Annotated in this window: 51 protein-coding genes and 3 pseudogenes (2 of these 54 cut by a window edge); 31 read left to right on the forward strand and 23 right to left on the reverse strand. The window is 39.2% G+C overall.

Annotation, left to right across the window (positions count from 1 at the left end; translation table 11 throughout):
• From MKL35_RS09505 to MKL35_RS09520, 4 genes are all read left to right on the forward strand, one after another.
• On the forward strand, positions 1 to 85 hold the final stretch of the coding sequence (locus tag MKL35_RS09505; protein WP_004712196.1) for a DcaP family trimeric outer membrane transporter. The gene continues 1,220 nt to the left of window position 1, outside the view; 85 of the gene's 1,305 nt are visible here — the last part of the coding sequence; the start codon falls outside the window, past its left edge; it ends in the stop codon at positions 83 to 85.
• A gap of 187 nt (positions 86 to 272) precedes the next feature.
• Positions 273 to 1,922: a phosphoethanolamine transferase gene (locus MKL35_RS09510; RefSeq protein WP_032010132.1), complete on the forward strand. Its 1,650-nt coding sequence runs from the start codon at positions 273 to 275 to the stop codon at positions 1,920 to 1,922.
• A gap of 14 nt (positions 1,923 to 1,936) precedes the next feature.
• Positions 1,937 to 2,611 carry a DNA-binding response regulator PmrA gene (locus tag MKL35_RS09515; protein WP_002051287.1) on the forward strand — a complete coding sequence of 225 codons (675 nt, stop codon included), beginning with the start codon at positions 1,937 to 1,939 and terminating at the stop codon, positions 2,609 to 2,611.
• A 25-nt stretch (positions 2,612 to 2,636) separates the two neighbouring features.
• Positions 2,637 to 3,971, forward strand: a complete 1,335-nt coding sequence (locus MKL35_RS09520; RefSeq protein WP_004712203.1) for a two-component system sensor histidine kinase PmrB — start codon at positions 2,637 to 2,639, stop codon at positions 3,969 to 3,971.
• On the opposite strand, the gene MKL35_RS09525 is transcribed toward MKL35_RS09520, so the two are convergent.
• The 3 genes from MKL35_RS09525 to MKL35_RS09535 form a co-directional block, all read right to left on the reverse strand.
• Complete coding sequence (locus MKL35_RS09525; RefSeq protein ID WP_004885453.1) at positions 3,968 to 4,666, reverse strand: phosphatase PAP2 family protein; 699 nt, start codon at positions 4,664 to 4,666, stop codon at positions 3,968 to 3,970. The two genes, MKL35_RS09520 and MKL35_RS09525, sit on opposite strands and share 4 nt — an antisense overlap.
• Before the next feature lie 259 nt (positions 4,667 to 4,925).
• Positions 4,926 to 6,113, reverse strand: a complete 1,188-nt coding sequence (locus MKL35_RS09530; protein WP_004885455.1) for an ammonium transporter — start codon at positions 6,111 to 6,113, stop codon at positions 4,926 to 4,928.
• A gap of 305 nt (positions 6,114 to 6,418) precedes the next feature.
• The gene (locus tag MKL35_RS09535) at positions 6,419 to 7,303 is read right to left on the reverse strand and encodes a LysR family transcriptional regulator (protein WP_032010134.1); all 885 of its coding nucleotides are present in this window, start codon (positions 7,301 to 7,303) and stop codon (positions 6,419 to 6,421) included.
• Between the two features lie 116 nt (positions 7,304 to 7,419).
• Here MKL35_RS09535 and MKL35_RS09540 point away from each other — a divergent pair, with 116 nt between their 5' ends.
• The 3 genes from MKL35_RS09540 to MKL35_RS09550 all read left to right on the forward strand — a co-directional run bounded on the left by MKL35_RS09540 (position 7,420) and on the right by MKL35_RS09550 (position 10,206).
• A complete protein-coding gene (locus tag MKL35_RS09540) occupies positions 7,420 to 8,325 on the forward strand; it encodes an AEC family transporter (protein WP_032010135.1) in 906 nt (301 codons plus the stop codon).
• Positions 8,326 to 8,419: 94 nt separating this feature from the next.
• A complete protein-coding gene (locus tag MKL35_RS09545) occupies positions 8,420 to 9,436 on the forward strand; it encodes a J domain-containing protein (RefSeq protein ID WP_032010138.1) in 1,017 nt (338 codons plus the stop codon).
• Positions 9,437 to 9,573: 137 nt separating this feature from the next.
• Positions 9,574 to 10,206 (forward strand): methyltransferase domain-containing protein, encoded by a 633-nt coding sequence (locus tag MKL35_RS09550; RefSeq protein WP_050598848.1) that lies wholly within the window; start codon positions 9,574 to 9,576, stop codon positions 10,204 to 10,206.
• Between the two features lie 9 nt (positions 10,207 to 10,215).
• On the opposite strand, the gene MKL35_RS09555 is transcribed toward MKL35_RS09550, so the two are convergent.
• A complete protein-coding gene (locus MKL35_RS09555) occupies positions 10,216 to 13,095 on the reverse strand; it encodes a valine--tRNA ligase (protein ID WP_032010142.1) in 2,880 nt (959 codons plus the stop codon).
• A gap of 196 nt (positions 13,096 to 13,291) precedes the next feature.
• Between MKL35_RS09555 and MKL35_RS09560 the strand changes: the two genes are divergently transcribed.
• The 3 genes from MKL35_RS09560 to MKL35_RS09570 are packed head-to-tail and all read left to right on the forward strand — an operon-like array spanning position 13,292 to position 15,290.
• On the forward strand, positions 13,292 to 13,969 hold the full coding sequence (locus MKL35_RS09560) for a hypothetical protein (protein ID WP_002051408.1): 678 nt from the start codon (positions 13,292 to 13,294) through the stop codon (positions 13,967 to 13,969).
• A 25-nt stretch (positions 13,970 to 13,994) separates the two neighbouring features.
• A complete protein-coding gene (locus MKL35_RS09565) occupies positions 13,995 to 14,801 on the forward strand; it encodes an SDR family NAD(P)-dependent oxidoreductase (RefSeq protein ID WP_001086059.1) in 807 nt (268 codons plus the stop codon).
• 54 nt (positions 14,802 to 14,855) lie between these two features.
• Positions 14,856 to 15,290, forward strand: a complete 435-nt coding sequence (locus MKL35_RS09570) for a nuclear transport factor 2 family protein (protein WP_004712224.1) — start codon at positions 14,856 to 14,858, stop codon at positions 15,288 to 15,290.
• Here MKL35_RS09570 and MKL35_RS09575 read toward each other — a convergent pair.
• The 9 genes and pseudogenes from MKL35_RS09575 to MKL35_RS09615 form a co-directional block, all read right to left on the reverse strand.
• Positions 15,287 to 15,722, reverse strand: a pseudogene (locus MKL35_RS09575) (YbjQ family protein). The gene MKL35_RS09570 and the pseudogene MKL35_RS09575 sit on opposite strands and share 4 nt — an antisense overlap.
• A 7-nt stretch (positions 15,723 to 15,729) precedes the next feature.
• A complete protein-coding gene (locus MKL35_RS09580; RefSeq protein ID WP_032010144.1) occupies positions 15,730 to 16,080 on the reverse strand; it encodes a YbjQ family protein in 351 nt (116 codons plus the stop codon).
• Between the two features lie 109 nt (positions 16,081 to 16,189).
• Positions 16,190 to 17,644: a multidrug efflux RND transporter outer membrane channel subunit AdeK gene (adeK, locus tag MKL35_RS09585; RefSeq protein ID WP_002051147.1), complete on the reverse strand. Its 1,455-nt coding sequence runs from the start codon at positions 17,642 to 17,644 to the stop codon at positions 16,190 to 16,192.
• Complete coding sequence (gene adeJ / locus MKL35_RS09590) at positions 17,644 to 20,820, reverse strand: multidrug efflux RND transporter permease subunit AdeJ (protein ID WP_004885467.1); 3,177 nt, start codon at positions 20,818 to 20,820, stop codon at positions 17,644 to 17,646. The genes adeK and adeJ overlap by 1 nt, the downstream gene beginning before the upstream one ends.
• A 12-nt stretch (positions 20,821 to 20,832) precedes the next feature.
• The gene (gene adeI / locus MKL35_RS09595; protein ID WP_002051558.1) at positions 20,833 to 22,083 is read right to left on the reverse strand and encodes a multidrug efflux RND transporter periplasmic adaptor subunit AdeI; all 1,251 of its coding nucleotides are present in this window, start codon (positions 22,081 to 22,083) and stop codon (positions 20,833 to 20,835) included.
• Positions 22,084 to 22,107: 24 nt separating this feature from the next.
• Positions 22,108 to 22,734 (reverse strand): phosphatase PAP2 family protein, encoded by a 627-nt coding sequence (locus MKL35_RS09600; RefSeq protein WP_002051172.1) that lies wholly within the window; start codon positions 22,732 to 22,734, stop codon positions 22,108 to 22,110.
• 184 nt (positions 22,735 to 22,918) lie between these two features.
• Positions 22,919 to 24,979: a site-specific recombinase gene (locus tag MKL35_RS09605; RefSeq protein WP_270913503.1), complete on the reverse strand. Its 2,061-nt coding sequence runs from the start codon at positions 24,977 to 24,979 to the stop codon at positions 22,919 to 22,921.
• Between the two features lie 14 nt (positions 24,980 to 24,993).
• On the reverse strand, positions 24,994 to 25,971 hold the full coding sequence (gene sdsA / locus MKL35_RS09610; RefSeq protein WP_032010148.1) for an All-trans-nonaprenyl-diphosphate synthase: 978 nt from the start codon (positions 25,969 to 25,971) through the stop codon (positions 24,994 to 24,996).
• A gap of 46 nt (positions 25,972 to 26,017) precedes the next feature.
• Positions 26,018 to 26,317: pseudogene (locus tag MKL35_RS09615) on the reverse strand (hypothetical protein).
• 96 nt (positions 26,318 to 26,413) lie between these two features.
• Between MKL35_RS09615 and rplU the strand changes: the two are divergent.
• The 7 genes from rplU to MKL35_RS09650 all read left to right on the forward strand — a co-directional run bounded on the left by rplU (position 26,414) and on the right by MKL35_RS09650 (position 32,237).
• Positions 26,414 to 26,725 (forward strand): 50S ribosomal protein L21, encoded by a 312-nt coding sequence (rplU, locus tag MKL35_RS09620; RefSeq protein WP_000271409.1) that lies wholly within the window; start codon positions 26,414 to 26,416, stop codon positions 26,723 to 26,725.
• Positions 26,726 to 26,743: 18 nt separating this feature from the next.
• On the forward strand, positions 26,744 to 27,001 hold the full coding sequence (gene rpmA / locus MKL35_RS09625; protein ID WP_000201632.1) for a 50S ribosomal protein L27: 258 nt from the start codon (positions 26,744 to 26,746) through the stop codon (positions 26,999 to 27,001).
• 240 nt (positions 27,002 to 27,241) lie between these two features.
• Positions 27,242 to 27,937 (forward strand): outer membrane lipoprotein chaperone LolA, encoded by a 696-nt coding sequence (gene lolA / locus MKL35_RS09630; RefSeq protein ID WP_002051355.1) that lies wholly within the window; start codon positions 27,242 to 27,244, stop codon positions 27,935 to 27,937.
• A gap of 132 nt (positions 27,938 to 28,069) precedes the next feature.
• On the forward strand, positions 28,070 to 28,858 hold the full coding sequence (locus MKL35_RS09635) for an RsiV family protein (RefSeq protein ID WP_004885474.1): 789 nt from the start codon (positions 28,070 to 28,072) through the stop codon (positions 28,856 to 28,858).
• A 118-nt stretch (positions 28,859 to 28,976) separates the two neighbouring features.
• Complete coding sequence (serS, locus tag MKL35_RS09640) at positions 28,977 to 30,248, forward strand: serine--tRNA ligase (protein WP_004712237.1); 1,272 nt, start codon at positions 28,977 to 28,979, stop codon at positions 30,246 to 30,248.
• A 67-nt stretch (positions 30,249 to 30,315) separates the two neighbouring features.
• Positions 30,316 to 31,689, forward strand: coding sequence for a siroheme synthase CysG (gene cysG / locus MKL35_RS09645; RefSeq protein WP_032010150.1), 1,374 nt, complete (start codon positions 30,316 to 30,318; stop codon positions 31,687 to 31,689).
• Between the two features lie 74 nt (positions 31,690 to 31,763).
• Positions 31,764 to 32,237 (forward strand): tRNA (cytidine(34)-2'-O)-methyltransferase, encoded by a 474-nt coding sequence (locus MKL35_RS09650; protein ID WP_002051239.1) that lies wholly within the window; start codon positions 31,764 to 31,766, stop codon positions 32,235 to 32,237.
• Positions 32,238 to 32,297: 60 nt separating this feature from the next.
• On the opposite strand, the gene MKL35_RS09655 is transcribed toward MKL35_RS09650, so the two are convergent.
• A complete protein-coding gene (locus MKL35_RS09655) occupies positions 32,298 to 32,678 on the reverse strand; it encodes a winged helix-turn-helix transcriptional regulator (protein WP_032010152.1) in 381 nt (126 codons plus the stop codon).
• Positions 32,679 to 32,792: 114 nt separating this feature from the next.
• On the opposite strand from MKL35_RS09655, the gene MKL35_RS09660 reads away from it, so the two are divergent.
• The gene (locus MKL35_RS09660; protein ID WP_002051305.1) at positions 32,793 to 33,353 is read left to right on the forward strand and encodes a flavodoxin family protein; all 561 of its coding nucleotides are present in this window, start codon (positions 32,793 to 32,795) and stop codon (positions 33,351 to 33,353) included.
• A 37-nt stretch (positions 33,354 to 33,390) separates the two neighbouring features.
• Here MKL35_RS09660 and MKL35_RS09665 read toward each other — a convergent pair whose 3' ends face one another.
• The 6 genes from MKL35_RS09665 to rpoD form a co-directional block, all read right to left on the reverse strand.
• Positions 33,391 to 34,776 carry an APC family permease gene (locus tag MKL35_RS09665; protein ID WP_081404379.1) on the reverse strand — a complete coding sequence of 462 codons (1,386 nt, stop codon included), beginning with the start codon at positions 34,774 to 34,776 and terminating at the stop codon, positions 33,391 to 33,393.
• Positions 34,777 to 35,040: 264 nt separating this feature from the next.
• Positions 35,041 to 36,225: an iron-containing alcohol dehydrogenase gene (locus MKL35_RS09670; RefSeq protein WP_032010158.1), complete on the reverse strand. Its 1,185-nt coding sequence runs from the start codon at positions 36,223 to 36,225 to the stop codon at positions 35,041 to 35,043.
• A gap of 1 nt (position 36,226) precedes the next feature.
• The gene (locus tag MKL35_RS09675; protein ID WP_002051257.1) at positions 36,227 to 36,760 is read right to left on the reverse strand and encodes a hypothetical protein; all 534 of its coding nucleotides are present in this window, start codon (positions 36,758 to 36,760) and stop codon (positions 36,227 to 36,229) included.
• A gap of 80 nt (positions 36,761 to 36,840) precedes the next feature.
• Positions 36,841 to 37,494: a lipoyl(octanoyl) transferase LipB gene (lipB, locus tag MKL35_RS09680; protein ID WP_032010160.1), complete on the reverse strand. Its 654-nt coding sequence runs from the start codon at positions 37,492 to 37,494 to the stop codon at positions 36,841 to 36,843.
• A 183-nt stretch (positions 37,495 to 37,677) separates the two neighbouring features.
• A complete protein-coding gene (locus tag MKL35_RS09685) occupies positions 37,678 to 37,965 on the reverse strand; it encodes a YbeD family protein (RefSeq protein ID WP_002051390.1) in 288 nt (95 codons plus the stop codon).
• Between the two features lie 97 nt (positions 37,966 to 38,062).
• The gene (gene rpoD / locus MKL35_RS09690) at positions 38,063 to 39,949 is read right to left on the reverse strand and encodes an RNA polymerase sigma factor RpoD (protein ID WP_016803849.1); all 1,887 of its coding nucleotides are present in this window, start codon (positions 39,947 to 39,949) and stop codon (positions 38,063 to 38,065) included.
• Positions 39,950 to 40,307: 358 nt separating this feature from the next.
• Here rpoD and MKL35_RS09695 point away from each other — a divergent pair, with 358 nt between their 5' ends.
• Positions 40,308 to 40,514, forward strand: a complete 207-nt coding sequence (locus tag MKL35_RS09695; RefSeq protein ID WP_000099358.1) for a PA3496 family putative envelope integrity protein — start codon at positions 40,308 to 40,310, stop codon at positions 40,512 to 40,514.
• A gap of 73 nt (positions 40,515 to 40,587) precedes the next feature.
• Positions 40,588 to 41,112: a YecA/YgfB family protein gene (locus MKL35_RS09700; RefSeq protein WP_001274941.1), complete on the forward strand. Its 525-nt coding sequence runs from the start codon at positions 40,588 to 40,590 to the stop codon at positions 41,110 to 41,112.
• 121 nt (positions 41,113 to 41,233) lie between these two features.
• Here MKL35_RS09700 and trhO read toward each other — a convergent pair whose 3' ends face one another.
• Positions 41,234 to 42,166 carry an oxygen-dependent tRNA uridine(34) hydroxylase TrhO gene (gene trhO / locus MKL35_RS09705; RefSeq protein WP_002051550.1) on the reverse strand — a complete coding sequence of 311 codons (933 nt, stop codon included), beginning with the start codon at positions 42,164 to 42,166 and terminating at the stop codon, positions 41,234 to 41,236.
• A gap of 111 nt (positions 42,167 to 42,277) precedes the next feature.
• Here trhO and MKL35_RS09710 point away from each other — a divergent pair, with 111 nt between their 5' ends.
• On the forward strand, positions 42,278 to 42,763 hold the full coding sequence (locus tag MKL35_RS09710; RefSeq protein WP_022575745.1) for a DUF1289 domain-containing protein: 486 nt from the start codon (positions 42,278 to 42,280) through the stop codon (positions 42,761 to 42,763).
• 70 nt (positions 42,764 to 42,833) lie between these two features.
• Here MKL35_RS09710 and gltA read toward each other — a convergent pair whose 3' ends face one another.
• Positions 42,834 to 44,108: a citrate synthase gene (gene gltA, locus MKL35_RS09715; protein ID WP_001287579.1), complete on the reverse strand. Its 1,275-nt coding sequence runs from the start codon at positions 44,106 to 44,108 to the stop codon at positions 42,834 to 42,836.
• 953 nt (positions 44,109 to 45,061) lie between these two features.
• On the opposite strand from gltA, the gene sdhC reads away from it, so the two are divergent.
• The 10 genes and pseudogenes from sdhC (at position 45,062) to sucD (ending at position 56,721) form a co-directional block, all read left to right on the forward strand.
• Entirely contained in the window at positions 45,062 to 45,463 is a 402-nt protein-coding gene (sdhC, locus tag MKL35_RS09720) for a succinate dehydrogenase, cytochrome b556 subunit (RefSeq protein WP_001984863.1), read from the forward strand.
• Positions 45,463 to 45,828, forward strand: coding sequence for a succinate dehydrogenase, hydrophobic membrane anchor protein (gene sdhD, locus MKL35_RS09725; protein WP_000833672.1), 366 nt, complete (start codon positions 45,463 to 45,465; stop codon positions 45,826 to 45,828). Before sdhC ends, sdhD begins: the two co-directional genes overlap by 1 nt.
• A 12-nt stretch (positions 45,829 to 45,840) precedes the next feature.
• Positions 45,841 to 47,676, forward strand: coding sequence for a succinate dehydrogenase flavoprotein subunit (gene sdhA / locus MKL35_RS09730; RefSeq protein ID WP_002051114.1), 1,836 nt, complete (start codon positions 45,841 to 45,843; stop codon positions 47,674 to 47,676).
• A gap of 14 nt (positions 47,677 to 47,690) precedes the next feature.
• Positions 47,691 to 48,401, forward strand: a complete 711-nt coding sequence (locus MKL35_RS09735; protein WP_002051353.1) for a succinate dehydrogenase iron-sulfur subunit — start codon at positions 47,691 to 47,693, stop codon at positions 48,399 to 48,401.
• A gap of 283 nt (positions 48,402 to 48,684) precedes the next feature.
• Positions 48,685 to 48,813 (forward strand): annotated as a pseudogene (locus MKL35_RS09740) (hypothetical protein).
• Between the two features lie 157 nt (positions 48,814 to 48,970).
• Positions 48,971 to 51,811 carry a 2-oxoglutarate dehydrogenase E1 component gene (locus MKL35_RS09750; protein ID WP_002051480.1) on the forward strand — a complete coding sequence of 947 codons (2,841 nt, stop codon included), beginning with the start codon at positions 48,971 to 48,973 and terminating at the stop codon, positions 51,809 to 51,811.
• Positions 51,811 to 53,004 (forward strand): 2-oxoglutarate dehydrogenase complex dihydrolipoyllysine-residue succinyltransferase, encoded by a 1,194-nt coding sequence (gene odhB / locus MKL35_RS09755; protein WP_002051292.1) that lies wholly within the window; start codon positions 51,811 to 51,813, stop codon positions 53,002 to 53,004. The genes MKL35_RS09750 and odhB overlap by 1 nt, the downstream gene beginning before the upstream one ends.
• A 62-nt stretch (positions 53,005 to 53,066) precedes the next feature.
• Positions 53,067 to 54,500, forward strand: a complete 1,434-nt coding sequence (lpdA, locus tag MKL35_RS09760) for a dihydrolipoyl dehydrogenase (RefSeq protein WP_002051272.1) — start codon at positions 53,067 to 53,069, stop codon at positions 54,498 to 54,500.
• A 149-nt stretch (positions 54,501 to 54,649) separates the two neighbouring features.
• Positions 54,650 to 55,816 carry an ADP-forming succinate--CoA ligase subunit beta gene (sucC, locus tag MKL35_RS09765; RefSeq protein WP_001048573.1) on the forward strand — a complete coding sequence of 389 codons (1,167 nt, stop codon included), beginning with the start codon at positions 54,650 to 54,652 and terminating at the stop codon, positions 55,814 to 55,816.
• 14 nt (positions 55,817 to 55,830) lie between these two features.
• Entirely contained in the window at positions 55,831 to 56,721 is an 891-nt protein-coding gene (sucD, locus tag MKL35_RS09770) for a succinate--CoA ligase subunit alpha (protein WP_002051332.1), read from the forward strand.
• A gap of 412 nt (positions 56,722 to 57,133) precedes the next feature.
• On the opposite strand, the gene trpS is transcribed toward sucD, so the two are convergent.
• Positions 57,134 to 57,671, reverse strand: the 3' portion of a protein-coding gene (trpS, locus tag MKL35_RS09775; protein ID WP_000072941.1) for a tryptophan--tRNA ligase. Its footprint extends 476 nt past the window's final position; 538 of the gene's 1,014 nt are visible here — the last part of the coding sequence; the start codon falls outside the window, past its right edge — the gene reads right to left on this strand; it ends in the stop codon at positions 57,134 to 57,136.

Raw genomic sequence — 57,671 nt, forward strand, 5'->3', positions numbered from 1 at the left:
ATATGTCAATGGTAAACGTGAAACGTTTGCTGGCCAGTCTTATAAAGATAACCGTATTGGTTTAATGGCTAAGTATAGCTTCTAATTTCTCAATGCTTCTTAGCTAATTGAGTCGAGATTCATATGAGTCTCGACTCATTTTTTTAATTGAAATAAATAAGTAGCGTAAAGCCATTAAAAATGGTTTATACCGATCATTCTATTATTTAAGTCATTTTTAAGTTTCAATTTTTACAGTAGAGCATCATAAAAAAAGGTCGTAGTAACCAGAGATGCTGAGTTTTTTTTCTACATTAAGAAATAAGCAGATTTCCCTGTTTATGTTCAACTTCATTATAGCCATTTGGTTAGGTGCAATTCTAAATTTTGGTTTTTATAAAAAAGTTCATTTGTTAACGCCATATTTAGGTATAAAAGCGACCTTTTTCTTAGCGGCTACTGTAGTGATTGTTGTTGCTACCTATTATGCGGCTTTACAAATTTTAAACTGGAAATGGACGGCCAAAATTTTTGCCATTTTACTGGTATTTATTGGTGGTTTTAGCTCGTACTTTGTAAATACTTTAGGTGTCATTATTTCACCTGATCAGATTCAGAATATTGCTCAAACAGATGTTGCTGAAGCTACAGATTTACTGTCTTTGCGTTTTGGGCTCTGGACAATCTTCTTTGTTATTTTACCTATTTTTTTAATTACTCAGGTAAAACTCAAATCAGAAAAAATACTTCCGCTTTTGCTTAAAAAAGTACTTTCAATCGCTCTTGCATTTGCCGTTGTAGGTGGTTTGTTGTTTGCATATTATGTTGATTTTGCAGCAATATTTAGAGAGCATCGTGATTTAAAAGGAATGATCTCTCCTCAAAACACTATTTCTTCGGTGATGTCTTATTATCGTAAAAAAGCGCCTAAGAAAAATCTTCCTCTTGTGAAGTATGGTGAAGATGCCCATCAAATTCAGCAAACTCAAAAAGATTTACCTAAACTCATGGTACTTGTAGTGGGCGAAACTGCACGTGCAGAAAGTTTCTCGCTCAATGGGTATGCTAAAAATACAAACCCAGAGCTTTCTAAACAAGATATTTTAAATTTCTCTCAAGTGAGTTCATGTGGTACGGCAACAGCAGTTTCTGTGCCATGTATGTTCTCTGGTATGCCACGTGCTGATTATGATGAGCAATTGGCAAGCCATCGTGAAGGCTTACTAGATATTGCAAAACGCGCAGGCTATCAAGTGACTTGGATTGATAACAACTCGGGTTGTAAAGGTGCATGTGATCGTGTTGAACAATACCAGATTCCAGAAGACTTAAAGCAAAAATGGTGTAAAGATGGTGAATGTCTTGATGGTATTCTCATTGATAGCTTAAAGCAGTATTTGTCCTCTATTCCGAAAGACGATAAACGTCCACGTTTAGTTGTATTACATCAGATGGGTAGCCATGGGCCAGCATATTACAAACGGGCACCTGAGGGATATCAACCATTTAAACCAACTTGTGATACTAATGCGATACAGGGTTGTTCACCAGCTGAGCTATTAAATAGTTATGATAATACAATCGTGTATACAGACCATGTATTAAGCCAAATGATCAATACTTTAAAAGAAGTATCGAATTATCAAACAGGTTTATGGTATTTATCTGATCATGGAGAGTCGACAGGTGAGCATGGTATGTATTTGCATGGTTCGCCTTACTCAATCGCACCGAGCCAACAAACACATATTCCAATGATTATGTGGTTCTCTGATGGCTGGAAACAACATAATCTTGCTCAAGTAAATTGTTTAAACCAACAAACTAAACAAAAGTTAAGTCAGGATAATCTATTCCCAAGTTTGTTAAGTTTATTGGATGTACAAACTCAGGTCATCAACCCTCAACTGGACATGTTGCACTCTTGTGCCCATGTAAACTAAAGCGAGCCTAGAACATGACAAAAATCTTGATGATTGAAGATGATTTTATGATTGCAGAATCAACAACGACGTTGCTGCAATATCATCAATTTGAGGTGGAATGGGTCAATAACGGTTTAGATGGTTTGGCCCAATTAGCAAAGAATAAGTTTGATCTCATTCTTTTAGACTTGGGATTGCCAATGATGGATGGTATGCAAGTTTTAAAGCAGATTCGTCAAAGAGCAGCAACACCAGTCTTGATTATCTCTGCACGTGACCAACTGCAAAACCGTGTTGATGGTCTGAATTTGGGAGCAGATGATTACTTAATTAAGCCTTATGAGTTTGATGAATTACTCGCTCGTATTCATGCTTTATTACGCCGTAGTGGCGTAGAGGCTCAACTTGCAAGCCAAGATCAACTACTAGAAAGCGGTGATCTGGTTTTAAATGTTGAACAGCACATTGCAACATTTAAAGGGCAACGTATTGATTTATCGAATCGTGAATGGGCAATCTTGATTCCGCTTATGAGTCATCCAAATAAAATTTTCTCAAAAGCTAATTTGGAAGATAAGTTATATGACTTTGATAGTGATGTGACCAGCAACACGATTGAGGTATATGTCCATCATTTAAGGGCTAAGTTGGGTAAAGACTTTATTCGAACTATCCGAGGACTGGGTTACCGTTTAGGGCAATCATAATTTAAGATTTCGGGACTTCATGAACGTGCATTATTCATTAAAAAAACGACTGATTTGGGGCACCTCAATTTTCAGTGTCATCTTAGGTTGTATTTTAATTTTTAGTGCTTATAAGGTTGCACTTCAGGAAGTCGATGAAATTCTAGATACTCAAATGCAGTATTTAGCGGAAAGAACGGCTGAGTATCCCTTAAAAACAGTAAGTAGTAAGTTTGATTTACATCGGACTTACCACGAAGAAGATTTATTTTTAGATATTTGGGCTTATAAAGACCAAGCGAATTTATCTCATCATCTTCACTTCTTGGTTCCTCCAGTGCAACAAGCTGGTTTTTATTCACATAAAACCGCTGAAGGTGTAGTCCGAACATATGTTTTACCGTTGAAAGACTACCAAATTCAGGTCAGTCAACAAGAGCGGGTTCGTGAAGCTTTCGCATGGGAGCTTGCCGGCAGCATGTTCATTCCATATTTAATTATTTTACCTTTTGCGATATTTGCCTTGGCCGCCATTATTAGTCGTGGTTTAAAACCAATAGATGATTTTAAAAATGAGTTAATGGAGCGTGATTCTGAGGAGTTAACACCAATTGAGGTGCATGATTATCCTCTAGAACTTTTGCCTACCATTGATGAAATGAACCGTCTGTTTGATCGTATTTCTAAAGCACAAAATGAACAGAAGCAATTCATTGCTGATGCTGCTCATGAACTAAGAACACCTGTTACTGCATTGAACTTACAAACCAAGATTTTGTTAAGCCAGTTTCCTGAGCATGAATCGTTGCAAAATTTAAGCAAAGGTTTAGCTCGTATTCAGCATTTAGTGACGCAGCTTTTAGCGTTGGCAAAGCAAGATGTAACTTTAAGTATGGTTGAACCTACTGGCTATTTCCAGCTCAATGATGTGGCTTTAAATTGCGTTGAGCAGTTGGTTAATTTAGCTATGCAAAAAGAAATTGATTTAGGCTTTGTTAGAAATGACCCTGTCGAGATGCATAGTATTGAACCTACCGTACATTCGATTATTTTTAACTTAATTGATAATGCAATTAAATATACACCACATCAGGGGGTAATTAACATTTCAGTTTATACCGACCCAGATAACTTTGCTTGTATTCAAATCGAAGATAGTGGCGCAGGTATAGATCCTGAAAATTACGATAAGGTGCTTAAACGTTTTTATCGAGTACACCATCATCTTGAAGTGGGAAGTGGTTTAGGTTTATCAATTGTAGATCGTGCAACTCAAAGACTTGGTGGAACTCTAACTCTCGATAAAAGTTTAGAACTTGGTGGTCTTTCAGTTTTAGTGAAGTTACCTAAGGTTTTACATTTACATGAAACAAGAGCTTAACTAAGCTCTTGTTTTAACTGTTTTTCGAACTCAAAGCGATGAATACAAATCGCATAAAAGAAAATGTTCACTGCCCAAACAACCCAACCTGTCCATAAGTTATGACTTAGGAAATGTGCTCCTCGCATCATTTGTGCCCAACCCATCATAAATCCTAGTAAAATGCCTGAAAATAAATAAAAATAAGCTCGTTTTGGTTGTTCAAGACGATAAACAAAATAACCGGTCATTATGATAAATCCAGCACTGGCATGACCACCTGGAAAACAATGACCATGTTTTGCTGTAAAGTCCCAAATATAGCCACCTAAACTATTAGGATGAACCATATTCCAAGGGCAGGCATGAGCAGATTGTGATTTTAATAAACCAACAACACCGCTACCAATCATGCTGACAAAAAACATATAACCATATTGCCAGCGATAGATTTTTAACTTTTCTACTTTAAATGAAGCAAGCCACAGGCCAAAAAAGATGACATAAACCGCAGTGATAATGTCTTTTACGATTTGATGATTAAGCCTCTCAAGATACCAATTTTCCCGATTAAAAAATTGACCAGTTGAATCAATCCAAGGTTGGATAAGATACATATCAATTTTTCCACCCACTGGAAATACAAATAAAAGTATAAAAAAGCTGATCGCAAGAAAAATAAGCTGAAGCTGAAAAAAATGTTTTTGTTGATTCATTGTGTTTTAACATCAATTTAAGCGTGAATTGAAGGCATTACATAAAATAAAACTTAAATTGTTCTTAAACTAAACAGGATTTTGTTTTTAAATCTTAGAAAAATATTCAATTTAATATATTTTTCAATATATTAAATTGAATGTATGGAAAACTAAAAGTGTAGTTTTTAATCAAGAAAAGTTATTTTTAAACTAAGAGGTTTTATTTGTAAGAGGTATATGACGCAGAATATTTAAATCCTGCTTCATAATCATTGAATCAAAACATGCCTTCTTCAGAGTTGGCAGAGATTTTATGAATAGACAAATCTGCACCACGAAACTCATCTTCTTGAGATAAACGAATACCAATGGTCGCTTTAAGGATGCCATAAACAATAAAACCGCCAGCAAGTGCAATAGCAATCGCGAGTACTGTACCAATGAGTTGTGAGGCAAAAGATACACCGCCTAAACCACCTAGCCATTTTTGACCAAATAACCCCACTGCAATACCGCCGAAGGCACCGCAAACCCCATGTAAAGGCCATACACCTAGTACATCATCTACTTTGAGTTTATTTTGAGTATAGGTAAATAGGTATACGAACATGGCACCAGCTATACCACCAATAACAAGTGCACTCACGGGATGAACAATGTCAGATCCGGCACAAATGGCAACTAAACCGGCAAGTGGACCATTATGTAAGAAACCTGGGTCATTTTTCCCAATTGCATTTGCTGTAATCGTTCCGCCAACCATTGCCATAAGTGAATTAATAGCAACTAGCCCAGAAATAGCATCAAGACGTTGAGCACTCATTACATTAAAGCCAAACCAGCCCACAATTAAAATCCATGAACCAAGTGCTAAAAATGGAATTGAAGAAGGAGGGTGAGCACTTACACGACCATCTTTCTTATAACGACCAGAACGAGCACCTAATAAAATAACCGCAGCGAGTGCAATCCAGCCACCCATTGCATGGACTACAACTGAACCGGCAAAGTCGTGAAAAGCTGCGCCAAAGGTCGCTTCTAACCATTTTTGTAGACCATAGTTACCATTCCAGACCATACCTTCAAAAAAAGGATAGACCAGACCTACTAAAGCGAGCGTTGCTATTGCTTGTGAACGCATTTTGGCGCGTTCTGCAATACCACCTGAAATAATTGCAGGAATTGCCGCAGCAAAAGTCAGTAAAAAGAAGCAGCGCATTAAGTTGTAACCATGATCACTTGCTAGCGCTGTACCATCATGGAAGAAATGCTGGCCATAAGAAATGTAATAACCAACAAAGAAATATGCGATTGCGGAGAGGGCAAAGTCAGTCAGAATTTTACTAAGCGCGTTCACCTGATTTTTGTGGCGAACTGTACCAAGTTCCAAGAATGCAAAACCTGCGTGCATGGCAAGAACCAAAACTGCACCAAGTAACAAGAAAAATAGATCTACATTTTGCATAGCATGCTCGAAAAAAGTGCTAAATTCCATTTTGGAACAAATCTGGGTCTGTAAATTGCACCAAAATAGATTTAAGGAACCTAAAAACCTAAGTTTGCCGAAACAAACTCAATTGCATAAAAGTGAATATGCAATAAGCGCACCAATTTGGATTGTGAAATTAGTTTTTGGCGATAAATGGTGCGTTAATTTGCTTAAAATAGGCTGTTATGGCACATTTTTATGATAAAAGTCATCTAATTTGTTTATAAAATGACCCAAATGAGTACGTTATTAAAATATAAAACGAATTAAATTCTACTAAATTATTTATTAGACCAAACCTCTTGAGCAACCTCTATAAATGCTTTTACGGCTGGACTGATGTGTTTCTTGTTTTTTACTGCAAGGCCAATAGAGCGTTTAAGATTCGGTTTAAAAGGGCGTTTGACCACGTTTGGATAAAGTGAGAGTAACTCCTTGGTGATGACCATATCAGAGACTATCGAAATCCCTAACTGGTTGTGTACCATACTGACAATACTTAGAATTTGTGAAACATAAAATTTGATATCTGGTTTGACATTAAAGTTTTTTAAAATTAATTCGACCTGATGTCGACTACCCGCCATTGTCATAATGAAAGGACAATTTTCTAGCTGTGCTGGATCAATATAGAGTTGTTGGGCGAGCGGGTAACCATTCGGAATTAAGGCAACAAAACGATCTTCGATTAAAGGGAATGTATCGAATCGCTCATCTGGCATAATTAAAAAACCAACCTCTATGCGCCGTTCCAATAACCACTGAGCAACTTCTTTATCTTCACCTTCATCAATATAAATTTCGATTTTAGGATAGCGCTGCCGAAAGGTTTCTAAAATTTCAGGCAGTAGATAAATAGAGGATGATGCCCCAAAAGAACCAATACGTAATGTTCCTTCATTTAAACCGTGGATGGCAGCCACTTCTTTTTCTAATGTATCGGAAATACTCAATAACTCTTTTACATGGGTCAATAACTGCTGACCTGTCGTGGTGAGTTCAATATCGCTTTGAGTTCTTGAAATGAGGTTAATACCCCATTGTTGTTCTAATGATTTAAGCGCATGGGAAACTGCCGACTGTGAAATGCCCAACTTTTCAGCGGTCGTAGTGAAACTTTTTAGTTCAGCAATGAGTGCGAAAATTTCAAGTTGGGTAAAGGTCATGTTGTATTTGTTATGAGTAAAAACTCATTTTATCATGAGTTTTCATTATCTTTAATATATGAGTAAGCCAAGCTAATTGCCAAAGCAGCAAGCCCTAACAAAACTCGAGTAAAGAAATGAATAGCATTGTTTTATCTCTTTTTCCTTTAGTTGCATTAATTGCATCGGGATACTTATTTAAAAAATATCATTTTTTCAGCGATGAGTTTTGGGTTGGGGCAGAGAAGCTTAATTACTATATTTTATTTCCCGCTTTGCTTTTTAGTACGCTATCGACTGCAAAAATTGACTTACAAAGTTTGAGTACAGCCATTATTGCGATGTTGATTGTGGTCTTAGCTGTGACCGCCTTTTTATACATACTCCGAATGTTTTGGCATATACCGCCTGCGCGTTTTGGTGTGCACGTACAAAGTATGGTTCGCTTTAATACCTATATTGGTTTGGCCTTAGTGACTTCACTTTTTAAAAGTGAAGGAATGGCAATACTGGCAATTTTATTGGCACTTTGCATTCCACTGGTAAATGTTATTTCGGTGCTTGCTTTAACTTCTAAAGAACATATGGCAATTAAACCTGTTTTGATTGCACTGCTTAAAAACCCTTTAATTGCATCATGTGTGATCGGAGCAGCAGTCAATGCGCTTCATATCCCGATTTGGGAAGGCTTTACTCAGTTTATTAAGCTTTTTTCTGTTTCGAGTTTGCCATTAGGTTTGTTATGTGTTGGCACAGCTTTGCAGTTTATGCAAATAAAAAAAGACATTGTGATATTGGCAGCAGACACTTTTGCTCGACTTTTAGTAGTACCTGCTTTGGCTTATATGGTCTGTACTTGGTTTGATTTACCAAGCTTACAAACGCAAATTTTAGTCATTTTCTTTGCGCTACCGACTGCTTCAGCTTCATACATTTTAACCAAAGTTTTGGGTGGCGATAGTCAGCTCATGGCAGCCGTGATTAGCTTTCAAACGTTATGCGCCGCCGTGACTTTGCCATTAGTGATTTGGTGGATTTCTTAAGATATAAATTTTAGACCTTTTAACACTTAAAGAATGCTGGCTACCTTCCTCATCTGATTATTGATACACTTTTTTCTTTTTCAGGTGGATGATTATGTCCTTTGATCTCAAAGTGAGCTTGCAGCAAAGGTCTGAACCGTCTGCACAGCAGAAAAAACTGAATCGCCTGATTGATAAAATAGAGCATCAAAAAGTGAGCCTTGCCACATGGCAAAATGCACAAGCCGAGATTCAACAGCACATTCGGCAAAAATTGATGCCTGTATATAACGATTTACATACAGTGCTATTTCAGCAGTTAGAGCAACTTTGGAATATGCTGCATAGCCATGAGTTTTCCAAAGCAGCTATACAACAACTCGATGAAAAAAATGCTCGGCTTGCACAAATGTTGAAGCGCTCCAAAATGCTATCTACTGAACAATTGGATTTAGTGAAGCAGATCGATACCTTTTATCAGCAACATACTCAAGATTCGGTAAAAAAGAATAAAAAAACTCAGCCAATAAAATCTGAATACCAAGAAAGCGTTGATCAGGGTTCAGAGTTTGAAGAAGACTTTGAACAATATGCTGCCGAGCAACAACAAGCGCGTGAACAAGCCAAACGGCAAAGACAGCAGCAGAAACGTGAACAAGCTGAGCAAATGGCAGCGCAGTCGTTAAAAACAGTTTATTTAAAAATTGCCGCGATGATTCACCCAGACCGTGAGCAAGATGAAACAAAGAAACAGGAAAAAACTGAGTTTTTTCAACAAGTAAGTCAGGCCTATGAAAAACAGGATTTGTTTTATTTACTCAAACTCCAGTTACAGCTTGAACAGAATAAAGGGCTAGGTGCTAAAGAACTATCTGCTGAGCAGTTACGGTTTTATAAACTGGCTTTAGATGCACAAAGTCAGCAGCTTGAAAGCCAAATTGCTGAGATCTTAGATTCTTTTCAGTTAGCCAAGAATGTGAAAGCAGAGCATGTACATATTAGTGATGTGTATAAAGCTATAGATGCTGATTGTGCTGAGTTAAAGCAGCAGGTGAAATGGGAAAAAGAGCGTTTAAAGCATATGAAAAAAGTGAGTGGGGTAGAGATGTTGTTGGGGCATGAGGCGCTTTAATTAGCTTCTAGGCTTTATATGCAGCCATGAGGCTACCGATGATTTGATAAGGAATAAATTCTAAAATAAGAAATCGTTGTGGTTATATTCTTTATAAAATATAGTGGGGAAATTATAAAAAATAAAAGATCGGATTTATGAATGAAAAATTTATTCAATTATCAAAAGAACTTAAACATAGACCTATTTTAGAGAAGGCTTTAGGTTATTTTCGTAACTTACCTTTAGTTGCTATCGATTGTGGCTGTGGCGCTGGCAATGAATCTGCTTATCTACTCTCAAAGGGATTTAATGTTCATGCTTTTGATATTTCAATTGATGCGCAAAAAGTCTGTACTGAGCGATTCAAAGATGACTCTAAATTTATTTTCTATCATGAATCTTTTGAAGACTTTAATTTCCCGTCTGCAAGCTTAATTATTGCTTCATCAAGTCTATTCTTTTGCGATCCAAGTTATTTTTATAGCGTAATTAAACGAATGATAAATGCTCTTTCTGAAGGCGGAATTCTGGTAGTTGATTTATTGGGGACTCAAGATGAATGGGTTACTAGAGAACCTGCAAAATTTATAGGTTTTACTTATCAAGATATAGCCGACTTATTTTTATGTGACTTTAATTTATTGTTTTATAAAGAAATGAATGAAAATTTACCTTTATTAAATGGTTGTATAAAAACATGGCATCTTCATATGCTGATGCTACAAAAAAGTAATTTTTCAATAGAGAAAAACCCAGAACCTGCTTACACAGATTCTGGGTTCGTTTAACTAATTAAATTAAAGCGCAGCAATTTGCTCCATATTCGCTTTAACTTTATCTAACTGCGCAGCAAACTCAGCAAGCTTCGCTTTTTCACCTTCAACAACCGCTGCCGGTGCTTTAGATACAAAGCCTTCATTTGCAAGTTTATTTGCGATTTGATCGTGTTGCTTTTGGATTTTATCCAAGTCTTTTTGCAAGCGAGCAAGCTCAGCTTTAGGATCAATTAAGCCCTTCATTGGTACAAATACCGATGCATGACCTACAACACTTGAAGAAGAAAGCGGTGGTTCTTGATCTTTACCTAAGAACTCAATACTTTCAACTTTAGCCAATGCTTTGAACAATGCTTCAATACGAGTAATTTGCTCACGTTCAGCATCAGAAATGTTTTGAAGTAATACTGGCAATAAACGTGCATTACCTAAGCCCATTTCACCGCGAATATTACGAACCGCACCAATCAAACCTTGAAGCCATTGCATATCTGCTTCAGCTTGTTCATTGATTTTTGCTTGCTCAGGAATAGGGTATTGAGCAGTCATAATCGTTGGGCCGCCTTGACCAAGCATTGGAGCAAGTGTTTGCCAGATTTCTTCTGTCAAATACGGCATTAACGGATGAGCCAAACGTAATGAAGCTTCCATCACAGCAAGCAATACACGGCGTACTTCAGCTTTACGCTCTTCTGAAACTTCTGCATCGTTCAGAACCGGTTTAGTTAACTCAACATACCAGTCACAGTATTCATTCCAGATAAAGTCATAAATCGCTTGAGCAGCAAGGTCTAAACGATACGTTGCAAACGCTTGATGCACAGCAGCTTCAGCTTTTTGCAGACGGCTGATAATCCATTGTTCTGGAAGTTCCCATAGATCAGGGCGAGCTTGTTGACCAACGGTTTGACCTTCAACATTCATCAGAACGAAACGCGTTGCGTTCCAGATTTTGTTACAGAAGTTACGGTAACCTTCAACACGTTTTAAGTCGAACTTGATGTCACGACCAGTGTTTGCAAGGGCACAGAATGTGAAACGAACTGCGTCAGTACCATAAGCATTAATGCCTTCTGGGAATTCTTTACGCGTTGATTTTTCAATCTTCGCAGCATCTTTCGGGTTCATGAGGCCAGTCGTACGTTTTGCGACTAAGCTTTCTAAATCGATACCGTCAATCAAGTCTAATGGGTCAAGTACGTTACCTTTAGACTTCGACATTTTTTGACCTTCACCATCACGTACCAAGCCGTGAACGTAAACTGTCTTAAATGGAATTTGAGATGAACCATCTTCATTTTTCATGAAGTGCATGGTCATCATGATCATGCGGGCAACCCAGAAGAAGATAATGTCAAAACCAGTCACCAACACGTCAGTCGGATGGAAAGTTTTGAGTTCAGGCGTTTGTTCTGGCCAGCCTAAAGTTGAGAATGTCCAAAGTGCAGATGAGAACCATGTATCAAGTACGTCTTCGTCTTGTTTAAGCTCAACATCGGCCGCGATGTTATTTTTCGCACGAACTTCTTCTTCGCTACGGCCAACATAGATGTTGCCATCAGCATCGTACCAAGCTGGAATACGGTGACCCCACCAAAGCTGACGTGAAATACACCAGTCTTGAATGTCTCGCATCCATGCCATATACATGTTGCTGTACTGCTCTGGAACAAACTTAATACGACCATCTTGAACCGCTTCAATTGCAGGCTCAGCAAGAGGTGCAATTTTTACGTACCATTGGTCAGTCAATAATGGCTCAATAATCACCCCAGAACGGTCACCACGTGGCGCTTTTAAGTCATACGGTTGGATTTGGTCTAACCAGCCTTCCGCTTCCGCTTGAGCAACTAATTTTTTACGTGCTTCGAAGCGCTCTAAACCAGCATAGTCTGCAGGTGCAGTAATTGTTTTAGAAATTTGTTCGCCAGCTTTGGCAATGTATTCAAACTCACCTAAAACTTCGGCGTTTTTGTTGAAGATATTGATGATTGGCAAGCTATTGCGTTTACCTAACTCATAGTCGTTAAAGTCATGAGCAGGGGTGATTTTTACACAGCCAGTACCGAAGTCTTTTTCAACGTAGTCGTCAGCAACGATTGGAATTAAACGACCAGTAATTGGCAATACAATATTTTTACCAACAAGGTATGCATAACGCTCATCTTCAGGGTGAACAGCAACAGCAGTATCACCAAGTAATGTTTCAGGACGAGTCGTTGCAACTACGAGATAGTCTTTGCCATCTTGAGTTTTAACTGTTTTATCTTCAAAGAAATATTTAAAGTGCCAAAGTGAGCCTTTTTCTTCTTTGCTTTCTACTTCAAGGTCAGAAAGTGCCGTTTGAAGTTTAGGGTCCCAGTTTACTAGGCGCTTACCGCGGTAAATTAAACCGTCTTCGTGCAATCGAACGAAGACTTCTTTAACGGCGTTTGATAAACCTTCATCCATCGTGAAGCGTTCACGTGACCAGTCTACAGACGAACCTAAACGACGAATTTGTTTGGTAATTGTACCGCCAGATTGTTCTTTCCATTCCCAAACTTTTTCGATGAACTTTTCACGGCCTAAGTCGTGACGAGTTACACCTTGTAAGCCAAGTTGACGCTCAACCACCATTTGAGTTGCAATACCAGCATGGTCGGTACCCGGTTGCCACAAAGTGTTTTTACCCATCATACGGTTATAACGGGTGAGGGCATCCATAATGGCATTGTTAAAGCCATGGCCCATGTGCAAACTACCAGTGACGTTTGGTGGTGGAATCATGATACAGAATGATTCACCGTGACCAGAAGGTTTGAAGTAACCTTGTTCTTCCCACGTTTTGTACCACTTCTTTTCGATCTCGGTTGGATCGTAGGTGGTGGCAATATTTTGAGCGGTTTGAGCGTCAGTCATAGTAGCTTAGATCGAATATGCATAAAAAATTGCATCTATTGTAGCAAAAAATTGCCTCGAAATTAATGTGCTGAAAACAGATAAACGGTTTTGTATTTTTTTCAAAAAACGGTAGATTTATGAAGCATGGATCACAATTTAATCGTGTAGCGGCACGGCAGAAAAATTACAAAAGAATTGATAAGGGATGCGATATATGAGCTACAAAGTTTTTTTAAAGATTTCCGATTCAACCTATACCCAATTTGCTTCAATTCGAGAGAAATTACACGCAGGGGTAAAAGAAAGCCAATCTAAAGCATTAGGTAGTGTTCTTTCCGATTTATCTTGTGAAATTATTGAGCAAGTTTTCTCAGTATTGTTAAAGGATGAGCAAGACAACTCTACTATGACTGAAAAACAGCGCCATGAGTCCGAGAAAGTTCTTCAACAAATTTTAGATACTTTCCGAAAGTATATGCCTTGGTCAGTCTCTTTTTTCGGCAATGAGCGTCTTTTGCCTTTAGTTGATTATATGACCTCACTTATGAAAGAGCGTGAGCAAGATGTTTATATTACTTACCCAATCACACCACAACTTGTGCAACAGGCCCAAACACTGACTGAACAAATACGTGCGGGCAATATGCAAAGCGTAGAAGAGGCTTTTCAGACCTTGATTCAAATTGTGGATTTAGGTGTAACAAGCCTAGTACGTGAACCTAAAAAACGTTTAAAATTTAATTTGGTTGTCGACAAAACCCTAAATGGGGTCATTAATATGACAACGCATTTGGGCTATAAACGTTTGGAAAAATTGGGGACGCAGGTTGATCAGACCACAGCAACTCATTATATCAATCATTTTTTGGCCTTCATGCATCAAGCAGCATAATTTAAAAAGATAATAGGAAGTCAAAATGGCCAAACTTGATACTTTGCAAAATAAAGTGGTGTGGATTACTGGAGCATCTTCCGGTTTAGGTAAAGCTTTAGCTGGTGAATTTGCTCTGCAAGGTGCTCAAGTGATTTTAACTTCGCGTCGCTTTGAAGAATTAGAAGAAGTTCGCGTTGGTTTGCTCCATCCGGATCAGCACTTGTCGGTAGTTGCAGACATTACCAATCAAGAGCAAGTTCAAGAGGCTTATGAGCAGATTTTAAAAGCAAAAGGACGAATTGACTGGCTTATTAATAATGCGGGTTTAAGTCAACGTGCTCTTATTCAGGACACCACAATGGCAACAGAACGCGCCATTATGGAAGTCGATTATTTCTCGCAAGTGGCACTAACTAAAACTGTGCTGCCGACTATGCTCAAACAAAAGTCTGGCCGAGTCGTATTTGTGTCGAGTGTGGCAGGCCTTCTAGGTACGCAGTACCGTGCCAGTTATTCTGCTGCTAAGGCTGCTATTCACATGTGGGCCAACAGTTTACGTGCCGAAGTTGCCGATCAGGGTGTTGAAGTTTCTGTTATTTTCCCGGGCTTTGTAAAAACTAATGTTTCGTTTAATGCGTTAAATGGCGCAGGGCAACCTCAAGGCCATCAAGATGAAGCAATCGAAAATGGACTAGAAGCCGATGTTTTTGCAGAACAGTCAGTTAAGGCATTAATGCAAGGACAAGAATATATCGTGGTAGGCGGTACTAAAGAAAAATTAGGTGTGATGGTTTCCCGTATGTCACCGAAATTACTCTATAAAATGATTCGAAAAACAAAAGTGAAATAAAAAAGAGATTTTGCCGTGCTAAATTGATGGAAAAACCCACATAGAAGGTTCACCATGGATCAAGACTACCATCGTATCTTAGACGTTGTTACGCGTTTTCAATTGGTCTTTGACCAGAAAAATTGGGATGCGTTTGATGAGTTATTGGCCGATCAACTTGAGGTGGACTATTTCCAGTTTAGAGGGGAGCCTTTATGTGTGGTGTCTTGTCATGAATATAAAGGTTCGCGGCAACAAGCTTTGTCACATTTGCGACTACAACATAATTTGAGTAATCCTCTTATTCGGATTGAACAAGACCGTGCATGGCTAGAGTGTAATTATCAAATTTACCGTTTTTCTGAAAATGATTATTTTCATTCTTTTGGTCGTTATTATTTTACTTTGGCAAAACAACAGGACAAATGGAAAATTACCGGAATTTGCCAACACTTAACTAAAAATATTGGCAATCCACGTATTCACTTTTCTGCTATGGGGCAGTGCTAGTCTTTGACTGCTGTACCATAAGCAAAAACTTCAACCATTCCGCCTTGCATACCGAGTTCGGTTGTACTCAACCGAACTCCCATAATATGGTTAGCACCGACATTATGGGCTTGCTGTTTTAAACGAATAATCGCTTCACGGCGAGCTCGTTCAACAATGCTTTCATAACTGGTCAGCCGACCCCCCTAAAACATTTTTTATAGAAGCCAGTACATATTTAAAGTAGTCGTGAGAAATGACTACATTACTGCTAATAAAATGGCCTAATTGATCACTTGTTGCAAAACGATTGGTATCAATTCTGATATGTGCAAATTGTTGCTCTTTTTCTAGAAGTTCATTTAAATGTTTTCGTTCAATATGGCGGCCAAAAGCCCAACCAATACTGAAAAGAATAAGAAAAATAACAAGCTGAAAAATAAGATTGTCCATTTTCTACCTATGCATTAAATGGATCGGGTAGATGAGGTGCTTGGGGCTGCACAATGACTGCTGTGCCATATACAAATAACTCGGAAGCACCTTGGGCAATGTTTGAAGTTGAAAAACGAATGCCAACAATTGCGTTAGCACCAAGTTGCTGTGCCTTAGCAATCATGCGATCCATTGCTTCTTGGCGGGATTCTTCTAAAAGTTCGGTGTAGCCTGTGAGTTCTCCACCTACAATATTTTTTAAACTTGCCATGAGGTCACGGCCTACATGTTTACTACGAACAGTGCTGCCATATACAACATCAAGTTGTTTTAAAATTTGATGGCCTGGAACGCTTTCTAAATTACTTAATAACATTGTTTTTTATCAATCAAAATTTATTAAGGTTTCAAGATAAAAAATATTCACATTGGTTGCAATAAAAAAGCCCACCGAAGTGAGCTTTTATAAGAATGTGATTTAAAGCTTATTGCTTTTTCAGTTCAGCACTTGATGGTTGATGTACCACTGTATCTGAAGTGTTTGCTTTTAAACCGCCACCTAGAGTTTTATATAACTCGATTTGGTTGTTTAAGTTTGCTTGTTGAAGCAATAACAAACCTTGTTCAGCTGAATAAGATGAACGTTGTGCATCAAGAACTGTCAAGTAACTATCAATACCTGCACGGAAGCGGGCATTTGAAAGTGTGTAGTTGCGGTTAGTTGCTTCTACTAAACGTTGTTGAGCTGTTAAACGTTCACCAATGTTGGCACGTGTCGCAAGTGCATCATTAACTTCACGGAATGCAGACTGAACTGATTTTTCATAATCAGACAATGCAATTTTCTGATCGGTTTCAGAAATTTTTACATTGGCACGACGAGTACCCCAGTCAAAGATTGGTAAATCTAAGCTTGGACCAATTGACCATGCAAAACCACCAGACTTAAATAGATCACTTAAGTCAGTTGATGCATAACCTGCTGAACCCGTTAAGCTAATGGTTGGGAATAAACGTGCTTTTGCTGCACCAATATTCGCACCCGCAGCGCTTAAGTTATATTCGGCCGCTTTTACATCTGGACGGTTATTTAACAAATCACTTGGTAAACCAGCAGTGAATACATTTTGTTGAGCAATACGTTTCACAGGCTGTGTCGGTAACAAGTTTTGTGCAACTGGTTGGCCTACAAGTAAGTTCAACAAGTTTTGTGCTTGAGCAATTTGAGTTTTGTAGTTCGCTACATCGTTACGCGCAGTTTCTACAGAAATCTGTGCCTGACGTAATGGAACTTCACTGTCGATACCTACATCAAAACGTTTTTTGTTGAGATTGTAAGAATCTTGCTGTGCTTTAAGTGTTTGCTCTGCAAGTCTTAAATTCGCCGTTGCAAACGAATAGTTTAACCATGCTTGAGCAACTTGACTGATCAAACTGATTTGAGTCGAATCACGTGCACTTTGTGTTGAAAGGTAATTATCTAAAGCAGCGTCTTTTAGACTACGAACACGGCCCCAGAAATCAAGCTCATAAGCAGTTACACCCAAACCTACTTGGTAAGTAGAGTAGGGGTTATTCGGATCACGACTTGGCGTAACCTGACGAATTGCACTACCACTTGCTCCGATTGTTGGAAGCTGGTTGTTCTTCGTAATCTGATACTGCTCTTGAGCACGTTCAATATTGAGCGTTGCTTTACGTAAATCACGGTTATTCGCAAGAGCCAAGTCGATTACTTCAAGCAAACGTGGGTCAGCAAAGAACTGTTTGTAGCCCTGTTCAGCAATAGATGTACCAGAAGCGCTGTTATATGCATAGCTCTGTGGAATATCGGTTTTCACGACTGGTTCTGGGCCGCGCATGCTTTGACAAGCTGCCAAAGCAAGCGCAAGTGCAGATACCGCAATGCTACGACCTGAAATAGACCATACTTTTTGCATCACGATTTATGCTCCTGAGTGTTTATGGTTTTTGGTTTGTACTTAAAGATACTACGAATCCACACATAGAATACAGGGATAAAGAAGATACCTAAGAATGTCGCGCTGAGTACGCCACCAAGTACACCGAAGCCTACCGAGTGCTGACTTCCTGCACCAGCACCTGTTGAAAGTGCAAGTGGAAGTACACCAAAACCGAAGGCAAGGGTTGTCATGATAATTGGACGTAAACGCATTTTTGCAGCATGTAAGGTTGCGTCAAGTAGATCTTCACCTTTCTCTTGCAGCTCTTTTGCGAACTCAACAATCAAGATCGCATTTTTTGCAGAAAGACCAATTACCGCAATAATCGCTACCTGGAAGTAAATGTTATTCGAGAGATTTGGATCTCCTTTAATAATCATACCCAAGTAAGTCAATACGATCGCACCAATGACACCAAGCGGTACCACAAGTAAAACCGAGAACGGAATTGACCAGCTTTCATACAATGCAGCCAAGCAAAGGAATACGATTAACAATGAAAGCGCATATAAGAATGGCGCTTGAGCACCAGACTCACGTTCTTCAAGTGATAAGCCTGTCCATTCATAGTCGAAACCTTGTAAGCCCATAGATGGTAACTTACCAATAATTTCTTCCATTGCTTTCATGGCATCACCAGAACTCACGCCAGGTGCAGGTGTACCTTGAATGTTAACCGATGATACGCCGTTATAACGTTCAAGACGTGGAGAACCATATGTCCATTTGCCAGTAGCAAATGCCGAGAATGGAACCATCTCACCTTTGTTATTACGTACATACCACTTGTTTAAGTCTTCAGGCATCATACGGCTACCCGCATCACCTTGAACATAAACTTTTTTCACACGACCGCGGTCAACGAAATCGTTAATGTATGAACCACCCCAAGCAATACGCATTGTATTGTTGATGTCAGCAATGCTAACACCCATAGCACCAGCTTGAGCCTGATCTACATTAATTTGATATTGAGGCGTATCTTCTTGGCCATTTGGACGTACACCCATGAGGCGTTTATCTTGCGATGCCAAGCCTAAAATAGTGTTACGTGCTGCAATTAGTTTCTCATGGCCTTGACCACTTGAATCTTTAAGCTGCAAGTTAAATCCGGCAGTTACACCCAATTCAGGCATTGCGGGAAGCTGTAACGGCATAACATATGATGCATCTTTAATGATCATGTTTAATGCCATACCACGCTTAATTAATGCGCCGATTTGGGTTTCCGGTGAAGTACGTTTGCTCCAGTCTTTCAACTTAACGAAGCCAATACCAGCGTTTTGACCCACACCTGTGAATGAGAAACCAGAAACAGTGAAAATTGATTCTACTGTGTCTTTTTCATTCATAAAGAAGTTTGTCATGGTGTCAATCACTTTACCTGTACGGTCAAGCGTTGCATTTGGTGGTAATTGAACAAGTGTCATTACAACACCCTGATCTTCTTCTGGTAAGAATGAAGATGGGAGTTTTTGGAACAAGAAGACTAAAAGGGCAACTACAACAGCGTACAGCACGCCAGAGAAGATTTTACCTTTAAGCATGCGGCTAACACCATTTTGGTAGCTGTGCGACATGCGGTCAAAACCATTGTTAAAGCTTCTAAAGAAACGCGCGAAGATATTATTGCTTGGTTCTTTATTTGGATCATGCTGTTTTAGAATAGTCGCACAAAGTGCAGGTGTGAACGTCAACGCTACAATTAACGACAGTACCATTGCAGTTACAAGGGTAATCGAGAACTGGCGGTAAATTACACCTGTTGTACCACCAAAGAAGGCCATTGGTACGAATACCGCTGTCAATACACTGGTAATACCCACTAACGCACCAGAAATCTGCTGCATTGAGCGTGAAGTAGCCGTAACCGGATCAGTATGATCTTCACTCATTACACGTTCAACGTTTTCCACTACAACAATAGCGTCATCGACCAGAAGACCGATTGCCAATACCATAGCGAACATGGTTAAGGTGTTAATTGAGAAGCCAAAAATATTAATAACAGCAAATGTACCTAATACAACCACTGGAACTGCAAGCGTTGGAATAATCGTTGCGCGCCAGTTTTGTAAAAATAGGAACATGACAATGAATACCAAAATCACGGCTTCAATTAATGTGTGTACTACACTTTCAATTGAAAGACGGATAAATGGAGTCGTGTCATAAGCTAGTTTATCTTGTAAACCTGCTGGATAGTTCTTACGTAATTCAGATAAACGTTGTTCAACAGCAGCTGCCGTATCCAGTGCGTTAGCACCTGTAGCAATTTTAATTGCAAGACCACCTGCTGGTTTACCATTAAATTTCGAGTCGAACTGATAGTTATCCGAACCTAACTCTACGCGAGCCACATCTTTTAAACGAACTTCAGCACCAGATGCTGTGTTCTTTAAAAAGATATTTCTAAACTGCTCAGGAGTCTGTAACAAGCTTTGAGCATTCACTGTTGCGTTAAGTACTTGACCTTGTACAGCAGGCGCACCACCTAACTGACCTACAGCAACTTGCGAGTTTTGTGCTTGAAGCGCAGTCGCAATATCACTAGGAGTGAGCTGGTAACTTGTTAACTTGGCTGGATCGAGCCAAATACGCATTGCGTATGAACCACCAAAGACCTGAACTTCACCCACACCAGCAACACGGCTAAGCGGCTCTTTAATTGAAGAGTTTACGTAGTCTTTAATGTCTGAGTCTGAAAGGCTGTTATCTGGTGAATAAAATGCAATAACTTGTAGGAAGCTTGCACCAGATTTAGTAACTGTTACACCTTGACGTTGTACATCTTCAGGTAGAAGCGCAGTTGCAGATTGCAATTTATTCTGAACCTGAACTTGTGCGATATCAGGGTCAACACCTTGTTCAAAGTTTAATTGAATAGATGCTTGTCCGTTACCAGCACTGTTAGAAGAAATATAACGTAAACCATCGAGACCATTCATTTGTTGTTCAATGATCTGGGTTACGGTGTTTTCAACTGTTTCAGCCGATGCACCAGGATAAGTCGCAGCAATGGTGACTGTCGGTGGTGCAATCGTTGGATACTGTGCAATAGGCATTTTTGTTAGCGTGAGAATACCCGCCAACATAATGACTAATGCAATCACCCACGCAAATATGGGGCGATGAATAAAAAATTGTGCCATTCAATCTACCCCTTATGCATTTGAAGCTGCTTTCTGTTCTGCTTGAGGTTTACCTGATTGAGCCGGTTTCGCAGCATTTGGAGCTGCACCTTGAGGATTTGCTGGTTGAGCTTGATAAGGTTTTGCTGTTACTTGTTGCCCTTCTTTGACTTTGGCAACGCCATCAACAATGACTTTATCGCCAGCTTTTAAGCCGTTAGTCACAATCCAGTTTTGTCCTTGAACACCTGAGGTTTCAATTGGACGACTCTCAACAGCCCCTTTGGCATTAACAAGCATTGCTACAGCTTGACCTGTAGGTAAACGTGTAACCGCAGCTTGAGGAATCAGATAAGCGTTTGGAACAACACCCTGAACAATTTGTGCAGTGGTATACATACCCGGAAGCAATAAATGATTCGGGTTAGAGAATACGGCACGTAAAGTAATTGTTCCTGTATCTTGGTTTACAGAAGCGTCAGAGAAAGCAAGTTGGCCTTCGATCGGGTAGGTAGAACCATCTTCAAGCTTTAATTTTACTTTCGTATTGTTACTGTTGTTCAAACTGCCTTTACTTAATTGTTGACGTAAACGTAACAACTCAGCGCTAGACTGATTAATATCAACATAAATTGGATCTAACTGTTGAATCGTCACTAACGCATTAGTCTGATTTGCAGTAACTAAAGCACCAGCCGTTACTGATGAACGTCCAGATTGTCCAGAAATAGGAGAGCGAATTGTAGAATAACCAAGATCTACATTTGCATTTGTTACTTGAGCCTTAGCTGCTGCAACTTGTGCTTCTGCAACATTAACTTGACCAAGTAAGTCATCATATTCCTGTTTAGACACAGCATTACTAGAAACAAGTTGTTTATAACGATTTAACTTGGTACGTAGTGAAGCTAGATTTGCCTGTTGTTGTAGGAGTGATGCTTTTGCATTTTCTAACGTTGCACGGTTCGTTCTAGAGTCGAGCTCATAGAGTGCCTGACCTTCACGAACATAACTTCCTTCAGCAAATAAGCGCTTTAAAATCACGCCACTTGTTTGAGGACGAACTTCAGAAATTTGATATGCTGAAGTACGGCCTGAAAGCTCAACGCTTTGTTCAACACTTTGTGGTTGAGCAACAATAACACCTACTTCTGCAGGCGGCATTTTCTGAGCAGCAGCAGCTTGCTGTTTCTCATCGGAGCCTTTGCTACAACCAACAAGTGCGATACTTGTTGCTAATGCGCAAGCAGTAAGGGCTGGTGCCCAAAGCTTAGCCGACATCATTGTTCCACCTCGTTTAGATAAAATCTAAAAATATATTTGTTTTCTACTTAACCTACTTTGTGTTTGTAATAACCAGAGCCAAAGCAGTGCAATCCAAATAAAACCAATGCCCCAACCAGCGAGTACGTCTGTTGGGAAATGAACTCCTGCATATATTCTTGAAAGCCCCATACACACAAACCAAAGACAGGAGATCAAAACAATATAAGGAGAGTTAATGTTGTGCTTACGGCATAACATAATCATTGCCAGACAAGCTAGTGTTGATGCATAAACACTATGTGCACTTGGGAACGATGCACCATAACTTTCAACAATATGATATGCCTCAGGAGGTCTAGGCCGATTAACACACCATTTGAGCAGCCAACCAATGGTGATACTGCCAAAAACTCCCAAGCTAATGAAAATAACAGTAATATATTTTTTATACCATGCTAAATATACACATATTAGAAAGGATAAAAAACATACAAAAGGCATGCCGCCTATGCGTGCAAGAAAGGTGGTTATAGTATTAAGATAATCTAAACGATGGTGACTCAATGTTTGAACGGTGAGCAAGTCCAAAGATTGAAGACTTGGCACAAATAGACCAAGAATACCTAATCCTAAAAAAACGCAACCAATACAAAGCAATAGATAGGGCATATACACACCTTTGCTTATTCATGTAGTTTTCTACTACTGAACGCCGTTGAAAGTGTACTTGCCAGTACACTTTTTTTCAAGCCTGATAGATCATCGTAAATTCATTTTGAAATTTTTTTAACATTTGGAAAAACAATCACAACAAAATTGACGAATATCACATTTTGTGTACAAAGCTAAACAGTTAGTGTTCTGCTTTTTTTCCACTATTGGCTTGGGCATTTTCTTCTAATTCTAAAGGCTGTTTTGGAGGCCAGAAGAAGTCGCTCGGACGTGTAAGAAAATGGGTCATGACCAGTTTAGCCAAAGGTTTCCATTGTTCAAAGCGAACTCGGCGTGCGCGTAGAGCCACAATAATCGTTAAAGTAAAACTCACAAATAAGTTCGTGAGACCGATACAGAGTACGCCTAAAAACGAAACTATAATCAAGCCAATATCTGGACTACCGTTTATGGTCATTAAACCTTGAATAAAGTTTGCTGATGCAAAGGCAATATGTCGAATATCTAGAGGTAAACCTAAAATAAAACCTATTGTTCCCATACTTCCTAGCATGACACCAAATAGAAAGTTACCTGCAAGTGCACCTAAATTACGTTCAATATATTCTGCAAAACGATTAAGACGTTCTTGTCCAAATAAATTGCGTAGTCGGCGATGAGCTTTTAAACGCGGCCCTACTTTTCGGTAAACTGCCATGTTATCGAAGTAACCAGCAATCAGGCCTGATAAAAACAAGCAGACTCCCGCAATTGCTGCATGAGGAACAGCTAACGACATAAAAGGATTTAGACTATGTAATAAATAGGTTGCTTTGGTATGGGTTAATAAGGGCTCATCAAGATAGAACTGCCAAGCAAAGGTAATGAGGGCAGCGGTAGGAATCGCAATCGAGATATTCCCCAAAATAGCAATAAACTGAGTTCGAATAATATTTATAATAAGCGCTGCTAATTCTGCAATTTGTGCAGTTTTAGAACCTTTACGTTGCTGTACAGTTGCAGCGAGTGCAGCAGCGGTCATTGCTGGCTGTTTTGTTGCAACGGTAAAGTGCAATACGTGAATCAGAATAAAGCCAAGTGAATAGTTCATACTGAACGTAAAGGCTTGCATGAGTGGCGCCATCGTCATTCGTGCAGCAAGAATCTTTAATGTTGCCATACAGGCAATAATGACACCTGCACCGGCAGCGGCTTTGTACATTCCCCAAAAGCCTTTAGTGTCTGTACTTACATAGTGCTCACCGGTACGGCTCGCATTTTCTGTGACTTGAAAGGCAATAAGCTCACTAGTTGTGCTAAGTAAAGAACGGACGCTTTTTTCACTATAATGAGCTTTAGTTAAGTCCGAAATTAAGTTTCCTAAAGAAACGTAACGTCCTTCGCTGTTATCAACAACCAAATAGAGCAATAATTCAATTCGGTCTAAACATTGTTCAAGTAAGGACAATAGATATGTCAAACTTAAACTAACACCAATTCTTTTTGTGGCTCGACGTATCTTTAAAACGACATCCCGACATTGTTCCAACATTACAAATGCTTGAGATGCATCTGGAGGTACAGTTACCACAGTGTCATCTTGAGAAATATCTTGTTTTTTATATTTTTCGATAAACTCAATAATTTCACGATTCTGTACTAAAAACGGCGATTCATATTCAGTTAGCTCAGGCTGAGCATTAATAAATTCAGGATAAAGCCCAATACCACTAATACGATAAGATAGAACCGTAATAGCCTTTATCATTTCTCGCTGAATGGCATGTTTTTCTTCAATATTACTATTACTTTGCCCAATTAGACCGAATAAGGTTGCCCAGTCCTTGTCATCAACATTGTTTAACCAGACTGAATCACTTTCTAAATAGAAAATTTTTCCAATCAAAATTTTGAGTTGGCTTGCATCTTCAATAAGCGGTAGAAAATGGCCGCCAAGTCTTTGCCCAAGCTGGTTCCAGAAACCATCTAAAGACAAAATACCGCTATCTGCATATAAGCTCACTTGCTTATATTGATTAATTAAACGTAATAAAAAGGTTTGTAAAAGGGCAGGAGCGGTAGGAGTAAGTAATAAGCTGTCAATAAATGCTTGTATTTTTTGCTCTATCTCATCCGTATCGTGAGGATCGGATGGCCGTAAGGCATTGACTAAGTCAATGAGGATATTTTCGTCGATAACAGCTTGAGGGTTTTCAAGCTGTTTCTGGATTTTTAAAAAATGATCTGAAAAATTTATATGCATAGGCAAAATAATATCTACTGTATTCGATGTAATGCAAGCCGAGTGAGGTTAATCAATGCTTGGCGATAAGGTGTATCAGGCAAGATTGATAAGGCTTGCAGTGCTGCTTCTGTTTCTTCTTGGGCACGGCGCTGGCAATAATCTAAAGCACCAGACTTTTGCACAATTTCAATTACTCTGGTTAATTGGTCAACCCCACCTGTCGCAATACTACGACGAATAATGGCGTGCTCTTCACCAGCTGAATGTGCTAATGCTGAAATTAACGGTAAAGTCGGTTTACCTTCCATTAAATCATCACCAATATTTTTACCTAATGTTTCAGCATCTGAAGTGTAGTCTAAAATATCGTCAATAATTTGGAATGCATTTCCGAAATGACCTGCAAATAATCTTAAAGGTTCACGATAAGCTTCTTGTCCCGCCAAAATGGCAGCACCTTCAGTTGCAAGTTCAAATAAACGAGAAGTTTTCCCGTGAATAATTTTTAAATATGTTTCTTCGGTTGTATCTGGTTGATGCTGAGATTGAAGCTGTAATACCTCCCCTTCAGCGATTTCACATGTACCTGTTGAGAAGTCTTTTAATAAGGTCATGTTGTTTAAATCAACTAATAAGTCAAAAGCACGGGCAATAAGGAAGTCACCCACTAACACGGCAGTTTGATTATTCCATGTTGCGTTGGCAGTAGGGCGGCCACGGCGAAGACCTGATTCATCGACTACATCATCATGCACTAAAGTTGCGGTATGAAGCATTTCAATAATGGCAGCCAAACGCTGTGCATGTTGCATATTGTCGAGGCCACAAGCGCGTGCTGCAAGTAAGCACATGATTGGGCGCATACGTTTGCCGCCAGCTTCAACAACATGTTTACTCACTGACATGACCAAGCCGACTTTTGAGCTAATTCCTTCATTAATCAAGTGATCCATCGCAGCAAAGTCTGTAGCAACAGGAGCGAGAATGTCTTGCTTAAAATCGATGACCATATGAAGAAAAACCCCGTATTGGTTATAAGTGGCGTTAGTGTATCAATTAAAAGTGCATTAAACAGGGAAACAAGCAATTGATATGAATCATTTGTATGTTCATGAAGAGTTCTTTGTTCTTTATTTCGGCAAAACGGTGTGTTTCCGATAAAACAATAAATTTTAATGACGTCAACATGAATACAGCTTGTTCTTGTTGCAAGTTGTGTTTGGAACTGTATTTTAAATTTCATTCAGAATCAATGAAAAGTACTAAATTCGAATTTAAGCTGTTTTTATTATGTAAGAATAGCGGTCTCTATTGCCCAGATAAAGATAAAGCACTTGTCGTTTGATCAAATTTCACTTAAAATCTGTCGCCTTGTATAACCCCAGTGGCGTTCGTTTTAAGATCGATATATCCCTTTATCGGCACGACGACACGGGCTGATTGGAGTACGTTATGTACGCAGTAATCCAAAGCGGTGGTAAACAGCACCGTGTAGTTGAGGGTGAAACCCTTAAAGTTGAATTATTGAAGGCTGAATCTGGCGCAACTATTACATTTGATGATGTATTAATGGTTGTAAACGGTGACAACATTCAAATCGGTGCTCCAGTTGTAGCTGGCGCTAAAGTAACTGCAGAAGTGATTGGTCATGGTCGTCACGACAAAATCCGCATTATCAAAATGCGTCGTCGTAAACACTACCGTAAGCAACAAGGTCACCGTCAATGGTTCACTGAGTTGAAAATTACTGGTATTTCAGGCTAATCACGAGGAGTAAGAGACATGGCAACTAAAAAAGCCGGTGGATCGACGAAGAACGGTCGTGATTCAAACCCAAAAATGTTAGGTGTTAAAGTTTACGGTGGTCAAACTGTAACTGCTGGTAACATCATCGTTCGTCAACGTGGTACAGAATTCCACGCTGGTGCAAATGTTGGTATGGGCCGTGACCATACTTTATTTGCTACTGCTGACGGCGTAGTAAAATTCGAAGTGAAAGGTCAATTTGGCCGTCGCTACGTAAAAGTTGAAACTGTTTAAGTTTTAGCTTAAGAAAAAGCCCACATTTTGTGGGCTTTTTTTATGGAATTTCATTAATTTTATCTTCATCATGATGAATGAAATTCTACAAACTATATGAACAACATAACAAAATATCTTATTTTCTCAATGATTAGCACAGAGTTTGTCGGTTAATATGAGTCTTGAATGAAGAGCTTGTTTGGCTGAGTTAAATTAAAAGCGAACAAGTTATCTTACAGCAACTAAAAAGGTGATGACATGAATATGCTTCGTAAAACCATGTGTGCTATTACACTCAGCGCCTCAGTGCTTGCTCCTGTAATGAGTACTACAGCGTTTGCTGCACCAGTAGCAGCACCGGAGCAACAGGCAATTGGGAACCTGGTAAATCAGTTATCAGGATTACAGCGTTTAACTGCTGATTTTGAACAAACAACCAAAGCAAATACAAAAGCTGTAGCACAGAAAAAAGGTCTAGGTGCTCAGCATATGAACCAGACATTTAAAGGTTCAATGAAAGTTGAACGTCCGGGGAAATTTTATTGGGAAACTGTGAGTCCGTCTAAACAAACTATTGTGACAAGTGGTAAAACAGTATGGATTTATGACCCTGATTTACAGCAAGCTGTACGTCAAAGCTTAGATTCGCAAGTAGCCGATACTCCAGCTTTATTGCTCTCTGGTAATACTAGTCAAATCATGAAGTCTTACCGAGTGACTCAGCCAGATAAATCTAAATTATATTTCACTTTATTCCCGAAAAAAGAAGATGGAGCTTTCCAAAGCTTAACTATTAGTTTTGGTGCCAACAAAGCACCTACGTTAATGGTATTACAAGATTCTTTAGGTCAAACCACTTACGTGAAATTTAATAATGTAAAAGTGAATGCCTCAATTCCAGCTTCAACTTTTAATTTTACACCACCAAAAGGCACAGATATTATTGATCAATAATTATTGTGCTTCGTTAAGAAAGCCACCTAAAAGGGTGGCTTTCTTTTTATATATCAATCCTAGATACATTTTTTAACCCCGTCTTATTCCTACGCTTTGTATAGTGATAAAACAGATTACACGGGGATTAACATGCGACTTTACGATAAGAAAATTATTTTCATTCTTCCTATGGTGGCTGCCATGGCGGCAGTAAGTGGTTGTCAGCCAAAATCTGCAGCTAAAGATGAGCAACCTGCATCTAGTGCTTCAGTAAAAGAACAAAAACAAGCAGAAGTTCCAGTGATTCAGGCAAAAGTAATTCCAGTCAAATTACCAAAATCTAAAGTTTGTCTTGAAGATGGCTGTACTGAATATGATTTTCAGACAGTACAAACCAACCAAAAATGGATTAATGATTATTTTACGAACCGTATAAAAAAAGCAGATCCGAATGCTTTTGCAAACTTGGCTGATAAACCTGTAGAGGTACCAGAAGGGGAGCCGAGCTCAAGTCAAAGTGCAATTTATGTCCGTTATTTGGGACAAAATTATAATCTTGCAACCTTTGCCTTACAGACATACTCATACTCTGCGGGTGCAGCACATGGCATGTCTCATCAAGAATTTGTAAATTTTGATTTATTAAATAAAAAACACATTACTGTTGCGGAACTCCTTAAGCCAGATGTTGAAAAGCAACTCGTTGATGCACTTTTTGATGCGAATACGAACTGGCTTCAAGACCACAATATTAGCCGTGAAAAACTGCAACTAAGTGATAATTACTATTATGGTGCCAATGGGATTGTTTTTGTCTATCCTGTCTATGAATTAGCTTCTTATGCAGAAGGAATGACTGAATTAATACTGCCATATTCTGAGGCAGCCAAGTTCATTAAACCTGAGTATTTACCGAGTGTGCCAAACTACAACATGTAAAATATGAGGTCTCTTCTTAGAATTGTGTGAAAGCTATTCGATATGAAGATGATCACTATATTTTTTAGTGTTAAGGGCTTACACTATAGCCAGTTTTTTACCCATATTATGATTAATTATGATCGACCCTAAGTTACTCAGAAATAATATTGAAGTCGTTAATGCAGCTTTGGCAAAACGTGGTGTTCAGTTAGACGTTCAAGAATGGGCGTCTTTAGAGACTCGCCGTAAAGACTTGCAATCAAAAACTGAAAAGTTACAGGCAGAGCGAAATGCCGGTGCTAAACAAGTGGGTCAGATTAAAAAATCCGGTGGCGATGCTTCTGAAATCATGGCACGCATGCAGGCGATTGGTGATGAGATTAAAGCAGCTGAAGTTGCTTTATCAGAACTACAAAACGAGATTGAGCAAAAAGCACTTAGCATTCCAAACTTACCGGATGAATCTGTGCCAGCTGGTAAGGATGAGAGTGATAACGTTGAAATCTCAAAATGGGGTACACCTCGTCAGTTCGATTTTGAAATCAAAGATCATACTGATTTAGGCGAGTGGATGGGTGGACTAGAGTTTGAAACTGCGACCAAACTCACTGGTTCACGTTTCAGCGTATTGAAGGGGCCTTTAGCGCGTCTACAACGTGCTTTAACTCAATTTATGCTTGATACCCATACTCTAAAGAATGGCTATACTGAAGCATACGTGCCTTATTTGGTTAATGCTGACTCACTTCGTGGGACAGGACAATTACCAAAATTTGAAGAAGATTTATTTAAACTTCAAGGCGAAAAAGAATACTACCTTATTCCTACAGCTGAAGTTCCTGTCACAAACTTTGTTCGTGATGAAATCATTGACGCAGACCGTTTACCATTAAAATATGCAGCGCATACACCATGTTTCCGTAGTGAAGCTGGTTCTTATGGCCGTGATACACGTGGTTTAATCCGTCAGCACCAATTTGATAAAGTTGAAATGGTGCAAATCGTTAAACCAGAAACGTCTATGCAGGCCCTTGAAGAACTTACCGCACATGCTGAGGGCATTTTGCAGGCACTTGGTTTGCCATACCGCAAAATTTTGCTCTGTGGTGGTGATATGGGCTTTGGTGCGATGAAAACTTACGATTTAGAAGTATGGGTTCCAAGCCAAAATACATATCGTGAGATTTCAAGCTGCTCTAATATGGGTGATTTCCAAGCGCGTCGTATGAAAGCACGCTTCCGTATGGATCAGAAGAAGACTGAATTAGTGCATACACTAAATGGTTCAGGTCTTGCAGTAGGACGTACTTTGCTTGCAGTAATGGAAAATTACCAACGTGAAGACGGCTCAATCGAGATTCCAGAAGTATTACGCCCATATATGGGTGGTGCAACTTTTATTGACTAAACTTTGCATCTAAATTGTGCACGTTTTTTGCTTAAACATAATCAGATGATTGATGTAGAGGTTTAAGGTGGATATTTTTCCAATCTCTTTGAAGTTGCAGCAGCAACGTTGTCTGATTGTGGGCGGAGGGCATATTGCTTTACGCAAGGCGACTTTATTAGCTAAGGCAGGAGCAATAATAGATATTGTTGCTCCTGAAATTGAAGAGCAGCTTTTGCAATTAGTAACAGCAACAAGCGGTCAGCATTTTGTTGAAGTTTTCTCTGAAAAGTTTTTAAGTACACCATATCGACTCGTCATTGCCGCGACCAATGATCCGCAAGTCAATAAAACAGTCTTCGAACAATGCGAAGTACGTAATTTACTCGTAAACAGTGTTGACGATATTCCACATTGCCGCTTTATGGTTCCTGCGATTATTGACCGTTCACCTTTAGTGATTTCGGTTGCTTCAAATGGGACGTCTCCTGTTTTATCTCGTCAAATCCGTACACAGTTAGAGACATCCATTCCGCATGGAATAGGGAAGTTAGCGGAATTTTCTGGAAAATGGCGAAATCAGGTTAAAGAAAAAATTTCTAATCCTGATGAACGCCGTATTTTTTGGGAAAACTTGTATGCAAGTCCCTTAAAAGAGCAGGTTTTTAACGATAATTTAAATATTGCAGATAGCATGCTTGAACAAGCATTGCAGGAGTGGAAAGCACCTAAAGGTGAAGTTTATTTGGTGGGTGCAGGTCCAGGTGATCCTGAACTGCTTACCTTAAAAGCTTTGCGTTTAATGCAACAAGCTGACGTAGTTATTTATGATCGTTTAGTATCTCAACCCATTTTAGAATTATGCCGTCGAGACTCGACAAAAATATATGTTGGTAAAGCTCGCTCAAATCATTCTGTTCCTCAAGACGGGATCAATGCTTTACTCGTTGAATATGCTCAACAAGGAAAGCGTGTTTGTCGTTTAAAAGGCGGTGATCCGTTTATTTTTGGGCGTGGTGGCGAAGAGATTCAAGAATTGTTCCAAGCTGGTGTACCATTTCAGGTGGTTCCAGGCATTACGGCAGCGTCAGGCTGTTCAGCTTATGCTGGTATTCCGCTCACTCATCGTGATTATGCGCAGAGTGTACGTTTTCTAACTGGCCATTTAAAAGAAGGCTCTCCTGAGCTTCCTTGGAATGAGTTGGTATATGAGAACCAGACTTTAGTTCTTTATATGGGCTTAGTGGGCTTGGAACGTATTTGTGAGCAATTAATTGCACATGGACAGCGTCCAGATATGCCAGTTGCATTAATTTCAAAGGGTACAACCCCTGAACAAAAGGTTGTGGTGGGGTCACTTGCTGATATCGCATCTAAAGTGACAGAACATCAAATTCATGCGCCGACTCTCACGATTATTGGTGAAGTCGTACGTCTGCGTGAACAGTTACAGTGGAACTAGTGGGCTAATAATTATCTTTGATCAAGTTAATGATTGCCTGAGCTAACCAACAAGTAATTTAAGTGAGTAATTAAGTGATTCATGTTGTTCTATACGAGCCTGAAATCCCTGCGAACACGGGGAATATTATTCGTCTATGTGCGAATACAGGGGCTCAATTGCATTTGGTTAAACCTTTAGGTTTTGAGCTTGATGATAAAAAGCTTAAACGTGCAGGGCTTGATTATCATGAGTGGGCAAGAATGCAGATTTGGGACAATATTGAAGCATGCCTTGCAGACTTAAAGTCAAAAGGTGTTGAGCATGTCTTTCCTCTAACGACAAAGGGTTCTGCAACTCCGCATACAGTTGATTTAAACCGACCTGTGGCTTTACTGATGGGGCCAGAAACACGTGGCTTGCCTGAACATGTGCGTTTGATGTTCCCTCAAGAGCAGTGGATTCGCTTACCAATGGCGGAAAATTCTAGAAGTTTGAATTTGTCTAATGCGACTGCAGTGATTGTTTATGAAGCATGGCGTCAGCAAGGTTTTAAAAATTTAGGTTAGTTTCATCAATACAAAAAAATAAGGTCCTTAGTGGCCTTATTTTTTTGATCTAATTTTAATTTAAGCTTGTTCTAGTACTTTTTCATCATAGATGATTTGTGCTGCTAAAACTTGTTCGATGTTTGTCTCAGCCCATTCTTTTAACTGGAATGCCATTGAAGCGACATTTTGGCCTAATGGTGTAAGTGAATAGTCAACACGAATAGGTGAAGTGTCTTGAATCTTGCGTTCGATAAAGCCATCTCTTTCTAGCATTTTTAACTTTTGTGACAAGACTTTAGGTGAAATACCCTGAATATTCTTTTTGAGCAAATTGAAGTGCTGTGTTTCTTCTTCAAGAATGTTTAAGATGAGTAAAACCCACTTGTCTGCAATTTTTTCAAAAAATAAACGAGCAGGGCAATGTTGTTGAAAAATATTGTATTTTAGACATTCATTCATACCATTTACCTACTTATTTCTAAAAAAATATACTAGTTACCAAGTGGTAACTAATTGACACCTAGTTTCTAAAATATATCATAAAATGGAATTTAATAAAACACAGGTTCTTCCATGTCTAATTCTAATATTGCGGTTGTATATTTCTCTGGTTATGGCCACACGAAAGTAGTTGCTGAAACTTTTGCTAATGAAATTAATGCTCAACTTATCCAGATTGATCAGGAAGGTAATATTACTGAGCAAGATTGGGAAACATTAAACAATGCAAAAGGTATTGTTTTCGGTGCTCCAACTTATATGGGTACAGCACCATGGCAGTTTAAAAAATTTGCTGATGCAACTTCAAAAGTTTGGTTTACACGTGGTTGGGAAGATAAAGTATTTGCAGGCTTTACCAACAGTGCAAGCCTAAATGGTGATAAGCAAGTTACGCTTATTCAATTACAAACTTTAGCATCACAACACGGTGGTATTTGGGTGAGCTTAGGTCTATTGCCAGCAAACACTAAAAACGCAAAACGTGAAGATGTAAATAACTTGGGTGGCTCGGTAGGTCTACTTGTTCAGTCGCCATCAGATGCAAGTGTAGATGAGATTCCAACAGGGGATTTGGAAACAGCAAAACTTTATGCAAAACGCGTACAAGGTATTGTAAATAAAATATTTGGATAATAAGTCCATAAAAAAGGCGCTTTAAGCGCCTTTTTTATTATTCATGCTCGTTGTGTTGAGGAGCATTGTATTTAAAGCCTTTGGTTTTGTAAGCAAGATAACCTACACCAACCACTGCCCAAGCCAAGCCGATTTGTAAAGCAAGCTTGTCGATCTCCAACCACATTAGGAACACGCTGGCAAAGCCAAGCGTTGGTACGATAATGTAATTAATAATATCTTTAATAGATTTGTTTTTACCATCTCTAAGCGCATAACGCGAAATTACAGAGAAGTTCACAAAACTAAAAGCAGTTAAGGCCCCGAAACTAATTAAGTTAACAATATGTTCAAGGTCTAAAAAGCCAGCAGATAATGCAACTATACCAACAATAAGAATGTTGTAAGTTGGTGTATGTAGTCTTGGGCTAATATGACCAAATAACTTTTTATTGATAACCCCATCACGACCCATTACATACATTAAGCGAGATACGCCAGCGTGTGCTGAAATACCTGATGCCATAACTGCAACTACAGCAAAATATAAAACTAACGTTTTAAAGGCAATACTGCCAATTGCTGCAACCATCACAGGTTGTGATTCATCTAAAGGCTTAAAATAAGTATTTGGGTTACTTGGAAAATATAACTGGATAAAGTAAGTACTTATAATAAAGATGACACCAGCAAGTAATGCTGTTGAGAAAATCGCTTTTGGAAGCGTTCTTTCAGCATCCTTTGTTTCTTCGGCAAGTGAAGATAAAGCATCAAAACCTGTGAAAGAGAAACAAAGTACCGTTGCACCACCAATCAAAGCACTAATAGAAGTCATATCATTCCAAAAAGGAGTGAGTGACCATAATTCAGCTTTATCCGGATTTAGCGTACCATCGGCATATACACCTTGGGTAAGCAAGGTATACACTTGATAAACAAAGTAAAAGATAACACCAAGTTGAATAACTACGATTGTACTGTTAAAACGAGCAACGAAACGTGCGCCGAATAAGTTAATAACAGTCATTAATGCAGTTAGGCCAATTACCCATAACCAATTATTTACTTCTGGAAACAATGCTCTTAAATAAATATCGGCCAAAATGATATTGACGAGTGGTGAAAGTAAATAGTCTAGCCAAGATGACCAACCCACCATAAAACCAACATTAGGGTGAATTGACTTTTGGGCATAGGTGTATGCTGACCCTGACGAAGGATAGCGTTTGATCATGTGTCCATAACTGATCGACGTCAATAAAATTGCAACTAAGGCAAAAATATAAGAAGTAGGTACATGACCACCACTTCGTTCTGATACTAAACCAAAAGTATCAAATAAAGTTAATGGCTGAATATAAGCTAAACCAATAATAATGATGTGCCATAGCACAAGATTCTTTTGGAGCTTAGCTGTTGGTTTAGTCCCAGATAAGTTTGTCAACGGCGTTATCCTCATAATCGTTGATCAAGGATCAGCTTGGTGTTAAGGATCGTTTGAGACGAACGATCCCCCCTACATAAAAGATAAAGTGCGCCAATCTATCCTAAATTGATGCAAATTGTCAGTACTTTCGTGGATTTTTTAGCAAATTTTTTGCCATATTTCCAAAGAAAATGATGAATAAAAATTCATAGATATAAAAAAGGTCTGATTTGTCATAAAAATCAGACCTTTAGTTTTTTCTTTAGATAGCTAAAACTTAAGTTACCAAGCTTTTTGTAAGATCTCTCGTAGATCTTTTAAGCTTGCTTCTTTAGGGTTGTAAATAATAGAGCCATCATTTAGTGCTTTTTCTGCAACTTCATCAAGTTGTGCTTCAGTAACCTTACCAGTTTCGCGCAAGGTACGTGGTAACTTGGTTAAGCTAAATAAACGATCACGCATTGCTAAAATAGTTGTAATTGCTCTATCTGCACGTTGGGTTGCTGGAGTTTGTGCATAGATATCTGCACCAGCTAGAGGTAATAGTAACTCACCAATTTTCTGACCATTTACTTGTTTGTTGTATTCAAGCACATAAGGTAAGAATAGGTTCATACATAAACCGTGGGGCAGGTGAGCAACTGCACCTAATGCATGCCCTAACGAGTGCACAAGGCCTACCATCGAGTTAGAAAATGCGATACCTGCCATTGTAGAAGCTTGTGCGAGTTCTAAACGGCCTTGCGAGTCATTTGGATTTTCTAAAACATTAAATAAATTTTCACTAATCTTTTTGATACCCGCACTTGCATAGGCATCACTGAGTGGATTAGCTGCCATGCAAGTATATGCTTCAACACAGTGTGTTAACGCATCCATACCAGTCATTGCCGTCAAGTGAGGTGGTAAAGTTAATGTCATACGTGGATCTAAGATTGCAGCATGTGGCATTAAATAATATGAAGCAAATGCCAATTTCACATTCTTTTGTGTGTCAGAAACCACAGCAACCATAGTCACTTCTGAACCTGTACCTGATGTGGTTGGAATCACAAAAAATGGCTTTAATGGTTTTGGTAGGTTATGTGCACCAGAATATTGAAGAAGGTCATTTCCACCTTCAGAGACTAAAATATTGGTTGCTTTAGAGGTATCAATAACAGAGCCACCGCCAACAGCAATAATCGCGTCACACTTATTTGTACGATAAGCTTCTGCTGCAAGACGAACTACTTCAAGACTTGAGTCTGGTGGAACGTCATCAAAAACATGACCAATCACAGCATCAGTTGTGCTGAATGCAGCTTCAATCGGGTTGAGTAAGCCATTTGCGCGAACGCCTTTATCGGTAATGATAAGAGGACGCTTTGCACCTAAAGTCGCAAGTTCAAACGGAATATGTTCTAAAGCAGCATTACCAGCAATGACTTTTACAGGACAAAAGAATTCGTAATATGGTTTAGCCATGTTATGCGCTCCGCTTGAAGTAAGACTTAGCTACTTTTAAATAAATGTTTGCAGCTTCGTTGAATTTTTCTTTTAGGGTGAGTTCGGTTGGGTATTCTTTAACTGCGAGTGAAGCTACCAATTTCGGTAAAATGAGAGATTCCATTTTGTTTAGGCAGCGTACTAAACGAATTGCTGCGGATACGTCACCATCGGCAATCATTCGATCATTTGCAAATGCTTGAGCAGTGCTTTCCTGAAATGAGAAAACCAGAAATGCATGGGTTACATGCTTAAATGTAATGGTTAAATCAGGCTTTTTTTCTGCTCTTTTCAGCAGTTCTAATTGTTTGTTCTCTGTCACTCGGGCAAAAAATGCTGGTCCATTTGGGAAGACATTCATTGAAAGTACAAAGTGAACAGGAAATTTGGACACTTCCTCTTGTATTTCACTATCTACTTGACTCGCCATCACTAAGCCACGACCAACAACATCCATCATGAGCTTAACGTAGGCAAGTTGCAGAGTGGGCTTTACAGCTTTTGTCGAAATCACTTGCTATCCCTTCTTAAAATTATGCAAAAGCAAATTTAGAGTAATTACTCTAATCTATTTTTATTCCATCTCAAAATCATTTATTCAATTTTGACTTCAGGGTCATTAAAGTACCCAGAGCCCTTAATATACTCAATAAAGTCCTGACAAAGTTGCTCAAATGATGGATATGGAGTCACTAAATCTTGTATGCGAACCATTTCTAAACCTGCATAACCACAAGGGTTAATAGTTTGAAAACCAGTTAGAGCACAGTCCAAGTTTAGGGCTAAACCGTGATAACTACGACCACGACGAATTTTGAAACCTAAGGAACCAATTTTTCTATCATTTACATATACGCCTGGAGCATCAGGTTTTGCATATGCTTCAACATTATATTTCTTTAAAACATCAATCATAAATTGTTCAGCAAAACTAACCAATGTACGTACATTCCACTTTAGCCGATTAAGATCAAACATAAAGTAAGCAACCAGTTGGCCTGGTCCATGCCATGTCACTTGCCCACCACGGTCAGTTTGAACGACAGGAATATTCGATGGAATTAGAATATGCTCTGGTTTTCCAGCCTGTCCTTGAGTAAGGACTTCGTGATGCTGGAGCAACCACAGCTCGTCTGCTGTGTTTTCATCACGTTGATTGGTCAGGTTCTTCATCAATTCGAATTTGCTTTGATAATCTTGTAAATCGTTCCACTGACGAATAATCAAAGTGGGTTTATCAAGGCTCATTAAACATTTTCCTGTGCGATGTACTAAACAGAAGGGCAGTCTCACAATATTAAGTTATGAGAATATGCTCTTGATGAGTTTAAAGTATTTTGCTTAAACGATTCTAAATATTTGTGATTATTTATAATAAGGTTGTTATAAATAAAAATGCCATGACATTAAAGTTGTCATGGCATCTTAAAATTAAAGTGCAGTTCTTATTTGCGGACAAGCAGCCAAGTCTGCATACAAAGCATGAACTTGTTCCAATTCATCAAAGCGTAATTGTGCGGTTAATGAATGGTATTTGCCTGTACGAGATTCTTGTACTTTTAACGTTGATTGGTCAAAGTCAGGAAAATGTTTTACTAGAATATCAACTACAGCTATACGTAATTCTTCACCCGCATCGCCAATGAGTTTAATTGGATAGTCCATTGGAAATACCCAAAGGTCTTCACGGAGTTCGCGAGATGGAGTGCGGTCTAACATAAGTAACCTCATCATGTGAAACGCCTGCATCATCGCAGGCGTTTGTAGCTCTTTCTATTAAATGGGGACTAGTGTCGAAATTTCAAGATTTCAAAACTTAGTCATTCTCTAAGAAAGAACGCAAGTGTTCAGAACGAGAAGGGTGACGTAATTTACGTAATGCTTTCGCCTCGATTTGACGAATACGTTCACGTGTTACATCAAACTGTTTACCCACTTCTTCTAAAGTATGATCGGTTGGCATATCGATACCAAAACGCATTTTTAATACTTTAGCTTCACGTTCAGTTAAATTTTCTAGAACTTCACGAGTCGCTTCTTTTAAGCCTTCTGAAGTCGCAGCATCAATTGGAGAAGTGATGTTCTGGTCTTCAATAAAGTCCCCAAGATGCGAATCTTCATCATCACCGATTGGAGTTTCCATTGAAATTGGTTCTTTAGCAATTTTAAGAACCTTACGAACTTTGACCTCATCCATTTCTAAACGTTCACCTAACTCTTCTGGAGTAGGTTCACGGCCCATTTCCTGTAACAATTGACGAGAGACACGGTTAATCTTGTTAATCGTTTCAATCATATGTACAGGAATACGAATCGTACGTGCTTGGTCTGCAATAGAACGGGTAATTGCCTGACGAATCCACCAAGTTGCATAAGTCGAGAATTTATAACCACGACGGTATTCAAACTTGTCTACGGCTTTCATCAAACCAATGTTCCCTTCTTGAATCAAGTCAAGGAACTGTAAACCACGGTTGGTGTATTTTTTCGCAATCGAAATTACCAAACGAAGGTTAGCTTCTACCATTTCTTTTTTCGCACGACGTGCTTTGGCTTCACCAATCGCCATACGTTTAGAAATATCTTTAATTTCAGCAACGCTTAAATTAAGTTCTTTCTCAATATCTGCAATTTTTTGCTGGAATGCTAAGACATCTGGACGAACTTTTTCTAAATGAGCCTTGATTTCTGCAGGAGCTTTAGCAATTTGTTCATCTAACCAAGCTGGATTAGATTCGTGTTTAGGGAAAGATGTACGGAATTGAGTACGATCCATACGGCCACGACGCACTGCATAACGCATAATTTCACGTTCGTTGGCACGGATTTGCTCGTGAGTTCCGCGAATCATTTCTGAAATGATGTCAAATAAACGTGGAGTAAATTTAAACATCATGAATACAGTTGCTAAAGACTCAAGAGCTTCATTTGCTTCAGGGCTATTACGGCCATGTTTTTCAATCACAGCTTTAGTTTGAGCCCATGCAGCTTCTAATTCAGCAAAACGAACTTTTGCAACTTCAGGGTCTGGGCCTGAATCACCTTCAGAGTCGTCATCACCTTCAGACTCTTCTTCTTCATCGTCATCATCAAGCTTAACTTCTTTCGTTGACTTTGTAGATGATTCGTCTTCTTCCTCAAGCTCTTCAACTTCTTCTAAAACTTCAGGAATATCTTCATCAGTTTCAGGATCGAGGTAGCCAGATAAAATATCGGCAAGACGGCGTTCGCCAGTTAAAAAATCATTATATTCTTTTAATACAACTTCAACAGCATTTGGCCAGTAAGCGATTGAGTTTAGGACATCACGAATCCCTTCTTCAATACGTTTGGCAATACTGATTTCACCTTCACGGGTTAATAGTTCTACTGTTCCCATTTCACGCATGTACATACGTACAGGGTCTGTCGTACGTCCAGGCTCATTTTCAACAGATGCAAGTACGGCAGCAGCTTCTTCTTCAGCAACTTCATCAGTTGCGTCAGCTGATTCGCCGAACATGGTATCGTCAGATTCAGGTGCACGCTCGTGTACAGGAATACCAACGTCTTGAAGCATCTGGATGATGTCTTCAATCTGTTCGCTTTCAGTAATCGAGTCCGGCAGATGATCGTTAACCTCAGCGTAAGTTAAGTAACCTTGTTCTTTGCCTCGGCTAATCAGAGCCGCTACTTGAGAAGTAGGGGAATGCATATCGCTCATCTTTGCTTACTCTTTGTTGAATCTGTGGCAGTGAAAAACCGTGCATGATAGCACAATTTGCTTGAAATGTTTCGGCTTTGATCGGTGACCGTTAAATAAAAAATATCTTTGAATTCACGACTATTTTTTGAATATTGGGCTAAAATCATTTTTTTCAAGTTTAAATCATAGAAAAATTTGTAGAAATCTTCGATTATCAAAAGACTGTGCTGTTTTATAAATACACAATTTTTTGGGCGAAAAAAAGTACAAATGAGCAATTAAATGAAAAAAATATAAATAAAACTTGACAAGGAAAAGTAAGACAGATAAATAGCGGCTAGACCCATTCACATTTTTTCATTATGAGGTAGTTTTAGTGTCTTCTACAGATTTTGAACTAGATGATAACTACGGCGATGATGATGATGTCGGTTTTGATGAGTCATCAGGCAAAATCAGTGCAAAAGAATCGTTGGAAAAACGTAGATTAATTGATGATCTATTGGCACAGCGCCGTTTAGAGCGTGAGTTAAAAGATTTCGATTATGATTTAGACGATGATGATCTTGATGATGAAGACTAATCAAAACTAAATAGGGCATCGTCGGCTTAAGTGCTATGCTATCGTCAATTTCTTTTTAAAGTCAGGTAACACAATGAGTGCATTAGATTTAGACCAGTTAAGTGAATATCTAGATGGAGACCACAATGAGTATGGTCTAGACTTTGCTGCAACTCATGGTTTTTTGTGTGCAATTGCAGTAGGCCCTCAGTTTGACCGCTGGTTAGATGAATTATTCGAAGGTAACCAGAAAAAGGTTCCGGCAGAAATTATTCAGCAAATCAAGGTTTGGCTAGAGTCGATTCGTCAAGATTTAGCAAATGAAAATGGGATTGAATTTCCATTTGAAGTTGAAGAAGCTGATGTTGAATCAAGCCTAGGCGATTGGAGTGTAGGGTTTGTTGATGCAATGTTCTTAAATGAAGAGGCATGGTTTGCTCCTGAGTATGAAGAACAATTGGTTGATTTGACTTTACCTATCATGGTTTTTAGTGGAATTGATGAAGAAGATCCACAAATGGAGTCTTTCCGTCGCAATGGACAGTTAATGGATGAACTGGCAGAAGAAATTCCAGATAATTTGAATGAATTATATTTGATGTACCATACTCCAAATTAATTTATTAGAAGAAATAATAAATAACGTCCTTTCTAGGGCGTTTTTTATTATTAGCACTTATTTAGAAGAAACAAAAAAGGCATTTAGAAAACTAAATGCCTTTTGAAGCTACTTTTTAATTTTATAGGCGTTTACGCTTAGCAGCAGCAATTTGTGACTGGCGCATACGGAAACCAGCTTTTTGTTTCTCTGTTGTTTTATCGATGCAATATACGCAAGAAACACCATGTTCATAGCTTGGTAGAGCTGATTCTTCAGGAGTTAAAGGCCAGCCACAAGCATGACATTTAATGTTTGCGCCTTCTTCGACACCATGAGTTACCGCAGTACGTCCGTCAAATACGAAACATTCACCTTCCCAAAGACTTTCATCAGCTGGTGTTTCTTCTAAATATTTGAGAATACCGCCTTTTAGGTGATAAACCTCTTTAAATCCTTCTTGAAGAAGTAAAGAAGTTGATTTTTCACAACGAATACCACCAGTACAGAACATCGCAATTTTTTTGTCTTTATGCTGTTCTAATTCTTTTTTAACGTACTCAGGAAATTCGCGGAATGTTTCTGTTTTAGGGTCAATTGCACCTTTGAAAGTGCCGGCTTTGTATTCATAGTCATTACGTGTGTCGATTAAGATGACATCATCGCGTGCAATAAGCTCATTCCATTCTTTAGGATCAAGATAGTGACCAACTAAATCACGAGGTTTTACTTCTACGCCTAAAGTCACAATTTCTTTTTTAAGCTTAATTTTCATTTTACGGAAAGGTTTGTCAGAGCTATGGGATTCTTTATATTCCATAGCATTGAAACCTTCATTTAATAAAAATTGATGAATTGTATCAATTGCCTCACGGTCTCCTGCAACCGTACCATTAATTCCTTCACCTGCTACAATCAGAGTTCCGCAAAGGTTAATTGTTTTCACTAAGTCTAAAAGACGTTGTTGAAGATCGGCCGGATCTTGAACTTCTTTAAATTGATATAGTGCTGCAACAACCCAACCCGCGGTCGCTTGCTGTTCTACAGGTGCAAGCTGTTCTACAGTAGCGTTCATGGAATACTCCAAATGTATTAAGATAGAAATTTAAGGCGCGTATTTTAGCGCGAAAATTTGTAATAAGCGAGAAAACCATAAAAAGTATATGGTTTATTTAAGGAGTTTGTTTTGAGTAATGATCATCGAACGCTCTCTCTCACCCCATGTGCAGGGCGTTGTTCAACAGTTTTTGGTGATCAAGTATGTCGTGGTTGTCGCCGTTTTAACCATGAAGTAATTCAATGGAATACTTATACAGTAGAGCAGCGTTTAGCTGTCTGGAAGCGCTTAGATGATCAATTAGACCAGATTTTGGTGCCTATGCTGCCACAGGCAAATATCCAGCATGTGGAAGGGTTTATATTAAGTAAGCGTGTTCGGTTAATGGAAGGGGCGAGTAAAGGCCGTAAACTCTATCATGCCTTAAAAATATGTGAAAAAAATAAGCATCTTGCGTCTGAAAGTGGTTTGGGTATTTCAGAAGCACAAGTTAAAGACATATGGACTGAATTTGAAAGACGTGTCTTGGCTTTGGCTAAAGCAAGTTATGAGCTGGCTTGGTTAAGAGCTGATGGTATTAGTCATCACTTGTTAAATATATTTGAAGAAGAATAACTTTTAAAAAACTTATTTATAAAAAAAGCTGCCATTAGGCAGCTTTTTTACATTAATGTTCTTTCGAATATTAACGCTTGATGTCACGTTGCACTTCACCAGTGTAAAGCTGACGTGGACGACCAATTTTGTATGGACCGCTGTGCATTTCTAACCAGTGGCTGATCCAGCCAACTGTACGTGCAAGAGCGAAGATAACAGTAAACATTTCTGTTGGGATACCAATCGCTTTAAGGATGATACCAGAGTAGAAGTCTACGTTAGGGTAAAGTTTACGTTCAACAAAGTACGGGTCGTTCAATGCAATACGTTCAAGTTCCATAGCAAGCGCTAATTGAGGATCGTTGATACCTAATGCTTCAAGAACTTCGTCACAAGTTTGCTTCATCACTTTAGCACGTGGGTCGAAGTTTTTGTAAACGCGGTGACCGAAGCCCATAAGTTTAACTTCTTTGCGTTTAACTTTTTCCATGAACTCAGCAACATTTTCAACGCTACCGATTTCATCAAGCATTTTAAGAACTGCTTCGTTCGCGCCACCGTGTGCAGGTCCCCAAAGAGCAGAGATACCAGCAGAGATACACGCATATGGATTCGCACCAGTAGAACCGGCAAGACGAACTGTAGACGTAGAAGCGTTTTGTTCGTGGTCAGCATGAAGCGTGAAAATACGATCCATTGCACGCGCAAGAACAGGGTTTACTTTGTAGTCACGGTCTGCAGGAGTTGCAAACATCATGTGTAAGAAGTTTTCCGCGTAATTTAAGTCGTTACGTGGATAGATGAATGGCTGACCTACAGTGTATTTGTAGCTCCAAGCAGCAAGCGTTGGAATTTTAGCAATCAAACGAATCGCAGTAATTTCGCGGTGGTTGATGTCTTCAATGTCAAGGTTGTTGTGATAGAACGCAGATAATGCGCCAACTACACCAACCATGATTGCCATAGGGTGTGCGTCACGACGGAAACCATTGAAGAAACGGCTAACTTGATCGTGAACCATAGTGTGAGCACGAACTTTCGCATCGAACTCAACTTTTTGTTCAGCGGTTGGTAACTCACCATTTAATAATAAATAACAAGTTTCAAGGTAGTCTGCTTGAGTCGCTAACTGGTCAATCGGGTAACCGCGGTGTAATAAAATACCTTTGTCACCATCAATAAATGTGATTTTAGACTCGCATGAAGCTGTCGCCATAAAACCAGGATCAAAAGTAAAGTGACCTGAGGCCAATACATCTTTAACGTCGATTACATCGGGACCTAATGTGCCACTGTAAATTGGTAATTCAATTTCTTTGCCATCAAGATGTAATACGGCTTTTTTGCCAGTTGCTTCAGACATTCAATAGATCTCCTGTCCTGGTGAATGATTATCTGACTCGAAATCCTAATTTTCTCATGTGCGAATCAGACGGTGTCAAAATTTGCTATAAGATTAGTGAGTACTGAAATTTTGTCAATTATACTTATGGATAAAAAATGACGTTCCCACAGAGAGTTAGTCATCAAGAACCGAGCAAAAAAGTCAGTAAAATCACTGCATCGGGATGGTATCATAAGTCAATTCAAGAAGAACGTGCAGAAAAAAAATGAAGCGTGAGTACAATTGTAAGCAAATTTTTAAATTAGAATTAAGAATTAGACATGGTTATAAAATGCCAATCCGCTTAAAAAAATCATAAAACTCAGTCTGTAATTTTAAATTGCGATTCAAAAATTGCCTAATTATCACTATTTGATAATTCTAAAAGTTGTACTTTTTTTAAGTTTAATTGTTTAAAAAATAGCTTGTTGAACATCCTTAAAAATTTAAAACTCTTTTTTTGTAAAAATACTACTCACTGTTAAGAGTCAAGTAGCTCTTTATTACATTTAAGGTAAATGATGATATTGGATATTTTTAAAATAAAAATGATTAAAATTAGTATGTAACGGTAAATTTGGTTTATGATTTTGATTAGGCTTGATGAATTATTAACTTTATCTTTAGTCTAAAACTCACTTATTTTAGATAAAGCAGTAGAAAAGATATTTTTTATAAAAGATGTTGTTAAACAAGCACATGTTTTGTTTACTCTTAAATTTTGGATAGGGAAGACTACTGTTTGGCTATGTGAATGATTCTTATTTAATGAGTTTTTGCGGAAAAGGCAAAGTGGATTGTTTGTATTTTGATATTTCGCGTTTTATAATTCAGTGTCGTTTATAGGTTAGGCATGAGCTGTGCTTGCCTAACAATGCCAGCTTTCCTTGGAATTAATTCAACAAACTCCGGTCGGAGTTTCTACCTACAGGATGCCCGCTGTGAAAAGCAACAGACCTGTCAATTTGTCCATGGGTCAGGTGTTAGCGGTAAATTTACGCTCACCCGTGGCTATTGCATCAATTTTACACCGTTTATCAGGTGTCATCGTTTTCTTATTAGTACCAGTTCTCTTATGGATTCTAGATAAATCATTATCTTCACCAGAAGGATTTGACTACGTTAAAAATGTCGTTTTCGGAAATATCCTTGTACGTTTTGTCGTGTGGGTATTTGTAGCCGGCTTAATTTTCCACTTTATTGCTGGGGTTAAGCATTTGCTTGCAGATCTAGGTTTTGCTGAAGAACTGCAAAGCGGTCGTATTGCAGCGACAATTTCATTGATCTTATCTGTGGTAGCCATTATCGCAGCCTTTGTATGGATTATGTTCTAATGAAAAGTGCTACAGGTTTAACAGGTTCAGGTTCTCGTGATTGGTTTATCCAGCGTGTAAGTGCTGTGGTATTGGCAGCTTATACTGTTGTTCTTTTTGGTTGGATTCTCTGCAAAGGCGGATTTGACTATCAACAATGGGCTGGCTTCATGATGACATTACCAATGAAGATTTTCTCTTTATTGGCAATTTTGTCGCTTATCGCACACGCATGGATTGGTATGTGGCAAGTTTTCACTGACTATGTCACTACTCGTCAAATGGGTCCTTCAGCGAAAGGTTTACGCCTTGTACTGACTACGGCTGTCATTATTGCAGTGTTTGTGTACGCAATCTGGGGTATCCAGATTTTCTGGGCGAATTGATAGGAAGATATCATGGGCGCGATAAACCCTAAAGAAGATTATTCAAATATTCAAAACCTCACTTTCGATGCTGTTATCGTTGGTGGTGGTGGTTCTGGTATGCGTGCATCTTACCAACTTGCTCAAGCAGGTTTGAAAGTTGCTGTACTTACTAAAGTTTTCCCAACACGTTCACATACAGTTGCTGCTCAGGGTGGTATCGGAGCGTCGTTAGGTAACATGCAAGAAGATAACTGGCATTTCCACTTTTACGATACAGTAAAAGGTTCTGACTGGTTAGGTGACCAAGACGCAATTGAATTTATGTGTCGTGAAGCACCAAAAGTTGTGTATGAACTTGAACACATGGGTATGCCGTTTGACCGTAACGCTGATGGTACAATTTACCAACGTCCGTTCGGTGGTCACTCTGCGAACTATGGTGATAAACCAGTTCCACGTGCTTGTGCTGCTGCTGACCGTACTGGTCACGCATTATTGCACACGCTTTATCAAAGCAACGTGAAAATGGGTACTCAATTCTTCGTTGAATGGATCGCTCTTGATTTGATCCGTAACGAAGCAGGTGATGTGCTTGGTGTGACTGCAATTGACCAAGAAACTGGTAATATTGCCGTATTCCAAGCAAAAGCAACCTTGTTTGCAACTGGTGGTGCTGGTCGTGTTTACCGTGCATCAACAAATGCTTATATCAACACTGGTGACGGTCTTGGTATGGCTGCTCGTGCTGGCATTCCATTACAAGATATGGAATTCTGGCAATTTCACCCTACGGGTGTTGCGGGCGCAGGTGTATTGTTAACTGAAGGTTGTCGTGGTGAAGGTGCGATCCTTCGTAACAAAGACGGCGAACCGTTCATGGAACGTTATGCACCGACTTTAAAAGACTTGGCTCCACGTGACTTCGTATCACGCTCTATGGACCAGGAAATTAAAGAAGGTCGTGGTTGTGGTCCAAAAGGTGATTATATCTTACTTGATATGACTCACTTAGGTGCTGACACAATCATGAAGCGTTTACCATCTGTATTTGAGATCGGTAAAAAATTCGCAAACGTAGACATTACTAAAGAACCAATTCCAGTAGTGCCAACAATCCATTATCAAATGGGTGGTATTCCTACGAATATGCATGGTCAGGTGTGCTTACCAGAACCTGGTACAGACAACTACACTAAACCTGTAAAAGGTTTCTATGCAATTGGTGAATGTTCTTGCGTATCAGTACATGGTGCAAACCGTTTAGGTACTAACTCACTTCTTGACTTGGTTGTATTTGGTAAAGCTGCTGGTGAGCACATTATCGACTACGTAACTAAGCATCATGGTGATGAATATGCACCGCTTCCAACAAACGTATTAGAGCAAACTTTAAATCGCGTACGTAAGTTGGATGAATCAACTTCTGGTGAAAATGCACAAGAAGTTGCTGATGCAATTCGTGATATCGTTCAAGACCACGCTGGTGTGTTCCGTACTCAAGCATTGCTTGATAAAGGTGTTAAAGAGATTCTTGCTCTTGAACCGCGTGTGCGTAACATTCACTTGAAGGATAAATCTAAAGTATTTAACACTGCACGTGTTGAAGCGCTTGAAGTTGAAAACTTATATGAAGTTGCAAAAGCTACATTAATTTCAGCTGCTGCGCGTAAAGAATGTCGTGGTGCGCATACGGTAGTTGACTATGAATTACCAGCTGATCACCCAACTTATTCATACGGTCGCCGTGATGATGAGTGGATGAAACATACTTTATGGTATTCATCAGATAACCGTTTGGAATATAAGCCAGTACGCTTCAAGCCGTTAACTGTTGATCCAATTCCACCAGCACCACGTACATTCTAATCGGGAGTATAAAGATGAGTAGAGGTACTCGTACATTCGAAATCTACCGCTATGATCCTGATAAGGATAAAGCGCCATACATGCAAACTTTCAAACTTGAATTGACTGATAAGCACCGTATGTTGCTTGATGCATTGCTTGCTTTGAAAGTTCAAGACGAAACGTTAACATTCCGTCGCTCTTGCCGTGAAGGTATTTGTGGTTCTGATGGTGTGAACATCAATGGTAAAAATGGTTTAGCTTGCTTGCAAAACCTTAATGACCTACCAGAGAAAATCGTAATTCGTCCATTGCCAGGTTTGCCGGTTGTTAAAGATTTGGTTGTTGATATGAACCAATTCTATGATCAATATGACAAAATTCAGCCATTCTTGATCAATAATCAGCCAGCTCCACCTAAAGAGCGTTTACAGTCTCCGGAAGAGCGTGAACACTTAAATGGTTTGTATGAGTGTATTCTTTGTGCATGTTGTTCAACTTCATGCCCATCATTCTGGTGGAACCCTGATAAATTCTTGGGTCCTTCAGCATTGTTGAATGCATACCGTTTTATTATCGATTCTCGTGATACTGCGACTGCAGATCGTTTGGCTCGTCTTGACGATCCATTCAGTTTGTTCCGCTGTAAAGGTATCATGAACTGTGTGTCAGTATGTCCTAAAGGTTTGAATCCAACAAAAGCTATCGGTCACATCCGTAATATGTTGTTAGATCAAGCGGGTTAATTCTGCACAAATAGAGAACGCACATCCTTGATGTGCGTTTTTTTTTAATTTTATAATAGACGTCTTATACTTTAGTCGTTAAAAGAGGGGTTTTTATATAAAGCACCATATATTAATAGATAAAATTGGATATGTATTTCGCCAATTTATAGATGGTATGTGTCAAAAAAATCAATCGTTCGTTAAGAACATGATACGATTTGCCACAAAGTTGTAGGTAAAAAAAGCGTATACTAGGGAAATTAAATTAAGTGGCACGATCTTAGATCAGTGCTTAATTTTTATGGTCAAAGTCATTTTAGAAAAGTTAATTGTATAGTTAATTTTTCTAAAAAGATTTGCAAAAAATTGCTCGGTTTTAATCGAGTATAAGGTGAGTGATGATGCCATTGAGGGCGTTGTGATTCATTAATTACCTATGGAGTTTTATCTCTAGGTAGTATGACGCCCCATGGTCTTGAAGACCTGTTGGGTAAGTAGTGTCATTTTTACCAATTTGACATTATGCATCATGGGTGTGCTTAAAAGGCAGCCTGTAATATTTTTTGCAATAGGAAATGGGTCCACAAATGCAAGAAGTTGCTGACGCATTGCGTCTTGACACTGAACTTTCCGCTGATAGTGCAGCGTATATTGAAGAACTTTACGAGCAGTACCTGACTTCCCCAACCTCCGTCGCTGAGGACTGGCGCCAATATTTCGATAAATATCCAAAGGGTGACCAACCACACAGCGCTGTGCGTGAGCAATTCCTATTACTAGGACGTAATGCTAATCGTGTTCAACCTGTTGTACAAAGTACTGTAAGTACTGAGCATGAGCGTCGTCAAATTGGCGTTTTACAACTTATTGCTGCTTATCGCAATCGCGGACATCAAAAAGCTAAATTAGATCCATTAGGTCTTGCTAAGCGTGAAGATATTCCTGATTTAGATCTTTCAGCACACGGTTTAACCAAATCAGATTTAGACACAGTATTCAATACAGGCAATCTTGAGATTGGCAAGAGCGAAGCAACGCTTGCCGAAATGATTGAAGCAATGGAGGCAATCTATTGTGGTTCAATCGGTGTTGAATACATGCACATCGTGGACACAAAAGAAAAACGTTGGATTCAACAGCGTCTTGAAAGTGCCCGTGGTAAATTCAATTTCTCAAATGATCAAAAGAAAGGCTTCTTAGAGCGTTTAACTGCTGCTGAGGGGCTAGAAAAATATCTCGGTAATAAATACGTCGGTGCTAAACGCTTTGGTGTTGAAGGCGGCGAATCTTTTATTCCTATGGTAAATGAGATTATCCAGCGTGCTGGTGCTGTAGGTTGTAAAGAAGTTGTTATCGGTATGCCACACCGTGGCCGTTTGAACCTTCTTGTTAATATTATGGGTAAAAATCCGGCGGACTTGTTTGGTGAGTTCGAAGGTAAATCACTTCATAAGAAAGGTTCTGGTGACGTTAAATACCACCAAGGTTTCTCAAGTAATGTAATGACTCCAGGTGGTGAAGTTCACTTGGCATTGGCATTTAACCCATCTCACTTGGAAATTGTTGGTCCTGTAGTTGAAGGTTCTGTGCGTGCGCGTCAAGTACGTCGTAGAGACATCGGCGGTGATGACGTATTGCCAGTTATTGTTCATGGTGATGCTGCATTTGCAGGTCAAGGTGTGAACATGGAAACCTTCCAAATGTCACAAACTCGTGGCTATACAGTTGGTGGTACGGTTCATATTATTGTGAATAACCAAGTTGGTTTCACAACTTCTGATCCACGTGATGCGCGTTCTACAGAGTACTGTACAGACGTTGCTAAAATGATTCAGGCACCGATTTTCCATGTAAATGGTGATGATCCTGAAGCTGTTATCTTTGCTACTCAATTAGCACATGATTTCCGTCACGAATTCCGTAAAGATGTTGTTATCGATTTGTTCTGTTATCGCCGTCGTGGTCATAACGAAGCGGATGAGCCATCTGGTACACAACCATTGATGTATCAAGTAATTGCGAAGAAAGCAACTACTCGTACACTTTATGCTGATCAACTTGTACAAGAGAAAGTACTTGATCGTGCTGAAGCTGATCAAATGGTTGAAGATTACCGTTCTGATTTAGAAGCGGGTAATCATGTAGCAAATGCATTGATTCTTGAACCAAATACCAAAATGTTTGTTGATTGGACTCCATATTTGGGCCATGACTATACAGACGATTGGGATACTTCATTTGACTTGAACCGTCTTAAAGAATTAGGCGAGGGCATGAGCAAACTTCCTGAAGGGTTTGTAATGCAGCGTCAGGTTCAAAAAGTAATTGAAGATCGCGTGAAAATGCAAACTGGCGAAACTCCTTTAAACTGGGGTGCAGCAGAAACTTTAGCTTATGCGACTTTATTGGATGAAGACTATCTAGTTCGTATTACTGGTGAAGACGTAGGTCGTGGTACCTTCTCACACCGTCATGCGAAATTGCATAACCAAGTTGATGGTTCAACTTACATTCCTCTTTGTCATGTTAAAGAGAACCAACCACGTTTCGCGATTTACGATTCTTTGTTATCTGAAGAAGCAGTTCTTGCATTTGAATATGGTTACGCAACTACAATTCCTAAGAGCTTAATTATTTGGGAAGCACAATTTGGTGACTTCGTAAACTGTGCTCAGGTTGTGATTGATCAGTTTATTGCTTCTGGTGAGACTAAGTGGGAGCGTGTTTGTGGTTTAACGATGTTGTTACCACATGGTTTCGAAGGTCAAGGTCCAGAGCACTCTTCAGCTCGTTTAGAACGTTTCTTACAGTTATGTGCTGAAGACAACATGCAAGTGATCACTCCAACGACACCTGCACAGATTTTCCATGCATTACGTCGTCAGGCTGTACGCCCAATTCGTAAGCCATTAATCGTAATGTCACCGAAATCTTTACTTCGTCATAAACTTGCGACTTCTACTTTAGAAGAGCTAGCACATGGTTCATTCCAAACTGTAATTGACGAAATCGATCAAATTAACAAGTCAGATGTAACTCGTCTTGTACTTTGTGGTGGTAAAGTTTATTACGACTTACTCGAAAAACGTCGTGAACAAAACTTAACTAATGTTGCAATCGTACGTATCGAACAGTTGTATCCATACCCAGAGCAACGTCTTGCAGAAATCTTGGCTGCTTATCCAAATGTGAAAGAACTCGTTTGGGCACAAGAAGAGCCGAAGAACCAAGGCGCTTGGTTGTTTATCGCACCGCGTTTATATGACGATATCTTAAAATCTGGCAAACAAATCCGTATCAGTTTTGCAGGTCGTGAAGCTTCTGCTGCACCAGCTTGTGGCTCACCGTACTTGCATGCAAAACAACAAGCTCAGCTAATTAATGATGCATTGGCAATCGAAGCTGAACAATCAGGAGATTCTCAATAATGGCAACCGAAATTAAAGCACCGGTATTCCCAGAGTCTGTTGCAGATGGCACCATCGCAACTTGGCATAAAAAGGTGGGTGAACCTGTATCACGTGATGAAGTAATCTGTGATATTGAAACCGACAAAGTTGTTTTAGAAGTTGTTGCTCCTGCAGATGGTAGCTTGGTTGCAATCATTAAAGGTGAAGGCGATACAGTTCTTTCTGACGAAGTTATTGCTCAATTCGAAGCTGGTGCTGGCGCAGCTGCTGCTCCTGCAGCAGTAGAACAAGCAGTTGCTCAAACTCAAGCTGGTGCAGCTCCTGTTGTTGAGCGTACAGAAACTGTGTCTGATCAAGCTCCTGCGGTTCGTAAAGCGTTAACTGAATCTGGTATTGCTGCTTCTGACGTACAAGGTACTGGTCGTGGTGGTCGTATCACTAAAGAAGATGTTGCAAACCATCAAGCTAAACCAGCTGCTAACGTTACTCCGTTAAGCGTTGCTGTTGGCGAGCGTATCGAAAAACGCGTTCCAATGACTCGTTTACGTAAACGTGTTGCTGAGCGTCTTCTTGCAGCTACTCAAGAAACTGCAATGTTAACTACATTTAACGAAGTTAACATGAAGCCAATCATGGAATTGCGTAAGCAATATAAAGATGCTTTCGAAAAACGTCATGGTGCTCGTTTAGGCTTCATGTCATTCTTCGTTAAAGCAGCAACTGAAGCGCTTAAACGCTACCCAGCTGTAAATGCTTCAATTGATGGCGACGATATCGTTTATCACGGTTACTATGACATCGGTGTTGCAGTATCTTCTGATCGTGGTCTTGTTGTACCAGTATTACGTGATACTGACCGTATGAGCTACGCAGAAGTTGAAGCAGGTATTGCTGCTTATGCTGCTAAAGCACGTGATGGTAAATTATCTATCGAAGAAATGACTGGTGGTACTTTCACTATCACTAACGGTGGTACTTTCGGTTCATTGCTTTCAACTCCTATTTTGAACCAGCCGCAAACTGGTATCTTGGGTATGCACAAAATCCAAGAGCGTCCTATGGCGGTAAATGGTCAAGTTGAAATCTTGCCAATGATGTACTTAGCGCTTTCTTACGACCACCGTATGATCGATGGTAAAGAAGCTGTAGGTTTCTTAGTCGCAATCAAAGAATTGTTAGAAGAGCCAGCTAAACTCATCCTTGATCTTTAATTTCTTCGAATAAATACCTACCAGGATAGAGCGATCCTCTATCTTGGTTTATGGAGATAAAAATGTCTCAACAATTTGATCTTGTTGTCATCGGCGGTGGTCCTGGTGGTTATGAAGCTGCGATTCGCGCTGCTCAACTAGGCTTCAAAGTCGCTTGTATTGAAAAACGTATTCACAACGGTAAGCCTTCTTTAGGTGGTACTTGCTTAAACGTAGGTTGTATCCCTTCTAAAGCTTTGCTTGATTCTTCTCATCGTTATGAAGATACAGTGCATCACTTAGCTGATCACGGTATTACAACTGGTGAAGTGAATTTCGATCTTGCAAAACTTCTTGCTCGTAAAGACAAAATTGTTGACCAATTAACTGGCGGTATCGACCAATTGCTTAAAGGCAACGGTATTGAGTGGTTAAAAGGTACAGGTAAATTACTTGCTGGTAAAAAAGTTGAGTTCGTTTCTCATGAAGGTGAAACTCAAGTTTTAGAACCTAAATACGTGATTCTTGCGTCTGGTTCTGTGCCTGTAAATATTCCTGTAGCTCCTGTAGATCAAGATATTATTGTTGATTCAACTGGCGCATTAAACTTCCCAGAAGTACCTAAGCGTTTAGGTGTAATTGGTGCAGGTGTAATCGGTTTAGAACTTGGCTCAGTATGGCGTCGTCTTGGTGCTGAAGTTGTTGTATTTGAAGCAATGGATGCATTCTTGCCAATGGCTGATAAAGCTTTGGCAAAAGAATACCAAAAGCTTTTAACTAAGCAAGGTCTTGATATTCGCGTTGGTGCTAAAGTTTCTGGCACTGAAGTTAATGGTCGTGAAGTGACTGTTAAATACACTCAAGGTGGCGAAGAAAAAACTCAAACTTTTGACAAATTAATCGTTTGTGTTGGCCGTAAAGCTTATGCAGAAGGTTTATTGGCTGAAGATTCAGGCATTAAATTAACTGAACGTGGTTTAGTTGAAGTAAACGATCACTGTGCAACTTCTGTAGAAGGTGTATATGCGATTGGTGACTTAGTTCGCGGTCCAATGCTTGCTCATAAAGCAATGGAAGAGGGTGTAATGGCTGTTGAACGTATTCACGGTCATGCTGCTCAAGTAAACTATGACACAATCATTTCTGTTATCTATACACACCCTGAAGCGGCGTGGGTTGGTTTAACTGAAGAACAAGCTAAAGAAAAAGGTCATGAAGTAAAAACTGGTCAATTCGGTTTTGCTGTAAATGGTCGTGCTTTAGCTGCTGGTGAAGGTGCAGGTTTTGTTAAGTTCGTTGCTGATGCAAAAACTGACCGTTTATTAGGTATGCATGTGATTGGACCTGCAGCATCTGATATCGTTCACCAAGGTATGATCGCTCTTGAATTTGTATCTTCTGTTGAAGATCTTCAGTTGATGACTTTTGGTCACCCAACATTCTCTGAAGTTGTTCATGAAGCTGCACTTGCTGTAGATGGTCGTGCAATTCACGCGATTCAACGTAAGCGTAAATAAAATTAAAGAGCGGTTTCTCCGCTCTTTTTCACATTCGATGGTGTGATTAAAAAATCATCAAGTTGATAGACGTAGACAGCAATTTGCACATACAACATGAGAATGTTGCGCAAATTGAAGACAACAAACAAAGTTAAGTAGGTAACTAAATGAACTTACATGAGTATCAAGCTAAAGCGTTATTGAAAGAATATGGTATGCCAGTACAAGAAGGTATCTTGGCAACCAATGCAGACGAAGCAGTTGCTGCATTTGAACAGCTTGGTGGTAAATTCGCTGTAATGAAGGCGCAAGTTCATGCTGGTGGTCGTGGTAAGGCTGGTGGCGTTAAAGTTGCAAAATCTAAAGAAGATGTTATCGAATTTGCAAACAATATCATTGGTACTCGTCTTGTAACGTATCAAACAGATGCAAATGGTCAACCAGTAAACAGCATCATTGTTGCTGAAGACGTATATCCAGTTGAGCGTGAGCTTTACTTGGGCGCGGTTGTAGACCGTTCTAGCCGTCGTATTACTTTTATGGCTTCTACAGAAGGTGGTGTAGAAATCGAGAAAGTTGCTGAAGAAACTCCAGAAAAAATTATCAAAGTTGAAGTTGATCCATTAGTTGGCTTACAACCATTCCAAGCACGTGAAGTTGCGTTTGCTTTAGGTTTGAAAGACAAACAAATCGGTCAATTCGTAAAAATCATGACAGCTGCTTACCAAGCATTTGTTGAAAACGATTTTGCTTTATTTGAAATTAACCCGCTTTCTGTTCGTGAAAACGGCGAAATTTTATGTGTAGATGCGAAAGTAGGTATCGACTCTAACGCGCTTTACCGTTTACCTAAAGTTGCTGCTTTACGTGACAAATCTCAAGAGAATGAGCGTGAATTAAAAGCATCTGAATTTGATCTTAACTATGTTGCTTTAGAAGGTAACATCGGTTGTATGGTTAACGGTGCTGGTCTTGCAATGGCAACTATGGACATCATTAAACTTTATGGTGGTCAGCCTGCAAACTTCCTTGACGTTGGTGGCGGTGCAACTAAAGAGCGCGTAATTGAAGCGTTCAAAATCATCCTTGCTGATACATCTGTACAAGGTGTTTTAATTAACATCTTCGGTGGTATCGTACGTTGTGACATGATTGCTGAAGCAATTATTGCAGCGGTTCAAGAAGTAAACGTAACTGTTCCAGTTGTTGTTCGTTTAGAAGGTAACAACGCTGAGTTAGGTGCTAAATTACTTGATGAATCTGGTTTGAAATTAATTTCTGCGAACGGTTTGTCTGATGCCGCAGAAAAAGTTGTAGCTGCAGTTAAAGCGTAAGGGGAGTATCAATCATGAGCGTATTAATTAATAAAGACACTAAAGTATTGGTACAAGGTTTTACTGGTAAAAACGGTACTTTCCACTCTGCACAAGCTTTAGACTACGGTACAAAAGTTGTTGGTGGTGTTACTCCAGGTAAAGGTGGTACAACTCACCTTGACTTACCAGTATTCAACACAATGAAAGAAGCTGTACGTGAAACAAATGCAGATGCATCTGTAATCTATGTACCAGCTCCATTCGTTTTAGACTCAATCGTTGAAGCGGTTGATTCAGGTGTTGGCCTAATCGTTGTGATCACTGAAGGTGTTCCAACAATCGACATGCTTAAAGCAAAACGTTATTTAGAAACTAACGGTAACGGTACTCGTTTAGTTGGTCCTAACTGCCCAGGCGTGATCACTCCGGGTGAATGTAAGATCGGTATTATGCCTGGTCACATCCACCAACCAGGTCGTATTGGTATTATCTCACGTTCAGGTACATTGACTTATGAAGCTGTTGCTCAAACAACTAAGCTTGGTTTAGGTCAGTCTACTTGTATCGGTATTGGTGGTGACCCAATCCCAGGTATGAACCAAATCGAAGCGCTTCAATTGTTCCAAGACGATCCAGATACTGATGCAATCATCATGATCGGTGAGATCGGTGGTACAGCGGAAGAAGAAGCTGCTGAATTCATCAAATCTAACGTGACTAAGCCTGTAGTAGGTTACATCGCTGGTGTAACTGCTCCTAAAGGTAAGCGTATGGGTCACGCTGGTGCGATCATTTCTGGTGGTCAAGGTACTGCTGAAGAGAAATTTGCTGCATTTGAAAAAGCAGGTATGGCTTACACTCGTAGCCCAGCTGAGCTTGGTTCAACTATGTTGCAAGTATTAAAAGAGAAAGGTTTAGTTTAATAGCTACCTTAAATCTTTAAAAAATACCGCATCTGAAAAATGATGCGGTATTTTTTTGCATCATTGAAAAGTAGCATAAAATGAAATGAGAAATAATAACGCTAAAAAGAGACAAAAAAATACGCAATGATTGGGGTGATCATTGCGTAGAACAACGAATCTGTTAAAAACAGTTTCGGCTTAAGGAGAAATGTCGTGAGGTTCATATCAACCTACTTGAGCTATATTAGTGAGGTGTTCATATTTGTTCATTAAGGTTCACGTTAATTAGTGTTACTTCACGTTAAAAGGGTAAGAGCGTGTGAATCATAATAAATATATAGAAATTGTAATAACTTAAATTATTGAATCTAAATGTAATTATGAAAAAAAGCCCCGTAGGGCTTTTTGAATTATATTTTGAATCTAAGAATTAGAATTTAAATAAGCCTAAGCCATCTTTAACTTCATCTAAAGTTTGCTGAGTAATGATTCGACATTTATCAGTACCTTGACGTAAAACATCCATAATGTAATCAGGGTCTTTAGCAAGTTCTTCACGGCGCTCACGAATAGGAGTAATTAATTCTTTTAACACACCTTCGAGACGTTTTTTAACAGTACCGTCACCAAGACCACCACGACGGTAATGAGCTTTTAATTCCTCAACTTCTTCTTTGTTTGGATCAAATGCATCTAAGTAAGTAAATACGATGTTTCCTTCAACCTGACCTGGATCTTCAATACGAAGATGATTTGGGTCAGTGTACATTGCGTTTACAGCTTTTTTAATGTCTTTGTCAGAAGCATTTAAAACAATGGTATTACCTAATGACTTAGACATTTTTGCTTTACCATCAAAACCAGGTAAACGAGCCATATTAGAAAGCAATGCTTTACATTCAGGTAATAGGTCTTGACCAATTTGACGGTTTACACGACGCACGATTTCATTCGTTTGCTCAATCATT

It is taken from the genome of Acinetobacter sp. AOR41_HL (genome assembly GCF_027854645.1).
GTDB classification, from domain to species: Bacteria; Pseudomonadota; Gammaproteobacteria; order Pseudomonadales; family Moraxellaceae; genus Acinetobacter; species Acinetobacter nosocomialis.

What these genes read in the sequence shown, in the direction of transcription:
- trhO (WP_002051550.1), bottom strand. Translation starts at nt 42,166, where the DNA reads ATGAACGCTACTGTAGAACAGCTTGCACCTGTAGAACAGCAAGCGACC.
- MKL35_RS09545 (WP_032010138.1), top strand. Translation starts at nt 8,420, where the DNA reads ATGTCCTTTGATCTCAAAGTGAGCTTGCAGCAAAGGTCTGAACCGTCT.
- MKL35_RS09535 (WP_032010134.1), bottom strand. Translation starts at nt 7,303, where the DNA reads ATGACCTTTACCCAACTTGAAATTTTCGCACTCATTGCTGAACTAAAA.
- sdhC (WP_001984863.1), top strand. Translation starts at nt 45,062, where the DNA reads ATGCCCGCTGTGAAAAGCAACAGACCTGTCAATTTGTCCATGGGTCAG.
- MKL35_RS09700 (WP_001274941.1), top strand. Translation starts at nt 40,588, where the DNA reads ATGAGTGCATTAGATTTAGACCAGTTAAGTGAATATCTAGATGGAGAC.
- odhB (WP_002051292.1), top strand. Translation starts at nt 51,811, where the DNA reads ATGGCAACCGAAATTAAAGCACCGGTATTCCCAGAGTCTGTTGCAGAT.
- MKL35_RS09565 (WP_001086059.1), top strand. Translation starts at nt 13,995, where the DNA reads ATGGCCAAACTTGATACTTTGCAAAATAAAGTGGTGTGGATTACTGGA.
- rpmA (WP_000201632.1), top strand. Translation starts at nt 26,744, where the DNA reads ATGGCAACTAAAAAAGCCGGTGGATCGACGAAGAACGGTCGTGATTCA.
- sdsA (WP_032010148.1), bottom strand. Translation starts at nt 25,971, where the DNA reads ATGGTCATCGATTTTAAGCAAGACATTCTCGCTCCTGTTGCTACAGAC.
- adeI (WP_002051558.1), bottom strand. Translation starts at nt 22,083, where the DNA reads ATGATGTCGGCTAAGCTTTGGGCACCAGCCCTTACTGCTTGCGCATTA.
- MKL35_RS09570 (WP_004712224.1), top strand. Translation starts at nt 14,856, where the DNA reads ATGGATCAAGACTACCATCGTATCTTAGACGTTGTTACGCGTTTTCAA.
- serS (WP_004712237.1), top strand. Translation starts at nt 28,977, where the DNA reads ATGATCGACCCTAAGTTACTCAGAAATAATATTGAAGTCGTTAATGCA.
- MKL35_RS09655 (WP_032010152.1), bottom strand. Translation starts at nt 32,678, where the DNA reads ATGAATGAATGTCTAAAATACAATATTTTTCAACAACATTGCCCTGCT.
- MKL35_RS09560 (WP_002051408.1), top strand. Translation starts at nt 13,292, where the DNA reads ATGAGCTACAAAGTTTTTTTAAAGATTTCCGATTCAACCTATACCCAA.
- MKL35_RS09660 (WP_002051305.1), top strand. Translation starts at nt 32,793, where the DNA reads ATGTCTAATTCTAATATTGCGGTTGTATATTTCTCTGGTTATGGCCAC.
- MKL35_RS09510 (WP_032010132.1), top strand. Translation starts at nt 273, where the DNA reads ATGCTGAGTTTTTTTTCTACATTAAGAAATAAGCAGATTTCCCTGTTT.
- MKL35_RS09580 (WP_032010144.1), bottom strand. Translation starts at nt 16,080, where the DNA reads ATGTTATTAAGTAATTTAGAAAGCGTTCCAGGCCATCAAATTTTAAAA.
- rpoD (WP_016803849.1), bottom strand. Translation starts at nt 39,949, where the DNA reads ATGAGCGATATGCATTCCCCTACTTCTCAAGTAGCGGCTCTGATTAGC.
- MKL35_RS09735 (WP_002051353.1), top strand. Translation starts at nt 47,691, where the DNA reads ATGAGTAGAGGTACTCGTACATTCGAAATCTACCGCTATGATCCTGAT.
- adeK (WP_002051147.1), bottom strand. Translation starts at nt 17,644, where the DNA reads ATGCAAAAAGTATGGTCTATTTCAGGTCGTAGCATTGCGGTATCTGCA.
- sdhD (WP_000833672.1), top strand. Translation starts at nt 45,463, where the DNA reads ATGAAAAGTGCTACAGGTTTAACAGGTTCAGGTTCTCGTGATTGGTTT.
- MKL35_RS09605 (WP_270913503.1), bottom strand. Translation starts at nt 24,979, where the DNA reads ATGCATATAAATTTTTCAGATCATTTTTTAAAAATCCAGAAACAGCTT.
- lpdA (WP_002051272.1), top strand. Translation starts at nt 53,067, where the DNA reads ATGTCTCAACAATTTGATCTTGTTGTCATCGGCGGTGGTCCTGGTGGT.
- MKL35_RS09750 (WP_002051480.1), top strand. Translation starts at nt 48,971, where the DNA reads ATGCAAGAAGTTGCTGACGCATTGCGTCTTGACACTGAACTTTCCGCT.
- MKL35_RS09670 (WP_032010158.1), bottom strand. Translation starts at nt 36,225, where the DNA reads ATGGCTAAACCATATTACGAATTCTTTTGTCCTGTAAAAGTCATTGCT.
- MKL35_RS09525 (WP_004885453.1), bottom strand. Translation starts at nt 4,666, where the DNA reads ATGAATCAACAAAAACATTTTTTTCAGCTTCAGCTTATTTTTCTTGCG.
- adeJ (WP_004885467.1), bottom strand. Translation starts at nt 20,820, where the DNA reads ATGGCACAATTTTTTATTCATCGCCCCATATTTGCGTGGGTGATTGCA.
- sucD (WP_002051332.1), top strand. Translation starts at nt 55,831, where the DNA reads ATGAGCGTATTAATTAATAAAGACACTAAAGTATTGGTACAAGGTTTT.
- MKL35_RS09555 (WP_032010142.1), bottom strand. Translation starts at nt 13,095, where the DNA reads ATGACTGACGCTCAAACCGCTCAAAATATTGCCACCACCTACGATCCA.
- lolA (WP_002051355.1), top strand. Translation starts at nt 27,242, where the DNA reads ATGAATATGCTTCGTAAAACCATGTGTGCTATTACACTCAGCGCCTCA.
- MKL35_RS09530 (WP_004885455.1), bottom strand. Translation starts at nt 6,113, where the DNA reads ATGCAAAATGTAGATCTATTTTTCTTGTTACTTGGTGCAGTTTTGGTT.
- sucC (WP_001048573.1), top strand. Translation starts at nt 54,650, where the DNA reads ATGAACTTACATGAGTATCAAGCTAAAGCGTTATTGAAAGAATATGGT.
- rplU (WP_000271409.1), top strand. Translation starts at nt 26,414, where the DNA reads ATGTACGCAGTAATCCAAAGCGGTGGTAAACAGCACCGTGTAGTTGAG.
- gltA (WP_001287579.1), bottom strand. Translation starts at nt 44,108, where the DNA reads ATGTCTGAAGCAACTGGCAAAAAAGCCGTATTACATCTTGATGGCAAA.
- sdhA (WP_002051114.1), top strand. Translation starts at nt 45,841, where the DNA reads ATGGGCGCGATAAACCCTAAAGAAGATTATTCAAATATTCAAAACCTC.
- MKL35_RS09515 (WP_002051287.1), top strand. Translation starts at nt 1,937, where the DNA reads ATGACAAAAATCTTGATGATTGAAGATGATTTTATGATTGCAGAATCA.
- MKL35_RS09635 (WP_004885474.1), top strand. Translation starts at nt 28,070, where the DNA reads ATGCGACTTTACGATAAGAAAATTATTTTCATTCTTCCTATGGTGGCT.
- MKL35_RS09600 (WP_002051172.1), bottom strand. Translation starts at nt 22,734, where the DNA reads ATGCCCTATCTATTGCTTTGTATTGGTTGCGTTTTTTTAGGATTAGGT.
- MKL35_RS09685 (WP_002051390.1), bottom strand. Translation starts at nt 37,965, where the DNA reads ATGTTAGACCGCACTCCATCTCGCGAACTCCGTGAAGACCTTTGGGTA.
- MKL35_RS09550 (WP_050598848.1), top strand. Translation starts at nt 9,574, where the DNA reads ATGAATGAAAAATTTATTCAATTATCAAAAGAACTTAAACATAGACCT.
- lipB (WP_032010160.1), bottom strand. Translation starts at nt 37,494, where the DNA reads ATGAGCCTTGATAAACCCACTTTGATTATTCGTCAGTGGAACGATTTA.
- MKL35_RS09540 (WP_032010135.1), top strand. Translation starts at nt 7,420, where the DNA reads ATGAATAGCATTGTTTTATCTCTTTTTCCTTTAGTTGCATTAATTGCA.